Here is a 57,671-nt window from a genome sequence, read left to right as displayed (position 1 = left end):
ATCGTAGTTCCACAGGTAGACCTAGTGGTTATGGTGGCTTTAATGATTTTGGCTTTCAAGATGTAGGTAGGGGTGCTGCCCAAGACACAGAAGCGGCAATTAATTTAAGTTTTAGCGAAGGGTTTACTGGTGTTAAAAAGCGGTTTAGTTTGGGTAATGAAACCATTGAAGTTCGCATCCCGGCTGGTGCTAAAACTGGTACTCGGCTGCGGGTGCGTGGTAAAGGTCAATTAAACCCCGCGTCTCAACAAAGGGGTGATTTATACTTAAAAGTTGAACTGCAACCACATTCGTTTTTTCAATTTGAAGGTGATAATATTGCTTGTGAGGTTCCCATTACCCCAGATGAAGCTGCTTTAGGAGCTTCTATTGATGTCCCCACACCTGATGGTGCGGTGAATGTAAAGTTACCAGCGGGAGTGCGTTCTGGTCAATGTCTCCGGTTGCGGGGCAAGGGTTGGCCTTTAGCTAAAGGTGGACGTGGCGACCAGTTGGTGAGGGTTGCCATCGTACCACCAAAAGACCTCAGCCCACAAGAGCGGGAATATTATGAAAAAATTCGGGCTATGCGTACCTACAATCCTCGCATTCACTTAGAGCAGTTCAAGCTTTAAGCTTCGCCGGTTTAGAAAACCGGAGATTTCTGAAGAGTCCATAAACGAACTTTGTTATGCTGAGTTAAACAGCCCCCACGGACTCCGCCAACGTCAATTCCTAGCATCACCGCTACCTTTGTCAAAAGGTTAGTAGCTTATTCACTTAGGCGAGAATTTCCTGGGTTACTTAAACTTCCTAGTTTGTGGACTAATAGTTGTTTTTACTCTACTGCTGGTCAAGTTTCAGCAGATGTTATTAAAAGATATATAGAATATCCGCATCATAGTTAGTTATTGGGAGCGAATTTATTGGCTCCATGGCAGTTCTTCCACTGCCTAAAGCCCACTGGTTCCGTGGCTTTGGCGATTTTATTGTGAAAGCTGATTGAGGGATAACCGTTCCCGTGGTGCTATTGATGTAAGAAATAAGTGTCTAGACTTGTCTGGGTTTTGTGCGGCACTGTCAAGAATTATATTTATGGACAAGGGCAACCCATTCATTTAATCGTTCACAATCAGTGGTCTCGAATCCTACTGTGTTCAAGGCTTTAATTACGTTTTCTTCATGATCTGTCGTGAATCCAGCTGTAATTAGTACTCCTGTGTGTGGTTGATTCTGACGCAGTGATCGCCGGAAGTCATGGGCAAGGTTAATATGTACCCGTGCCAGTATATTGGCGACAATTAAATCAAATGTGTTTTCTGGTTCAATTTTTGGTACATAGTCAACCGTGTTTCCACCCATCCAATGCCCCAAGTCACTGCCACATCCTAGACTACCTAACATTACCTCGACTTGCTGTTCTACACCATTAAGACATACAGCTTTTTGAGTCGCTTGTACAGCAAGAGTATCATTATCTAGCGCTAAGATATGGGCACCAAGCTTTGCCATTGCTACACTCAAAATCCCTGAACCAGAGCCAAGGTCTAGCACCCGCATATTAGGGACAACATACCGTTCCAGTAGTTGCAGGGTCAGAATAGTTGCAGGATGTAAGCCGCTACCAAAGGCTGAAGTTCTCTGGAGTTTTAAGTTGATTTTGTCTGGTATTTCCCATTGATTAGGTTTATCAGAATTTAATACAACAAATCTTTCTCCTATTGAATGTATGATTGACTGCGGTACATCTGTGATTTTTTCTCTAACAATAGTTTTTTCAACTGCTGTTGTCATTCCAGTTCTATGCAAAGGCGAAAGGAGGTTGACAATTTTTTCTACACGTCTCCCGGCGTTGACATCGTAGGCTACATATAGACGAACTGTAAATGTCCACTGAGAATTAGCCCCTGTTAGTTGGTCATATTTGGTAATATAAACATCATTAATATCAATAGTTTCAGCTAGCAAGGTACAAACCCAATCAACCGCTTCATGGGTTGTATCGAGATTTAATTCGATCCAAGACATATTATTTTCCTAAAGTTGATGCTTTTGACAAGCTTTGGCGATGACTAGCCCACCAAGCAAATCCAGCACTAGTCCCAAACATTACTAAGCTGTAAATGGCCCCAGGAATAGCCATTGTGGGACTATTAAGCAATGTAGGCGAAGAAGCAATGGCTATGGCTAAAGTGCCATTTTGAATTCCTACTTCTACTGTAATTGCCCTCGCGGCTTTTTCTCCTAAACGAGTTAAAGTGGCGATGCCAAAACCTAAGGCCATTGTCAGCAAATTCAATATTAAAGTCACCAATCCGACATCAATCACATAAGAAATAACATTATTTCTTTCTCGCAGCAGCACCCCAGCAATCACCACCGCCAAGAAAAATAAAGACAACCACTTGACAGGTTTATCTACCTTCTCTGCTATTCCGGCAGCATACCCCCTAGTTACCATCCCAATTGATACTGGTACAAGTGTCATCACCACAATCTGCAAAATGCTGTTTAACAAAGGTAACTCTATTGTTGTTCCTGCTCCCAAAAATGTCTGCATTGAGAAATTGACTACTAGAGGAATGGTAAAAACTGTAATTAAACTACTGATAGCTGTGAGCGTCACAGAAAGAGCGACATCTCCCCCTGCCAAAAAAGTAATCATGTTAGAAGTAGCACCACCCGGACAGGCAGCTAAAATCATCACACCTACCGCTAATTGGGGGTCAAGGGGAAACAGTGAGGCAATACCAAAGCCCACAATTGGCAACATGATTAACTGCGCCACCAAGCCAATTACCACGGCTTTGGGATAGATAACAATTAGTTGAAAGTCCTCCAGGGTCAAGGATAAACCCATGCCTAGCATAATGATAAACAAGGCCATGGGCAGAAAAATGGCTGTGAGAAAATTTGCTTCCATCCTTAACCCGTATCGGTAACAGTAAAAATTTCCTCTGGATTATACCCCACTCACTCTCAAAAGAGAGCATTTAACTTAATTGCCGAAGAAAACCAAGACAATACGTAATTAAACCTACAGACTTTGAGCCTGTGGGGGTTTTGGCGAAATGGAGATATTGACTATTGAGTTGATACTGTTAATACCTGGGGTGGTGTGGCATCTGGCGGATAAATTAAGTCTACTTCAACTAATCTGCGATGGCCTGGTGGCATATTTAATAAGACCAGGGGTTCCCCGGGTTGACCTCTTTTTTGTACTAAATGAGTAAACTGAGTTTGTGGGTGACCTTGGTCATCTGTGTAACGTACCCGCACTGTTCCCCGGAAAAATACCTGCGGGGCTGTTGTTGTGAAAAAGCGTAATCCTTGCTTTAGTAAATTATTTTCTTTGATTGGTGTTTGTAGAGATACACTCACTGTTTGATGACTTCCGGTGTGATTATGTAGTGGCAATTGCAAACTGTATTGAATGCCGTAGTTCCCATGGGCGGCGTAAGCAGTATCAGGATAACGTACCAACATGGGGGCGGTTTGAATTTGATTTGTGCCTAAAGTACCACCATGGAGGCTACTCAAAGGATAGGAAAATGCTCCTCCACTTTGGGGAATTGTTAAGTATTGAGCTTGGGGATTATCTACGACTAAAGATTTCCACAGAGAACCTTGAGCGACTCCTGCTACACGTCCATAAATTCTCGGTTGGTCAGTTTTTTCTAAAGGTGTAGGAACTTTATCCCGTGGAGTTGACAATTCACCGTTATTAAGTAAGTTTTCCCACTCTGCTAAAGTTGGGGCACGTTCAGTACCATCAGCATTTTGACGGGCAAATAAAGCCATACTAGCTGCATAAACTTTGCCACTAGTTTGCAGTCGCATCAATGTAGACCGACCATTTAAAGGTGGTGTTAGTTCTTTTACTGGTATGGGCAAATTTAATAACATCTGATTTTGTCCTGGGGGAATGAGAATTTGGGGGGGGAAAATGTCTTGTCGCCTTCCCCTTAATACATCAGATGTGGCGCGATCGCCTGGCCCCGCAAAAATATTACCTAAAATATTTGGACTGAGGGGTGGTAATTGAATAAATGGTGCATCTGGTTGACTTAAATAACTTGCTGCTTGCAAAATATTGACTGTTAGTGGTTGAGGTCCAGGGTTATGCAACATAATTCCCAGATGCAGCGATCTTAAATCTTCGGGTGGTTCAGCCCTAGCAACGTGGTGGGCAAAAACATCGAATCGTCCTTGAAAGCCATAATTTAGGTGGGCTTGTGTTACCTTTTTGCCGCTGGCTGGAAAAGTAGAAAGTAAAATTCCTTCTTTTAATACCAACTCTGGACTATTGCTGTTAAAAACAGGCACGGTATTGAGTTTTCCTGGTAAAGGTCGAACTTCTTGCTGGTGTACTACTTCTTGCGGTGCCGGTGTGGATTGGGCAATTATGTTATTTAGTAATAATTGTAACATGACATTGAGTAAATTTCTTACCCTTACAGACGGACAAAACTTGATCAAAGTGCCAGATTGTCAATAATTAATAAGAAATCAGCTAATATCAATGGCAAATTTTCTGGGTTTAACACTGGAATATGGGCAAAAATACATTGTGAGGGAAGCTGATTGTGGTACAAGTAATCCAAAACTGAATAGTAAAGACCTTCACAAACAAATTTACCGCTATCGTGGCTAATCTCAATTGCTGTTGCTCCTGCTACTAATTTTTCCAAATTAATAGATGTATGCAAAATACTTTCCCCACGGCTAGCAATGGCTTCTAGACTTAGTTTTGTCCTACTAGCAGCCATACCACAACAGATGATGTAATCGGGTTGAAGTTCAACAATTTTTTGAATTACTTGGCAACTTGCTAGATCTACATTCACAGGTAAGGAGCGTAAAAATTTCAAATCATGAGGGAGGGCGCCAAGTTTGCTGACTTCCAGTAATAAGTCATTGGCAGAATTTGACTGTTGATCCCTCAACCAAGTGTCAAAGGAAGTTAATAGTATTCTTTTCGCCATAAGAAATATTATTTAGAATAGAAATACCCTCCATAATACATTTACAAGGAGTAGGTCAATGCCAGTCATTGCAGTCGTAGATTACGATATGGGAAATTTGCATTCAGTTTGCAAAGGTTTAGAAAAAGCTGGAGCAACTCCTCACATTACTCATTCTGCTAAAGATTTGTCGCTAGCAGATGCAGTTGTATTACCTGGAGTGGGGGCATTTGATCCCGCTGTGCAAAATCTGCGCTCCCGTGGTTTAGAACAACCTATTAAAGATACGATCTCATCTGGTAAACCCTTCTTAGGTATCTGTTTGGGATTGCAAATTTTATTTGAATCCAGCGCAGAGGGTACTCAACCAGGACTGGGAGTTGTGTCCGGAACAGTGCGGCGGTTTCGACCAGAACCAGGAATTACTATCCCTCACATGGGATGGAACCAATTGGAGTTCACGCAACCAAAAAGCATTTTGTGGGAGCATTTACCATCTGAGCCTTGGGTATATTTTGTTCACTCTTACTATGTTGACCCCAGTGATCCGGAGGTGCGAGCAGCAACCGTTACCCACGGAACTCAAACTATCACAGCTGCTATCGCTTGTGAAAATTTGACAGCAGTACAATTCCATCCAGAAAAGTCTTCTAATATAGGGTTACAAATTTTGTCTAATTTTGTAGCTCAAGTCCGGGAAAAAATTGCTGCTTAATTTCACTTTTAGTTTGTAATTTTATCGTTTGTTGTTTCTCCTTTGTCATGTTTTTTTCCTGACTGATGATAAATGACTAGTGGCTAATGAGCAATGACATTGAGAATTTACGGAAATCGTCAGATAAAAACTTTACCTGGGCAAGATACTAGACCGACCAGTGCGCGGGTAAGGGAGGCAGTGTTTAATATTTGGCAAGGAACAATTTTAAATTGTCGGTGGTTAGATGTATGTACTGGTAGCGGTTCCATGGGTGCAGAGGCTTTGTGTAGAGGGGCTTGTTTAGTAGTAGGAATTGAAAAGTCAAAACGCGCGTGTGCTATTATTGAACAAAATTGGCAACAAGTAGCTAATAGTGAACAAAAATGGCAAGTCTTGCGAGGAGATGTGACCCAGCAGTTAAAAAACTTATCAGGGCAGGAATTTGACAGAATTTACTTTGATCCGCCTTATGCTAGTGGATTGTATCAGCCAGTTTTGGAGGCCATCGCCCATCATAATTTATTGGCTGTTAACGGTGAAATAGCTGTAGAACATCATCCCGAAGGATGGATAGCGCCCGTAATTCCCCATTGGGAAATTTGCCGGGAGAAGGTTTACGGTAATACGGCGCTAACTTTCTTTGATTTCTCCCCTGGATGGAATCCTCTGTGATTCTAAACTGATGTTGCTACCCAGGTTAAAGCCATGCTAGCCAACGTTTACGATATGATTTATTTAACCTCTTAAGCAAGTGATATCGCTTTGGCCGAGTCAAGGATGCGCCACCCACCTCAACTAGAGCTAAATCTAGCTGTGTGGCTACTTTTTTCAAGATGTTTGCAGCACCAGTCTCATCTGCGGAAGTTAATAATTCCATTGTAGATTTATGTAATCCACGCTTTACCGTTTGTCCTGACGGTTTCCTCCATCCTAGGGTTTTTTCGCCATGGTTGAGAGGTTGTGGTCATCTAGGTAAGATGCTTCTGAAGTATACCCTTCTTCTGTTGCGCTAACAACAATACCATATTCACCGGCTAATTCCTTTAATCTTTGAATTATCCTAGCTGTTGAAATTGGGACAAAGTTATGATTATTTGCTTTACCTGAATTGGCATTGACTTTTGTCCTTCATTCCAGCCAATAAGTATATTTTCTATCTAGTCATTCAATCTAGTTGCCTTGTTGATGGTATCTCGTATCTGGTTATTACCCTTGGGTTGAATAGGGTCAAGGTTAGCATCCCAATAAAAATCAGATTTACCCTGTTTATATTTGGCAACTAAAGACAACAACCTTCTGTAGAGATACGTTTAAACGCATCTCTACAAAGAAATTTTAACCCCCCAACTGGTTAGGACGCTTGTATTGCTTGTAAGCAGCGTAAAATAGCCCACCAAGGGTGACAAAAATCAGACCGAGGACAATACCTGAGAGCAGGGGTTCAACCACTTTAAGTCTCCTGTTTGCAAATATTCAACATTCCTTTCCGTTCTTAATTCTACCAAATTGGGGATGAATCCCTTATTTGACAATGTTTTTCTCTGAGCAATGATCACAAAAAAATTATCATTTGTGCTTGCAGACACCATCAAGAACTTTTAAGCTATGTGTAGGAAATAAAAAACTTTTAGTAAACTTGACTTTGACGGCAAACCTTTTGAATAACCAGATTACCAAACCAAAAACTCGCATACAGTGGATCGCTTTGTTGGCTGCGGTGATGCTGCTAGCAGCTCCTTTGGGCATTTTTGGTGTTCAAATGGTTAGAGCTTCTGACCCTTATGTTAAGAATGTGCTTTCCCTCAAAGGAGATATAGTACAAGGAAATGCTATCTTTCAAATTAACTGTGCTGGTTGTCATGGACTAGAAGCAGATGGGCTAGTCGGCCCAAGTTTGCAAGGGGTTTCCAAGCGCAAGTCAAGATATAAGTTGATCCACCAAGTGATTAGCGGCGAAACACCCCCAATGCCAAAGTTTCAACCTAGCGCTCAAGAAATGGCAGACTTATTGAGTTATTTGGAGAATTTATAGTTTATGGAGGTCTCGTTCCGCCGATAATGCCTGACTTACTCACTATTTTGATGATCCCACGGCCGTAAGTTGTGGGATTCTTGGTAAATAGAAGTAAAGTTTACAACTTTCTTCAGGCGATGGCTACGATTTAAGAAAAATTCGATATAAAATCTAAAGCTTGAAGTCAAAAATTACAATGACGAAGCTAACTCCTAATTCTAGTTTTAGTTTGACCTTGCGTTTGCAAATTCCCAACCGTGTGGGGATGTTAGCATCAATTACCCAGTCCATCGCTGCCAGTGGTGGTAATTTGGGGCAAATTGATTTGATTGAGCAAACTCGCCATCAGTCTACCCGGGATATTACTGTGGATGCGGCTAGTACTGAACATGCTGAGACTATTGTCCAAGCAGTGAAAGCATTGCCAGATATTAAGTTACTCAGTGTATATGATCGCACTTTTAATTTGCATCGTGGTGGTAAAATTAGCATTACTAGTCGTATTCACTTAAATAGTGTTTCTGATTTAGCAATGGCCTATACCCCAGGAGTAGGGAGAATTTGTACTGCCATCGCTCAAGATCCAGAAGAAGTTTACAACCTCACCATTAAACAAAATACTGTAGCTATTGTTACAGATGGCAGTGCTGTTTTAGGGCTGGGAAATCTCGGCCCATGTGCAGCTTTACCAGTTATGGAAGGTAAAGCGATGCTATTTAAGGAATTTGCTGGGATTGATGCTTTTCCTATCTGTCTTGACACCCAAGACACAGATGACATTGTGCGGACTGTGAAAAATCTCGCTCCGGTTTTTGGTGGTGTTAATTTAGAAGATATTGCTGCACCTCGTTGCTTTGAAATCGAAAAAAGATTACGAGCAGAGCTAAATATTCCCGTGTTTCATGATGACCAACACGGTACAGCTATTGTCACCTTGGCAGCGTTGTTTAACGCGTTAAAAGTAGTTAATAAGTCAATAGCAGAAGTCCGCATTGTCATCAACGGTGCTGGGGCTGCTGGTGTAGCGACCGCTCGGTTACTTCGCAAAGCTGGAGCGGAAAAAATTTGGATATGTGACTCCAAAGGAATTCTCTCTAGCAACCGTACTGACTTAACCCCAGAAAAACAAGAATTTGCTGTTAAAGCCCAAGGAACTCTGGGGGGTGCAATGCAAGGCGCAGATGTATTTATCGGTGTGAGTGCACCGGGAGTTTTAACACCGGAAATGGTACAAGCAATGGCCAAAGACCCAATTGTTTTTGCTATGGCTAATCCGATTCCGGAGATTCAACCAGAATTAGTTAGTAAAGTTGTAGCCGTTATGGCTACAGGTCGTAGTGACTACCCCAATCAAATTAACAACGTTTTGGCTTTTCCCGGGGTATTTCGTGGTGCTTTAGATTGTCGCGCTGAGACTATTAGTACCAATATGTATTTAGAAGCAGCCAATGCGATCGCTTCCTTAGTTAAACCTTCAGATTTGAATCGGGAACACATTATCCCTTCAGTCTTTGATAAACGGGTTGCGGCTGCTGTTGCAGCTGCTGTACAACAAGCAGCTCGTCAAGAAGGAATTGCTAAGAGCTGATTTTGCCAGAGTAGGAAATTGAGGCTGTTGGTAATTTTTCACCTCATCTCATTCCTACTCCCACCGATCATGGAAATCAAGAAAACCAGCTCGTTGCACTGCTTATTGTCCTGAAGGAGATGAAGGGAGTTTAACACATTGCCTTACTGCTGGGCTGGTTTTATGTAATAAATGCTATTCTGGGTTCAAAAATTCTAAATATCCATTGCTAAGTTCCTTGACTGCGAGATCATAAAATTGCTTACCGTGTTCTGGTTTTGCTAAACCGGGATTTGAACCCATGCGTCCATCTGGGTAATGGTTGCGGAAATCAGTTGCACTATAAATCCTGTGTCCACTGGGAACTTTCGATGAGAGGGATGCTTGTTTAATAGCCTGTGGATAAACATACTGAGTGATAGCTACTTCACTGGGAGTAGCATGAGAACCTTCTTCGTCACCGTATAATTCTTGAGCGAGTTTGTATACAGAACTGCACATAAACCAGTTAGCAAGTTGACATTGTACCTGTTCAGCATTGCTAATTTGCAAATCTTCCAAGTGAGCGTAAGTTTCCGAAAAAGCAGCTTTGAGAGTGGCAATATTACCACCGTGTCCATTGATAAAATAGAACTTGCTAAAACCTGCTTTAGCTAAACAAGTTAGATAATCTCGTATTACCTGAATTAGAGTACTAGGACGGAGACTAATTGTCCCAGGAAAAGCTGTATGGTGTAATGCCATGCCCACATTGATTGTAGGGCCAACCATCCCCTGAGTTGCTTCACCGACACCACGAGCGATGGCTTCTGCACAAATAGCATCAGTACCAATTAAACCAATGGGGCCATGTTGTTCGGTGGAACCAATAGGAAGAATAATACCCCGTGATTGTTGTAAATAAGCTTCAACTTCTGGCCATGTACTTAAATGTAGTAGCATTGTAATAATTAAATCACTCCAAATCTTTTTTGTAGGGTGGGTTGGGCTAGGGGACAACACACCATCCTTAATTTTAATTACCTAAACAAGTCTCATTGATAAACTATGATATGTCATTGCCAATGTAACTAACGGGAACAAAGCGATGGCAACAACTAAATTTGGCTAATATAGTAAAATCACAGGGACACAGCCTTACTATGTCCCCTGTCCTTGTATTAAATTTACATCTGATCCATTCTAGGAATTTTTGCACTGTACACAATCAAACAACCCAAAATACCAAGAAATCAATTCGTGAGTTTTGACTATTAACTAATCAAAGCAATAATGTTTTTTTACATCGCTGATAATTTCCCATGTACAAGACATTCCAGCGGGAAAAGTGACCAAATCGCCTTTACCCATTTGCACTGGTTGTCCACCATCAGGGGTAACAATAACATCACCTAGCAAAAAATAACAAGTCTCTTGTGTATCATAATTCCAGGGAAATATAGACCTTTGTTTCTGCCATATTGGCCATTTGAACACACCTAACTTGTTGAGATGCTCTTCACTGGGTTGATGATCAATTTTAATTTCCATGCTATTTTTTCTTGGTTCTAATTTAGTAGTATGGTTGAATGTCTTCTCCACACTCGTCTACTAAATAACACAAAGCGCGAAATCGCAGGGCAACAAATTGATCATACAGTGGGTTCAGCTTACACAAAGGAGGAATATGAGCTATTTTACGACCAAATAGGATAATATTACGCTCAAAAGGACACTGCGCCGGAATTAACTTAGCAAGAAAATGAGCGAATTCACGATTTTTAATTTCGAGGTTGTCTAGCCTTGTACGCAATGGTTGAAGTAAATGGAATTTCGATTTAGTAGATTTATTTTGACTAGCTTCTGGATGATTTGCTTCTACTTCCACAGATTTGATAAAAGCGGGTAGGATAATATCCTGATTATTTGTCTTAATCATAGTTCTAAGCAAGGACTTCCTTGTATTGATAAATTGTTTGGCAATTTAGAACTTTACCATGCAATCTATGTCAGTGAATTATATTGTGGTCATCAATAAAACGAAGACAAGCATAAAGTGAGTAATTTGCATAGAATTTGCTGGTAAATAATTCAGTTAATTTATATTAAAACGCACTGAATAATGATTAACTGTCCCGTTAAATACAAAATAACAAAGAAAATATAAAAATGGTATTCCATTAACTTATACTTATTATTTGCTGAACATAAACATGATGATCCCCTCAGTTATATTTGACTTTATAGTTCAGAAACTACCCAGTAGTTTAAATTTTGCTTTTGCCTGGAAAATAGGGTATAACCTTGACTTCACATAGGGTTAAGTTCTGGCTATTTTTTTTCCGACTTCGATTTTAGGGCATTGCTAACAAAAAAAAAAGTTATTTTTACTACAAAAGTTCTAATGGATCTTATTTAGTCAACCGGAGAATATCGTTTGATAAGCAGAAACTAATCTCATTGTGGCAATAACTCACCAAAACTCAGATGATCAGATTTGATCTCGTACAGGAGAAATAAGTCTTTTGTAACCGAGTGATTACCAAGTCTTAAACAAATATAATCACAACTCTAAGTATCATTAAGCATAGCAAAATCACTGAGGCACAGGGAGGAGATGTAAATTACAGTTTCTGAAAAAATAATTTTTAAGTTATATTGCGAATTTTGCCAAAATATTGAGAAATTGACTCCAAGCCAAACATAGCTTTAACGTAGAACCTATGGGAGAAAATTGAAGCAAATATAAAATATGATGGAATGATGGACAAAAATAATACTCAAAAATATCGGGTTGTCTGTACCCTGACCTTTGGTGATGTCTATGGTCAAATAATTATTTGGTTAATTACAATCACTATTAGCTTGGCTTCGGCCTTGGCGTTGATGGGTGCTAAACGTCCTGTGTATGCTTTGGCAACGGTGGGTCTTGTAGTTCTTTTATCGTTCCCATTCTTACTGTTTGCCTTCGTGACTACGTTGTTGAATCATATTGAACTTACAGCTGTATCTCCAGGAACTAGGACTGAACCGATACCGGGTAATATCTCTCAACAAAAACCAGTGGAAGCAACTAGCTGATTTGAGTGTTGATAACAAATCTCCAAAATCTTATTTTTACACCCTGTTAACAGCAGGGCATTTTTTTTCTCTGGGAAAATATCTGAAAGCTTCTCACACCCTGGGTGAATTTATTTTTATCTTGGGATTTGCATCTTTAGAATAGAAGAAAAACTTATTGCAGACAGGGTTAATTATGCTAGAACATGATGTTATTATCGTTGGGGGTGGGTTAGCAGGATGTCGCGCAGCTGTGGAAATTGCTCGCACTGACCCCAGTTTAAATGTTGCTGTGGTTGCTAAAACTCATCCCATACGTTCCCATTCAGTAGCAGCCCAAGGAGGGATGGCAGCTTCACTGAAAAATGTTGATTCAGAAGACAGTTGGGAATCACACGCTTTTGATACGGTCAAGGGGTCTGACTATTTAGCAGACCAAGATGCAGTGGCAATTCTCGCCCAAGAAGCTCCAAATGTGGTTATTGATTTGGAACACATGGGTGTTTTGTTCTCGCGTTTACCTGATGGTCGCATTGCTCAACGCGCTTTTGGCGGACATTCCCACAACCGCACTTGCTACGCTGCTGATAAAACTGGTCATGCTATTTTACACGAATTGGTCAATAATTTGCGGCGTTATGGTGTGCACATTTATCAAGAATGGTATGTTATGCGCTTGATTTTTTCAGAAGGTCAGGTTAAGGGTGTGGTGATGTTTCACTTGTTAGATGGGCATATAGAGGTGTTACGTGCCAAGGCGGTAATGTTTGCCACTGGTGGCTATGGTCGGGTTTATAATACAACATCCAATGATTATGCTTCCACAGGTGACGGTTTGGCAATGACTGCCATCGCTGGCTTACCTTTAGAAGATATGGAATTTGTGCAGTTTCACCCCACGGGTTTGTATCCAGTAGGAGTGCTGATTTCGGAAGCTGTCCGGGGAGAAGGTGCGTATTTAATTAATAGTCAAGGCGATCGCTTTATGAAAAACTACGCACCCAGTCGTATGGAACTAGCTCCTCGTGATATTACATCACGGGCGATCGCTTACGAAATTCGTGCTGGTCGTGGTATTCATCCCGACGGTAGTGCAGGGGGGCCTTTTGTGTATCTTGACTTGCGACACATGGGGAAAGAAAAAATTATGAGTCGTGTTCCCTTCTGTTGGGAAGAAGCCCATCGCTTAGTCGGTGTTGACGCAGTAACTGAGCCTATACCCATTCGCCCCACAAATCACTATTGTATGGGTGGTATCCCAGTTAATACTGATGGTCAAGTTCGCAGCAGTGGTGATAATTTAGTTGAAGGCTTTTTCGCTGCTGGTGAAACGGCTTGTGTATCTGTGCATGGTGCTAATCGTCTAGGTAGTAATTCTCTGCTTGAATGTATAGTGTATGGCAAACGTACAGGGGCAGCCATGGCCCAATATGTGCAGCATCGTAAGTTACCTACTGTGAATGAGTCCGCCTATGTCGAAGAAGCCCAGCAACAAATACAAGCCTTAATAGAACAATCAGGAAAATATCGCATTAACCAAGTTCGTCAAGCATTCCAAGATTGTATGACTGAATGCTGTAGTGTTTTCCGTACTGAAGAGTTAATGCGCCAAGGTTGGCAAACAATGGCAGAATTACAACAACAATATTCGCAAATTTATTTAGATGATAAAGGTAGCTGTTGGAATACAGAACTAGTAGAAGCCTTAGAATTGAGAAGTTTGATGGTAGTGGCACAGACAATTCTGGCCTCAGCTCTTAGTCGCAAAGAAAGTCGCGGCGCACACTTCCGGGAAGATTATCCCCAGCGCGACGATGCTAATTTTCTACAACATACAATGGCTTATTATTCACCAGCAGGTATTGATATTCAATATCGTCCTGTAATGATTAATATGTTTGAACCAAAAGAGCGGAAGTATTAAGTTTTATTAGCAATTTTTCTACGTGCAATTATGTATCTAAAAAAACTAGCATCCCATCCCCTAACAAAATTGTGTATCTGTAGTAAGGAAGTAAGGATAGAAAATATTCTCAATAAATTTATGCAAACTATGTAGCAATTATATGTAGTTTAACAATAGTTAGATGATTAGACTTCCGACATCTTCAAGATGTCGGTAATCTTTATTTTGCTAACTTTGACTATTAAAATAAATAAATAAAATATACATAGTTCTTTACTTCGTAATTCAGCTTTATATGCCAATATTTTCTATATATCAATTCAATCTTCCAAGTTTGAAGTGTTATAATATCCTCTTTACATCTGTCCCTTGTCACAGTTAGGTTGGAGTATTTACCGTTCACTTTTCTGTCAACACCAAAAAGTTATGAGAATGACAACTGCTCGGTTAGCCTTAACATCAATTTTTGGGGCAGCACTCGCTTGTTCAAGTATAATGGCAGGAACTCCTGTGCGCGCCCAAAGTAACTGTCCCAAAGTTACTAGACCGGAGATTGCGGCACTTTTCGACCGATGGAATAATTCTTTACAAACAGGTGATCCAAATAAAGTTACGCTTAATTATGCTGGAAATGCTGTTTTATTGCCGACAGTTTCTAACAAAGTGCGGCGAAATCACGAAGAGATTCAAGACTACTTTGTGCAATTCTTGCAAATGAAACCGGTGGGCAAAATTAATTACCGGAATATTCGCCTTTATTGCGGTGTAGCCATTGATTCAGGGATATATACATTTAGAGTGATAAACAATGGTCAGACTCAGGAAGTTCCGGCAAGATATACCTTTGTCTATAACAAATTGGGTGATAAATGGCTAATTGCAGAACATCACTCTTCAGGGATGCCAGAAACAACTACTACCAAATGACTTGTTTAAGAGGTTAAATAAGCCATATCACAAAGGTTGTTTACCATGGCTGAAGCCTGGGTAGCAACATCAGTTTAGAATGCCCTGTGATTCCATCCAGGGTAAAAGTCAACTGCAAACAAAACATAATTTGAATTACTCCGCAGCCCACAAGTTTTTTGCCAGCAATAACAAATATTGCTTGACTCATACTAGGGGTAGATGTACAATTGCAGTCAAACTGAAGGGGAGTAGCTGCTGGCAGTAAGTTGTCATTGACAAGCCAGTATATTTGAATCAACACACTGGCGATGAGCCTGGTTCAGATGACAAATAAATATTTTCAAGTATTTGGAAGCGAGACCTTCACTAAGTTTACACAAAACAAATGTGTGAGCTTTAGTGAAGTGTTTTTACTCTCATTGAAGCTCCACACAAGTAAAAAATACTTAAGGAGTTAGAGAGAGTGTTAACAGCATTTACCGCGGGTTTGTTACTAATTACAATTTCCGAGTTAGGGGATAAGACTTTTTTTATAGCTGTAATTTTAGCGATGAAGCACTCGCGACAGCTAGTATTTATTGGGGTATCAGCGGCATTAGCTGCCATGACAATTCTATCAGTAATATTCGGCAAAATTGTATCTTTCTTGCCACAAAATTATCTAAATTATGCGGAAATATTTTTGTTCCTAGCTTTTGGGATCAAACTTTTGTATGAGGCGAGTAAAATGTCAGCCTTTACCAGTGATGCAGAAGTTGTAGATGAGGCTAAAGAGGTAGTAGAAAAAGCGGACTTACAAAGAAAGTCAAAAACACCATTAGCAATTTTTATAGAAGCTTTCACACTCACATTGGTGGCAGAATGGGGCGATCGCACACAAATTGCCACTATTGCCTTAGCTGCAAGCTATAACCCCATGGGAGTCGCTACGGGTGCAGTGTTAGGACACATTATTTGTACAGCGATGGCTGTGGTCAGTGGGCGAATGATTGCGGGACGCATTTCTGAACGTCAACTCACTTTTGCGGGGGGATGTTTATTCCTGATCTTTGGTGTGGTTGCTGCTGTGGAAGGAATCTGATGATTAAGTCTCCCCAGTTTAGAAAACCGGGGATTTCTGAAGAGTCCATAAACGAACTTTGTTAGGCTGACTTAAACAGCCCCTACTGATTCCGCCAAGATCAATTCCTAGCATCACCGCCACCTTTTTCAAAAGGTTAGCAGCGCCATTACAGTGTGCATTAATCTTGAAACCATCAGAAGTTTTATACACTCCGCCACTAACTCGTTTTCCCCTTCTTCGAGATATATTTATTGTTGAGAATCTGAAGGGGTTGCTGGGGATTCACCAGGGGTAGAAGTTGGTGACGCAGCGGCGTTGTTAATTTCGTCTTTGTACTGAGCAGGTGCTAAAGCCACAGCGCTATCAAATAAAGGTTTAGCTTGTTCCAGTTTGCCCTGTTCTCTCAAAAGCAATGCTTTTGCTAAAACGGGACGAAAATCTTGAGGGTCTTTCTTAATTGCTTGATCATAGACAAAGGTGGCTTGAGGATAGCGTTTCTGGGAAGCGTGAACAGTACCTAATAGTACTTGTATAGCTACCGTATCCACACTTCCCGGCTCACTTTTGGTTTCTTGATCTGCATTAGATAAGGTATTTTCCAGTAAAGCAACGGCTGCTTCAGGACGTTGCTGTTGCAACAACAGAGCTACCATCCCGCGCAAGGCCTTTAAATCACGAGGTTTGGTAGTAAGAATTGAGCGATAGGCTTGAGCCGCTCCTTCTTGATCGCCTATTTGCTGTTTTGCTTGGGCTAATAGCACTCCATATTCCGAGCTTTCTGGATTGAGTTGAGCGAGTTTTTCTAAAGGTTGTATTACCCCTTGAATATCACCTTGTTTTAAACTGAGAAGTTGTAGCCTGGCTTCTAATAAGCCATTGAGGGCAGTTTGATTTTCTGGTTCCCGTTGCAAAACCAGTTCATAACCTCGTGCTTGGTCTTGCAACTTTGATAATTGGTCAGAAGAAGGTACGCTGCTGGTGCTAGCAGTATTTTGGTTTGAGGGCGAGGGATTATTGATTGCGCTAATAATCGGAATTACCGAAACCCCTATAAAGGCACTAACTGCCAGCGCTAAAATGATCCTAAGTATCCAACGATTGCGCGGTTGAGACACAGTTTTGTTTTACTCCAGAATTCAAACGACATGATCATTGACATAAATTGGAAAGGGAAAAATTTCCAAAACCTTGCGGAATACCGTCAATAGCCTGTGAATTTTATAACAATTAACTATTCACATTGCCAAAATAAGTGATGACTTTAGGAGGAGTCGTCAGAATTGTACTTATGATATGCTTCCGAAACTAGTGTAAAGGCTCTAAGTTACATTAGTTTATTAATGGAAATGTAGGGTCTTTACTATTGTATTGGAGTCTGTGGTGTAGGTTTGTGAAGAGCTAACATCGTTCTATCAACCGCACAAACGCTTTACAAACGCTTTATTTTTGATTGCTTTCGTAAAATCCCATAATGGGATGTGTCTCCGCCGCAAGGAGTTTTTATGAATTCCGACCTGATGCCTTCGTCCGAATCTTCCAATTCTTCTGCTCACTATCAGTCTCAAAACCATAAAGAAGCAGCTGCTAATGTTCATGCAGTAGCAGTGCAGTCTTCTCAGGGGGAAAAGTCCTCCGTTAACTCTAGGGAAAACAACTCGAATGGAAATTTAAGTCATCGCCTTCAACCGATTCCGCCTCCCAGCGAACCAATGCAGTACAGGGCTATCGGGTTAGTCCGGGGTCGCTACATTGCCAGCGATGAACAGTTTACTCAAGGTACATTGGTAACGAAGGATGGTGTGGATCTCAATGCCGTCCTCCTCGGCCGAATTATGAGCTTAGTCAAGAATCACCTGGATTTAGAACAAGATCATTTGTGGGTAGTTTATCCACGCACACGGCAAGAAAACGACGCTTTACACCTACAAATTGTTGGGGTTTGGGAGCCAGAAAATTTGGCTAAACCTCCCAGAGACGAGAACGAACAAAATTCGGAATCGCAAAAGTTACGGACAACCAATACTCATGTACCGGAGAACGAAGAAGAATCTACAAGTGAACTAATATCTTCTTCGGAACTTCCTGATGGTAGTTTTTCCATTCGGGGCGAAGTAGTTTACCAGTCTTTTGATGCTCAGAGTTTAGTGGTCAAAATCAAGCAATCTCCTCGTAAATCTACTGATAAAGCCAAATATTTTAAGTTGAAACTCCGGGGGGTACTGACTACTAAAGCGGTGGGCAAGTTCTGGGATTTTCAAGCCAGGCGGGAAGCTGACGCATTAGTAGTAGAAAAAGCTGAAGCGATCGCGGAGTTGCCCAAAAAACGCAAACCACAGTTCAAAGGCAGCCCTCGTGGTGGTGGCAAGAAACCATTTCCCCGTAAACGTATTGGGGAAACCCCGAAACCAATTAAGAAGCTAATGGCTGAACCATCCGCAGTATCGAAACCTATACCAAAAGCCCCTCTGCCTAAGCCCATTAAACGGTCAAAACCAACCCAGTTATAATAAAGATTAGGGGGGAGAAAGCGGGGGAAGAAGCTTCTCAACCGTCATCCCCGTTCTTAAAAGTCCTGCCAGCGATCTTGGGGTAAAAATGATCGTTCCATTGGAATTGGGGCGACCGGTTCTGTGAGGGTAAAAGTACCTGCGGAAATCAGTTGTTTTAATTCTGTGGCAATTTGCCGAGAAAAAAACATACTGGCTAAGGGCGCAACCCTCACAGTTTTGCCGTCAATGGTGATCCGCCCAGACTTGAGTTGGGCGTAACTCACCAAACCAAAGGTGGGACGGACACGCCTAGGAATAGAAAAATCTACGATGGGCGCTACCAAGTCTTTATCTTGGATTGCACAATATTTAACTACTTCTTCGTTTAATACTGGCAGTGGTACACCCACACCCAACATTAACGACGGGCCATAGCTTTTAAAGTAACAGCCTCGCACCCAATGGGCATCCATTTGCTTGGCATCGCCGATTAAAGCTAAAGTAGCAGCCGGGCCAATAGGTGTACCATTGGGCAAACGCTTTTGTAAGGGGAAGTGTTGAGTTCCTTCCCAAGCAACATAGCCAACACCCCCACCTAAAAAAATGCGTGTGCCAATACCAATTAGTTTTAAATCCGGATCATTCAGTAGGGGGGAAATGGCTCCAGGATTAGAATAAACGGCATTTCCCAAACCTGGTTGTAAAGGGCCAAGATAAGTAAACAGGGGGCGATCGCCTCCGTTAACGCCGACAATGAAGTTTTGGTAAAGATTACGGGGATTAAATAAATAAAACTGATTGATGGTGTCACGGGTAATAGTGGTTTCAAAGGTTGCCCGTGGATAACAATCTGTTACTTGTCCTTGTGCTTTAACCTGTACAGATTTACCAGCAATCAAATTTTCAATTACATGACCACCACCATGTTCTCGGACTTCTTCACCATCCATTACATCTACAGGACAACTAGCACCTAAGTATAAATCCACTGCCCCAAATCCTGGGTAGGCTGGTACGCCATCTATCCAACAGCGGCGAATTTTAATTGGTGGGTCAGTTTGTCCGAGGTTAATAATGGCACCACTAGATTCCATTGGCTCAAATGTACCGGTGGTAATGACATCAATTTCTTTTGCTGCTTGACTGATACTAACTTCGGCGACTCGTGCTTTTAGTTCTTCTACAGTCAATACTACTGCACGTTGGCGGCGGATTTTTTCGTTAATTTCGGCAATTGTTCGCATTTATATATAGGTACTATTTACACAAGAGTCACAACAATAATTTCTTGTAGGTTGTGTCAGAGAGCAAATATAAATTAGGCTTTAAAAGGTTATGCAGTGTGACACAGCCCACTGGTGTGCTAGTTTTGAGCGAACTTAGAGTTGAACGAGGGCTTGCTGAAAAAGTCATTGAGTAGTGGTCAGGAACAGGAAACTAGAAACAGGCAACATTTTCCCCTGATTGGTACCAATTTTTTATTCCAAAAGATTGGCAATACAAGGTTTTTCAGCCCCATTTCCCCATGGCCTTCCACAATCCTTGGGCAAAAGGTCCTAAAAATATGATTAAACAAAATTTTCACGCTTATTCAGCATCCCAGCATTAGGAATGAGCAAAAAAACCTTGAATTAGTTCAGAGTTTGCATATTTTTTCTTAAAAAAATCACGGATATCATGAGAGAATATGTTTTCATCCAATTTTCCAATAGCCCGGCCTTTACAGAAAAAAATCAGGGTGGGTGGTTCAGTCGATATACCCAAATTTTCCATCAGTTCAGGACTTTCGTCCATGTCACACTGTCCGAAGCGGAGAAACTTGTTTGTTCTTTCGATTTCCGCCAGTATAGGAAGATTTTGCTTGCACAGTCCAGACAAAGTAGTATGAAGAAATACTACAATTGGTGTATCAGTCTTCCCAATCTATAGTTTCAAAATTGTCGCTATTGATTTGGATCATCAGTTTCCTCCGTATGATTAAACGAAAATATTCTCATGGTAACAATACCATTAATGATGGATAAATATTACTCCCCTTGGGGACTGAGTTGGGCTAGTTCATGTTACCCAGTCGTAACTCGGCTTGTTTTAGGGTTGTGGCGATGGCTTTTGCTAGTAAAATAGGTTCGCTGATGACTTGGGCGGTTTCAATGGTAGTATTTTGATGTTTTTTAAGGAGATTTAATCAGATTTTTACCAGCAGTGATTTGAATTTGTTCATTAATGATCCGAGAGCCTTCTGGAAACTTTTCTACTTTAATTTGCGTTCCTAACTCTTCTCCTAGAGCATGAACATGAGTAATTACCCCCACTAATTTGTCTTGCTGACCCAAAGATTGTAGGACAGTTGAGACGCTTTGCAGGGTTTCAGCATCTAATGTTCCAAATCCCTCATCTATAAATAGACTGCCTAACTTAGCTCCTCTTGATAGCTTTTCTGAGAGTGCTAAAGCCAGGGATAAAGAAGCCGCAAAGGTTTCACCACCGGATAGCGTCTGTACCCGTCTTTTTTCGCCACCACTCCAATTATCTTCTACATGGTATTCTTTATTGTCATATTTTAAGGCATATCGCTGTTCTGTAAGTTCTCGCAGAAACACTGTTGCTTGTTCTACTAACTCCTGCTCAAAATGTTGAAGAATATAGGCTTGAAAACGATCTGATTTTAACTCTTTGGATAATATAAGATAAGTTTCTAAATCTTGCTCTTTGCTGGATAGTTGACCTTGTAATTTCTCTGCTTGCTCTCGCTGGTCTTCAGCTTTAGTAATCGAAAGTTTTAAATTGTTGTATTCATCTTGTGATTGCTTAAGCTTTTCTTCCGCAGTAACAACAGACTTTTTATGTTGGGCAATTATTTCAGGATTTGTTGTTTTATTGTCGATTTCTTTAGTTTCTTGGGTGACAAGAGTTTCTAACTTAAGTTTTTTATTGTCGTATTCTGTAATTTGCTGCTGCCATTTATTTTGTACTTCTGGTGATGATTTGCTTTCTTCAAACATTGCTTCTGTAAAGTTTTCTGATGACAAACGAGTTTGCCATTCATCTTCTATTTGTACTTTTGCATTAGAAGCTAAATCAAAGTCTTCTCGTACTTTTAAATCATTTTGTTGGGATTGCATAAATTCATCACGAGCGCATTGATAAAACTTATGTGCCTGCTGAAGACGATTATCTGAATCTTGTTTAGATTGTTCTAGTTTTCGGACTAAATTCTCGTAAGAATCACCACCAGTAAGTTTTGAAAGTTTGTCTGATATTTCCTGAAGTTGTGTTTTTTGGCGTTCTACTTCATTTGCTGCATCTTGATGCTGGGCTTGGGTATCTGATAACTTATCTTTGGCAAATTTCAACTTTTGTTCACTTTTATTAACTTCCTCATCTGCTTTATCTTTTTTGATTAAATATTCCTGATATTTAGTATCCCTTTCATGTAGTGTTTTGCATTCCTTCTGAAGCGCCTGAACATCCCATGTATCTGTTTTTAATATGGCAATAATTTTTTGTGTTTCTGCCTGCAATTCGACTTCTTTAGCTGCTAATATTTGGAGGTATTCGATTTCTTGTTTATTTAGTTCATCTCTTGTAGTTTCAGCTTTAGTTTTGGCATCAGCAGCTTTTTGACGGTTTTTCTCAGCAGTCTGAGCGCGTTTTTCTAATGCTTTAATATCCTCTGAAGATTCTAGTTGTGGTAATAAGTTATCTTGTGGGTATACTCCACCGCAAACAGGACAATCGTCACCCGTATGGAGCAATGCTCGTAAAGCAGAGGCATAATTTTGTTGTGTAGCAGTATCTAATTTAGCACGAATTTTTTCACATTCTTCTATGGATTTTTTGAGATTTAAAATAGCACACTGATAATCATTATCGGCAGTTTTTAATTGTTGGGTGATTTGTTGCAGTTTTGAGCGATCGCTTTCGACTTGCTTTTGAATGCCTTCCCATTTAATTAATAGTGGGTTAACTTGATTAAGCTGCTCTAGCCTTGTGCCACCAGGGGAATATTGAGAAAGTTCATTTTTAGCTTCAGTGAATATCTGATTTTTCTCCGCTAATTCGGTTTCAGCATTTTTTACCGCTTTGTTGGACTCAGTTACAAGTTTGATTTTGTCAGCTAATATTTTTTCCAACCGTTTTACTTCATCGTTAATTCCACGCTCCTGTTCTTCATAGATTTTGGCAGCATTAAGAGCTTCTTCTTGCTGTTTTAGCTGTGGTGCGATTTTAGCTTGATCAGCTTGTACTTGACTTAAATTATCCTCCTGCTTTTTCAAAGCATATTCTTTATCAATCAAAGCTTTAGCAGCATTCTCAGCAGCAATTTTGGTGTCATTATAACGAGTACGAGCAGAATTTACTGATGTCCAAGTGGCTGATAGGCGATCGCAAACTCGCCCTTGTTCTAATTGCCGCTTTAAAACACTTATTTCTGTAGTTTGTGTATTTAATTCCTCAAGTTCCCGTCGCAAATCTGATAAATTTTGAAGACGCTGAAATAATTTAATTTCTGTCTCTAAAGCTGTTTTTTTATTGGCAATTGCTTCATTTAACCGTGGTAATTCTTGTTCTAGAAAATGAGAGCGATCGCGTTGATAATTTAATTCTATATCTGATACCAAATCACCCATATTTATTAGCTGTTGTTGAATACTATTGTATTCACCTTTAATAAAATTAGCTTTATTTTCAGCCTCTTGACGCATAGCTGGAAAAATCTTTTCGTATCCAGCCAAGTGACTTAATATCTTTCGTCGGTCAGCACCTTTGCCTTTAAGAAATTCATCAAATTGTCCTTGAGGTAGGAGGATAACTTTTGTAAAAGTCTCAAAATTCATCCTCAAAATATTCTCAATAGTAGCATTAATATCTGCTTCCTTTTGTTCTCCTAAAGGTTGCCAATCGTTTTGAATACGCTTTTCTAACTTGAAATTCACCTGAGGTGGTTTATCAAGATTGCGATATAACCACGAGCGAAAAACTTGATATTCAAAGTTGTCTACCAAAAAGCGTAATGATACCTGTAATTTTGAACTACCCTGACTCAGTAATTCTTTGGGTTGAGTCTTGCCGCTAAATCTTGCTACCTTTCCATAAAGTGCCAAAGTCATGGCATCGAGCAAAGAAGATTTACCCGCACCAGTAGGTCCAGTAATAGCAAATAACTCCAGTTGCTCAAAATTAATGTTGTTCTTATTACGAAAACTGGTAAAACCTTCTACAGTTAGTTCAAGTGGTCGCATCTTGGGTTTCCTTTATTTCCTTGTATAGTTCCTCAAACTTTGCCACAACAGCAGGAGTAGGTGTTGTGTTTAATTCTTCTTGGAAGTAGCGTTTAAATTCTTCTATTGGATCAAACTCTTCCTGGTTTACAGATTTTTGCTGATTTGACTTAACTTCTGGATAACGCGGCTGGATTTGCAATACTTTATCACCACAAATTTTGCGAATTTTGTCAGTTAATCCCGGTTGAGGTGTTTGCAGGTTGATGATTACCTTGAGATAACCAGAATAATCCTGGTATGGTTCTAATTTTTCTTCATAATCACTCAATTCACATTCGATTATATGCAAAGGTTTTTGACAGGGAATAGATATAAACTCAGGTTTTTTCGCAGGAGAACCAGGCTCAACATCAATTAAATAAAATCCCTTATCTTCCCCAGCTTCACCAAAGTCTACTTGAATCAAAGAACCGGAATAGTAAGTAGGAGCCGCAACGGGAATTTGTTGAGGTTTATGGATGTGTCCGAGAGCAATATACTGAGCTTCAGCAGGTAGGCTTTGTCCAGCCAATGCATAGGTTTCTTTGGTGTGATGACGAGCTTCGGATTGAGCTAACCTAGCACCATCAATAGTGAGATGAGCCATGAGGATATTCACACTGTCATCTTGAAAACCAGTGGCTAACTTGTTGAGCAAGTAGCCTACCCTTTCTCTGTAGTGGTTTATTTGGTCTAACTCGTCCATTGTCCACAGATTCTCAACTGTTAACAGTCGCCGTTCTGAAGCAAAAGGCATAGCAGCTACACGCAGTTTGCCGTTAGAGGTTTCTAAAGAGATTAAACCCCCTTGGTTAACGCGACGAGGTTTCCCTAAAATCTGCACGCCAGCTAAAGCTAAAAGATTAGCTATACCATCAAAGCGGGAGGCGGAATCATGATTGCCAGCGATGGCTATTGCAGGAATTTTGGCGGTTTGTAACCCTTTAAAAAACTGATAGGCAACTCTCTCGGCCTCTGGTGGGGGATTAGAAGTTTCAAAAATATCCCCTGCAATTAACACCGCATCAACTTCTAATTCTTGGGCTTGTCGCAAAAGTTCCTTAAGAGCAAATTCAATTTCCGGGGTGCGCTCCTTTCCTTTGAGATTACGCCCTAAATGCCAGTCAGATGTATGAATTAAACGCACGATTCCTCCTAAAAACGATCAATATCAGTTTCGATAATGGCAATTTCTGCTTGGCTCAGAAACACTTCCTCTTTGCGTGTCGCATAGGCTGGGAAGGGGAAATTAACCAAGATTGGTGCGGGGACTTCTGGCTGATGCACAAACATCGTGCCAGATTTAAGAAATAAAGCTCGTTTGCGACAAGAACCAGTCAGAAAGTTGTATTCAGGGCGTTCTGCTTCTGCTGAATCTAACCTGCCTACAACACGGATAGCTGCTTGTCCAACAACACGCCGTTCAACTTCTGAAGCTGTTTGCTGTGCGCCAATTAATATGATTCCCAAAGAGCGCCCCCGTTCTGCAATGTCTACCAGCAAATCTTTAATTGGGCTACGTCCATCGCGGGGGGCATATTTATTTAACTCGTCCAAAACGATGAAAACAACAGGTTCTCTACCTTGTTTTTCTTTTTGAAAAAATAGCTTTTGGAGTAAGACACCCACAACAAATTTTTGAGCGCGGGCGGTGAGTTTGTGAATATCCGTCACGGTTAATTGAGCATCTGAAGCTAGTGGATTGAGTTTATATTTAGCAACTTCATCTGGTGATAAATCACCTCTTATTAAATGACTAACTTCACTACTGATACCGTACAAACGTCGAATCATGGCTTCAGCAGTAGCTGGTGCATTTCGACCTAACCAGCGTCGGTTTTCTTCTCTATCTTCGTCATTGAGAAGTTTATCTTCTAAAAAGTCGATTAAATCTCTAAAAGTTTTAATTTTTGTTTTGTTATGTTCCCCAAATGCTTCTACTTCTAAATAAGCTTGGAGTTTATGCCGCCGCTTCCTATCACTCTCATCATTTTCTTCTGCTAGTCGTGCTAATCGTTCTTCCACTGTTGTCACTAAGTAAGATAAATTTCCCCTGTCTAAATCTTCTCCCGTGAACAAGAAGCGAAATAGGCGTTCGCGGCACAGTTCCCGGAGACTCCACAAATACACTGATATCCCTTCAGAACGCTGTTCTAAATCAGAGTCAACCGTCTGGGAATCTTTTTTGGGAGCAGCACGAAAACTTGTACTTTTAAAAGGTTGTATGGGTAATTTTAAGATTTCATATTTATTTTTATTTTGGTCACTTATAGAATCACCATAAATTTGATTGAGCTTGTCTAAGAAGAATAAATCCTCTCCTTTGACATTAAAAATTAGTGCTTTGGTATTAGCTTTATAAGAACCTAAAACAGGAGAATTGAAAATAGAGTATAACAGGAACAAAGCATAAGATGTTTTGGTAGCAACTCCAGAAACACCGGAGATATTCACATGAGCGCCTTTCTCGCCATTAATAAATGAATAGTTAAAATAAGCTGCATTACCGTTATTCATAATACCAGCCGGAATCGGGGTATCCATGCTCTCAAAATATAAAGCCGATGCTAATTGCTTATCTACAGCTAGGTAAACTTTATCGCCTGGTTGTGGGGGTAAATATTCTTCTGGTTCAATTCTTGTGACTTGAACGTGAGCAGTATAAGAAATATTGATGGGTAAAGTCCCCTTTTTCGCTACTAATAAAGTATCAGTATCAAACTGGGCTCCTTCGTATTGAGTGCGAACATAGTCAACTACCCCATAAAAGTGAACTTTCCTATTATTATCAGGACGATGAGTTTCCACTTCTACAACATCATCTAAGCGCAAAACTTTTTCCGAGTCTACTGCTATCCAAAATTCTAAAGGAGTAGCTTCTTGAGTACCAAGCACGTAACCAATTACTTCAGAAGATGTCATTTATTCCCTCCAACAGATGCCAAAAAGTTTTGTAATCGCCGTTTAATTAATGTTGCGTCTCCCATACGTCTACCTAATTCCCGTTCTAAAGCACCAACAGGTGCAAGGTTCTGTGGAGCGCGAGGGTCTTTTGAGGGATGAGAAGCATAATAGGGGATTAAATAGCAAGTTTGATTTGCTATTTCTGTTGCTCTGTCTATGCCATTTTTTATAGATAACTCCAGCCGGACAATACCATGTAAATCGTGATAGCCAAGTTGTTTATTGAAATGTTGATAACTACCAGATTTTAAATACCATGAATACTGGTATCTATTTTTCAATTTAATTTCAAAAATAGGTGTGCGCTGTCCTGGCAACAATTTCCATAGGAAAGGGGCATATTTTTCAGGTAGGTATTGTCTATGCATTGTTTTGACATAGCCCAAGGTAAGAACTGGGGATTCATATCGCAATGATCCATCACGAATTACCAAGGTCTCTGCATCTTTTATGTCTAGTTTGCCTACTAGCTTTTCTTCTGCTTTCAACATGGCTGTTTCGACAATTGCCCCCCGTGCTGCTGGGGTATTGTCAAATTTATCGTTAAATGCTTTGTAAAATAATTTTGATTTGCTTCCAAAAGGGCAAGGAATGGCTGTTGATACAGCTTCTTGTTCTCCACCAAACCCTATAACTCGGTGAATATCAATTTCTGGATCGAGATAACTCGCTTTAGGAATAGTTCTATCTATTACCACAGCACCCACAGCGATTGTGCCAAAAACACCGTAGGTTATTGTGTTGCCTTCACCACCTATGAGGGCTGCATCTAGCCGCAGCCGCCCGTCGGTAAAGATAAGGCGATTAGGTAGCAATGGCGGCTCTTGAGATTCAAAACTATCCCAATTATCAGTTTCTACTGTAGGGTTAACTTCGCTTTCTGAGAGCGCAAGTTCCTCGTTAATTTGAATTTGTGGTTCATAGTCATTACCCCAGGGTTCGAGGCGAAAGTTATGCGATCGCCAAAAGTTATTTACATGATTGTTCTCCAGCATTATTTTCAAGTTTGAAGTTTCAAATTTGAACAGTAAAGCCAGTAGAAAAAACACTTAAGTATGACGTTATAATAAAGTACAATTTGATGTTGATATGCCATCGCTTACGGTGATTTATCTCTTGCTGTTAAAACTTAGTATTGTTGTCAAGCTGCGGTTAAATTCCTTAAGTTCAAATCATCTCTTTATTTGTGTAATACATATGTACTAAACCTATATGTAATTCATTCCTAGATTATACAGATGGCTGGAAGAACCCTTATCCAATCAATACAGTATGCAAATTTACTGCCTCAACTCATACATAGGCTGTCATAGTGCTTTTAGTTTTTAACTGTGGGGGTGTGGTGGGCTAGGGACTTTAGTCACGGCTCTAAAAACCAATTTAATGAATATCAATTTCAATGCATAATGTACTCAGGAACCGATAGAGATGTTGCGGCCGCTCTGGTAGTCTCTATAGGCGGACTTGCAGCCGTGAGACACACGGTCAAGATGTTTGCTGAGGGTAAATTCATTGGAGTCCCTGTGAAGCAAGAATCCCCCGGCTTTTGGCCGTGGGGAGTGTCAAAGTAATCGGCAATATTTCAACAAACAAGCACACTCCATGCGTATTTCTCTAAATTGGTTGCGGGAACTGGTAGAAATTAAACTTAGTCCAGAAGAATTAGCTGAAACCCTTACATTGGCTGGGTTTGAAGTAGAAGATATTGAAGACCGCCACAGTTGGGCTAATGGCGTAGTGGTGGGGAAAGTGCTTGAGCGTGAACCCCACCCCAACGCTGATAAATTAAGTGTTTGTCAGGTGGATATCGGGGGATCTGAGACTTTAAATATTGTCTGCGGTGCGCCCAATGTCCGGGCTGATATTTATGTAGCAGTGGCAACTACAGGGACTTATTTACCCAACATAGATTTAAAAATTAAACCTGCAAAACTACGCGGTGTTCCATCCCAAGGTATGATCTGCTCTTTAAAGGAACTGGGTTTACCCAGTGATGTAGACGGAATTCATATTTTTTCCCAAGAAAATCTGCCTTTGGGTAGTGATGTGCGTCCCTTGTTGGGTTTAGACGATGTAATTTTAGACGTAACCGCCACCGCTAATCGTGCTGATGCTCTTTGTATGGTGGGAATAGCCCGGGAAGTTGCAGCTTTAACTGGTGGAAAATTAAACATTCCTTTACCTGAAGCCATATTAGTTCCAGGAACTGGGGGTAATTTAGGATTAAAAATTGCTGACCACCACGCTTGTCCGGCTTATATTGGCACGGTAATTGAAGAGGTGAAAATTGCTCCTTCTCCTGATTGGTTGCAAGAGCGTTTACGAGCTGCTGGGGTGCGACCGATAAATAATGTTGTGGATATCACTAACTATGTATTGTGGGAATGGGGACAACCCCTCCACGCTTTTGACAAAGATTGTTTACACTCTGTTGCTGGTAGTGAAGTTTTAACTATTGGTGTTCGCTTCGCTAGTTCTGGGGAATCTTTGAAAACCTTAGATGGGCAAACTCGCAATTTATCACCCCACAATTTGTTGATTACGGCCAATAATAAACCAGTTGCACTCGCAGGAGTGATGGGTGGAGAAGAAACCGAGGTTGATAACACTACTCAAAATTTAGTTTTAGAGGCAGCATTATTTGATTCTGTGGTCATTCGCCGTTCTTCCCGGAATGTTGGGTTAAGAAGCGAGGCTTCGGGAAGATATGAACGGGGGGTTAACCGGGCTGAATTGGAAATAGCCTGTAACCGCGCTTTATCACTTTTGAGGGAACTGGCTGATGGGGTAATTGTACAACAGGTCGTTGCTGATACTCGCCCAGACTCCTCTACTTGGAGTCGTTCTATTATCCTGCGTCTAAACCGAGTTAATAGGGTTTTAGGACCTGTGGATTTGGGAGAGGAAACAGGAGAAATTACAGAAGCAGATGTTGAGCGCATTCTTTCTGCGTTGGGTTGTCAGGTTACTCCTGGGAGTGAAGGAACTTGGACGGTTACAGTACCGCCTTATCGTTACCGCGATTTAGAACGGGAAATTGATTTAATTGAAGAAATAGCCCGTTTATATGGCTATGATAATTTTTGTGATACTTTACCAGATAAATCCGAGGCTGGTTATTTGCCTGTAGATCAAGAATTAATCCGCCAGTTACGTGCTTTTATGCGAGCTGAAGGATTGACGGAAGTTATGCATTATTCTTTGGTGAAACCAGGAAATGATAGACAGATAGTCTTGAGTAATCCTTTATTTGCTGAATATTCAGCACTCCGGACTGATTTGATTTCAGGATTGATTGATGCTTTTCAATATAATTTGGAGCAAGGAAATGGTTCTCTCAATGCTTTTGATATGGGGCGCATTTTCTGGCAAGAAGAAGAGGGTTTGCAAGAAACCGATGCGATCGCTGGTATTATGGGGGGTGACATTTCACTAGGCAGATGGTCAAGAGGTAGCGCTGAACAGCCCATGACCTGGTTTGATGCTAAAGGTATTTTGGAAAGTGTCTTCGCTGCACTTAAGTTAAAGGTAGAATATCAACCTGATTGTCGTGATGAACGCTTACATCCAGGACGCACTGCTTCTTTGTGGGTGGGAGGTAACAGACTTGGTATTTTTGGACAACTTCATCCGCAATTGCGACAAGGTCAGGGTTTACCTGATTCTGTGTATGTGTTCCAATTAGATGTAAATGTGCTGTTGGATGCTTTGGATGAAGATGAAATTTTAGTTCCTACTTTTCATCGTTATTCTACTTACCCAGCCTGCGATCGCGATATTGCTTTTTTCGCACCAGTAAATGTCTCTGTGGCAGAAATTGAAAAATCTATTAATAAGGCTGCAAAGGGTCTGCTGGAATCTGTGGAATTGTTTGATGAGTATCGTGGTGAAAATGTACCGGAAGGGCAACGCAGTTTGGCGTTTCGTTTAGTATATCGTGGTGGCGATCACACTCTCAGCGATGCAGAAGTAGAACCTGTACACAATAAAGTCCGCGAGGCTTTGGTAGAAAAATTTGGCGTTAACCTCAGAAGTTAGTCAACACAAGTTGGAGGTTTTGAAGATCAAAACCTCCAATTCTTACTGGAATTTCTATGTAGTGTGATAACTTATTTTTTTTATTTGGCATAATTAGATAGTCTTATTCATGAACTCTATGAGTGGTTATGTTTGACTATGTCTGATTATATTTTTGTTATTGTATCCACTAAAATAGTAGTATATGAAAATTGTTGCGTCGAGATAATCAGTAGTTATGCCTAAATACATCATGTGGGGGACTTACTGTGAAAACGTTTTAGAAAAACGCGCTCCTTACCGTCAAGACCACTTAGACGGATTAGCCAAACAAAAACAATCCGGTGTGCTCATCACTCTTGGCCCCACGAAAGATACTACCAAAGTTTTTGGGATTTATGAGGCTGAAGACGAAGCAATTGTACGCCAGTTGGTGGAAGATGATCCCTACTGGAAAAATGGCATCTGGATTGAATATTCAATTAAAGAATGGATTCAAGCCTTTTGAAAAAAGGAATGTTGAGTGCAGTGCTTACCCATAACTTGTTTAGGTAGAATCACTAAGCTTACCCTGTTTAGAAAAATGGGGATTTTTGAAGATTCTATAAACGAACTTTCTGAGGCTGAGTTAAATAGCCCCCATGGATTCCGCAGCGTTACAGTGTGCATTAATCTTGAAACCATTACAAGTTTTATATACTCCGGGACTAACTCGTTTTACCCTTGCTGTCCAACCTTGGGGTCTTTTAACGGAATTTAGGCATATTGTCACTACCGAGAAACCATGACTGAGAAGGATAAGATTCTTCTGTCTCAATGTTAGTTATTGGGAGCGAGTTTATTTGCCGTTGGCACTTCCTCCACTGACTAAAGCCAAGTGGGTTGAGTATCTTTGGGCGATTTTCCTGTGAAAGCAGTATAAAACAAAAGTGTGGACATTTTATTCTGGTTTTTCTGGGTTCTGCACATATTGTATAAGTTTATTGCATTAGCCTTTTAAAGCTCTTCTAAAGTTGCGACGATATGATTTGTTAGCGATAAATAAAGCTGGCCATAGCAGTGATAAGCCGAGGCGATTAGCTAAAGTTTGACTGAAATTAGTTCGTTCAAAGTTAGTCCATACTTTCCAAACACCAGCTACATAAACTACAACTACACCAAAAAAAAATAACTTAGTCATTGCTCTTGACTCCCTTAGTAAGTGACAGTATTTAAGCTAAGTTTTATCACTACATTTAATTATGCACTACTTACTGGCGTGGCAACAGCAAAACGGTGGATTATTTTACAAATAAAACCTTGCCCATTGCCTAGGGCAGTGCGCTGTGTACAATCAAAAAGCCATTAACACCAATGTCGGGACTAAGAATCATCCAACAACCATATTACACCCCCAAGCTGCTCAATTCCTCTTTTGAGTTACTGATGAATACATTCTCTAATTTTAGGGTAAGGGAGATTCTTGCCTGAAATGCAAAAAACAGCTAGTTATTATTGGCCAAAATGAAGTATTTCTTGCCACAATAGAACTTATAAGTGGGAAAGACCAATTTAACAACCCAATCTTCAATCAAAAACAGTTTTTTCTCTAGTATCCAGGAAAAAAGAGTCAGTTACCTTAAGCATCGGTAAAATAACTTGGTTACAGGCAGTTGCCTGTTTTAATAGCCTCTGAACCCAGAGGCAAAAGTAATGAGTAAATGTGCTTATTTCTTCTCAGATGCTTCTTAGGTCAGTTACTGAAACATTAATATCCATAGGAGACTAAAGAAAGAACATACAACACACTCTCACGGGTCTGTAAGCAGCAATTGCTGCAAGTAGCTAAGGAGAATTTATGCGTGCAGTACTGATGGCTGGCGGTTCGGGAACGCGGCTTCGCCCGTTAACTTGTGATCTGCCTAAACCGATGGTTCCTATTCTCAATCGGCCTATAGCCGAACATATCATCAATCTGCTCAAGCGGCATCAAATCACAGAAGTTATTGCTACATTGCATTACTTACCGGATGTCCTGCGAGATTACTTTCAAGATGGGAGCGACTTTGGCGTTCAGATGACTTATGCTGTGGAAGAAGACCAGCCCCTGGGGACAGCAGGTTGTGTGAAAAATATCGCTGAACTTTTAGATGAAACGTTTTTAGTGATTAGCGGTGATAGTATCACAGATTTTGACCTGACGGCAGCCATCGCATTTCACAAGGAAAAACGGGCAAAAGCTACATTGATTTTAACTAGGGTTCCCAACCCGATGGAATTTGGTGTGGTAATTACTGATGAGCAAGGAAGTATTAGCCGCTTCCTAGAAAAACCATCTACAAGTGAAATTTTTTCCGATACTGTGAACACTGGTATTTACATTCTTGAACCGGATGTATTGGATTATCTGCCATCTAATTGTGAAAGTGATTTTTCTAAGGATTTGTTTCCTTTAATGCTGGAAAGAGGTGAATCACTGTACGGTTATATTGCCCAGGGTTACTGGTGTGATGTGGGGCACTTGGATGCTTATCGGGAGGCTCAATATCATGCTTTGCAGCGTAAGGTCAATCTTGATTTTGCTTATCAAGAAGTTTCGCCTAATTTGTGGGTGGGGCAAAACACTTTTATCTCTCCCACTGCAATTATTGAGACTCCAGTCATGATTGGTGAAAATTGCCGTATTGGGGCTAGGGTTCAGATTGAGGCGGGAACCATCATTGGCGATAATGTCACCATTGGCGCTGATGCTAATCTCAAGCGGCCAATTTTATGGAATGGGTCAATTATTGGAGAGGAAGCACATCTGAGTGGCTGCGTGATTTCTCGTGGTACTCGTGTAGACCGTCGCGCTCATGTGTTAGAGGCGGCTGTGGTGGGTTCTCTTTCTACTATCGGGGAGGAAGCACAAGTTAGCCCTAACGTCCGGGTTTGGCCGAGTAAAAAGATTGAATCAGGGGCTGTTTTGAATATTAACTTGATTTGGGGTAACACTGCCCAAAGAAATTTATTTGGACAACGTGGTGTGCAAGGATTGGCGAATATTGATATCACCCCAGAGTTTGCGGTGAAGTTGGGGGCTGCTTACGGTTCCACACTCAAACCACGTTGTAAGGTCACTGTTTCTCGTGACCAGCGCAATATTTCTCGCATGGTTACCCGCTCGTTAATTGCTGGTTTGATGTCTGTGGGTGTTGATATTCAAAACCTTGATGCTACGGCTATCCCCATAGCGCGGACAGTGATACCCACAATGTCGGTAACGGGTGGGATTCATGTCCGGGTACACCCGGATCGCCCTGACTATATCTTGATTGAATTTATGGATAATAAGGGCATAAATATCACTAAAGCACAAGAGAAGAAAGTTGAAGGTGCTTATTTTAAAGAAGATATGCGGCGATCGCAAATTCATGAAGTTGGTGATGTGTCTTATCCTAGTCAAGTAATTGAACGCTATTGTACAGCATTTGAAAAGCTGCTAAATGTTGATACGCTCCGCAATAGTCGAGCAAAGGTGGTAATTGACTATGTTTATGCTGTGTCTGGGGCAGTTTTACCACTGATGTTAGATAAATTTGGGGCAGATGCAGTGGTGTTGAATGCTAGCGTTAATAAGTCAGCTATGTCAGTTACTGATCGCGAAACGCTGTTGACTCAGCTCGGTCATGTAGTTGAGGCGTTAAAAGCTAACTTTGGTGTGCAAGTGTCCGCAAATGGGGAACAGTTAATTTTAGTTGATGAATCAGGTTTTCCCATTCGGGGGGAAATTTTAACGGCACTGATGGTAGACATGATATTAACATCTAACCCCAGGGGCACAGTGGTTGTGCCTGTTCATGCTTCCAGTGCTGTGGAACAGGTGGCCCGTCGTCACGATGGGAGGGTGATTCGTACTAAGGCAAATCCTACAGCTTTAATGGAAGCTTGTCAAAAAAATCCCAATGTCGTCTTAGGTGGTAGTGGAGATACTGGTTTTATTTTCCCCCATCTGCATCCGGGATTTGATTCTATGTTTTGCATTGCCAAGTTAATTGAAATGCTGACTATTCAAGAGCGCTCCCTCGCCACAGCGCGTTCAGAATTACCCCGTGTAGTTCACAAAAGTTATACAGTCCGTTGTCCTTGGACTGCAAAGGGGGCGCTCATGCGTTATTTAGTGGAAACACACCCAGCCCAAAATCTAGAGTTAATTGATGGGGTGAAGATTTGTCAACCTTACGATGATAGTTGGCTATTAGTTTTACCAGATGCTAGTGAGCCTTTAGTACATTTGTATGCGAACAGTAATGATCGTGATTGGGTAGATGAAACTTTAAGAAATTACCGCACCCGTGTTCAAACTTTTGTGGAAAGACAACAAGAACAGCAACCAGCCGAAGTTTAAATTTTGCTGGTGTACTGGCGTTGTCGGCTGAAAATAGTGCCAAAAATTAATTAGGGCTAACAAACTGTCGATAAACTTTAGCCCTAGGGGACTAGTTCTTTAACCGACTGGAGCTATGAGACTGTTAATTTATTTCCTGGCTCCTTGATGGGAAATATCGCCAAATCAGTTTGAGGATCAAAAAAATGCAGTTTTTCGGGATTTAATGATAACCATAATTCCTCGCGAATATGCACTAATTTGTCTGGTGGGATTCGCACCTGTATATTATCTGTGTGATTAAGTTTGGATTGTGATGTGTCTAGATGACGCCAGCTCACTGCTAGAAAAGAATCATTACCCAAATTTTCTACCAAGTTTACTTTCACAGGTAAATTTTTGGTAGCAGGTGCGCTTAAACTCAAATGTTCTGGCCGAATACCTAGAATAATAGTTTGCTTGTCGTATTTTCGTAGAGGTTTTTCCCAAGTTTCTGGTAGGGTGAGGCGGAAATGATCATGGGTAATTAACAACGGCGCGTGAAATGTCACAGGTATAAAATTCATCGGTGGTGAACCAATAAATTCAGCGACAAAGCGGTTAGCTGGATGATTGTAAAGTTCTAATGGAGATGCGACTTGCTGGATTTGACCTTGATTCATAATCGCAATGCGATCGCCCATGGTCATAGCTTCGATTTGGTCGTGGGTGACGTAAATTGTCGTGGTTCCCAGTTGACGTTGTAATTTGACAATTTGGCTGCGTGTTTCCGCCCGCAGTTTCGCATCCAAGTTAGAAAGAGGTTCATCCATTAAAAAGACTTGGGGATTACGGGCGATGGCTCTTCCTAGTGCTACGCGTTGCCTTTGCCCTCCTGATAACTGTTTGGGTAAGCGATTGAGTAAGTTTTCCATTTGTAACAATTGGGCAACATATCGCACCTGTTGGTCCACTTCTCTTTCTTTTTCAGAAATGTAACGTATTCCTTGAGGTAGCTTTCTTGTCATCCCGACAAGAAGATGTTTTGCCCAATTAGGGAGTGAGGATTCTTGATTTTCGCTATTCCCTAATTTCCGTCGGCGCAGTCCAAAGGCGATGTTGTCATATACAGTCATGTGGGGGTAAAGTGCGTAATTTTGAAACACCATGGCAATATCTCGTTCTTTGGGAGGTAGGTGATTAATTAAGCGCTGGCCTATGGAAATATTGCCTGCTGTCATCACTTCTAACCCAGCGATTAAGCGCAGTAAAGTGCTTTTGCCGCAACCCGAAGGGCCTACCAAGACCATAAATTCACCATCGGCGATGGTCAGGTTAATTCGCCGTAAGACATGAATATTTTCTGCTGGTGCTGGGGTTGTGTCACTGTTTAACTTAGGAGACGGTACATTTTCCCCTTTACGCTGGGGAAAACTTTTATAAATGTTTTCTAAAACAACTTGCGCCACGACTATTTACGGTAAGGGTAATTAATCAGATAGCTGACTCCCCAAGGCGGAAAATTCAGCGTCCATGATATATGTTACCTGTGACTACAAAAAGTAAAAAAAATAGCTTGGACTAAAAAAAGCAAACTACTCTGGATTTATAGTAGTATCGGCAGGTGTTCTCATGACTACTGACGTAACTGAAAATTCTGCCCATGGAATTTTAGACTTAAAAAACACAGATTGTTGTATTGTCGGTGGTGGACCAGCAGGCGCTGTTTTAGCTTTACTTTTGGCACGTCAAGGGATTTGTGTCATCCTGTTAGAAGCCCATAAAGATTTTGACCGCGACTTTCGGGGAGACACAATTCATCCCTCGGTGATGGAAATTATGGAAGAATTGCAATTAAGTAATCCCTTGCTGCAATTACCCCATAGCAAAATTGACTGTTTGAGAATTCGCACTCCTGAAAATGCTTTCACATTAGCGGATTTTAGTCACCTGAAAACTCGCTACCCCTATATTACGATGATGCCCCAGGTGAGATTTCTGGAGTTCATCACCCAAGAAGCCGAAAAATATCCGAATTTTCACTTAATCATGGGTGCGAATGTGCAAGAATTAATTGAGGAGAATGGCATCATTCAAGGTGTCCGCTATCGGGGAGGGGGTGGTTGGCATGAAGTCCGGGCTACACTGACAATTGGTGCGGATGGTCGCTACTCACGCTTAAGACAACAAGCTGGTTTTGAGTTAATTCAAACCTCGCCGCCAATGGATGTTATTTGGTTCCGTTTACCCCGTCAGCCGGGAGACCCAGGGGGAGGTATAGGAAACCTTGCTCAAGGTCGGATCTTGGTTATGCTAGATCGGGGTGATCAGTGGCAACTTGCTTATGTGATTCCTAAAGGTGGTTATCAGCAAATTCGTGCTGCTGGCGTGGAGGAATTCAAAAAATCTGTGGTGGAAATTGTGCCTACTTTAAGCGATGGCATAGAATCTTTACAAGATTGGTCACAGATATTCTTGCTCTCAGTGGAATCCAGCCGCGTTAAACGTTGGTATTGTCCCGGACTTTTACTGATTGGTGATGCGGCTCATGTTATGTCTCCTGTGGGGGGAGTAGGCATTAATTACGCTATTCAGGATGCCGTAGTAGCAGCTAACATACTCACTCGACCACTCAAAAACAAATGTGTGGAATTAGCTGATTTAGCAAAAGTGCAGAGTCAAAGAGAGTTACCCACACGCATTATTCAAGCATTCCAGAGTTTTATCCAAAAACGAATTCTAGCCGAAATTCTCGAATCCCGGCAGAGCTTTCAACCCCCTGTTTGGTTACGGTTGCCTATTTTACGGGACTTACCAGCCCGGTTGATTGGTATGGGGATTGTTCCAGTTCACGTCCAAACTTAATTGGCAGCATTTTTTTCGGACTGAAGTGGTATAATTGTACTAATCATGCAGAATCCAATGCTCGTTTTAGTCAGGCGAAGGTGGCGGATAGTATCTTGAATACTATTCAAAGCGATCGCTTGGCTTTTATGCTAAAAAAGACTCAAGCTAAAACTTTAAGCTCATAACTTAATTATGTATATTTCCGTAATCAAAAATCTATTTGTTTCTCATTAACCTTTGCCATGAGGAGGACTTCATGAATAGCTGCGTTTTAATGGCGGAAATCATTCAAGAACCGCAATTACGTTATACAGCCGATAACTTAGCAATTACAGAAATGCTGGTACAGTTTCCTAATCCTCAGCGCACAGAAGAGCAGTTGGTGACTTTAAAAGTGGTCGGTTTGGGAAATGTGGCCACAGAAATTCAGCAAAACTATCACCAAGGCGATCGTGTTATTTTGGCAGGTCGCTTAGGAATGCACACTGTTGAGCGTCAAGAGGGATTTAAAGAAAAACGTGCCGAACTAACAGTACAACAAATTCAATCACTAGGAAGTAGTTCCAGCCCATCACCAATCACAATAACTCCATCAGTGACCTCCACACCACCAAAACCATCATCACCAGTATTTTCATCTTCACAGCAGGAAGTTGAATTTCCTCCAGTAACGGCTCCTGTTACCACTGGTGTTGATGTTGCTCCTGAGCAGACAAACTACACACCTACACCTTTGCCCCAAAGCTTTGAGGGGAGTACTTATTCCCCACTACCAGAGCAGGAACCAGACCCAGACGACATTCCTTTCGTGCGAGCCATTGATTCCATAACCGCAAAAATAGGCTTGCTCGATTCCTACGAAATTGAAAGCCAATGTCCGCAGGTGGGAATCAGCCATAATTTCAAGTTTATCTAACTTGAATTTGGCTAACTTGTTTACTGTGTGATTTAAATTCTCACCGCCGTGGAGATAACAAGTTATGCGCCATGGTTTGCATAGGTATGAATGGGGAGACATCTAGAAGAAAATCCAAAAGGTTGTCTACAAGCTACAAAAGAGAATCTACAAAACGAAGATTAATCAAGACATGGCTAAAAGGTCGGGTTATCGCCAAGGGAGTTTTGCAAGAAAGTGATGCAGGAAGGCTACAGGGTGGGGTAATTTCCCCACTGTTAGCCAATATTGCATTACATGGAATGGAAAATGAGATAATAAATCCCGTATAAAATATGGGGAAATAACCAGTAAAGGGAATAACCCAGTAGCATCCTTAAGGATTATCCGCTACGCCGATGATTTTCTAGTAATGTATGCAAAACTCGAAAAAGCAATCAGCATATCCCGGACTTTTCAAAACAGTCGGGGATGTGTGGCTATGAGACAGAAAATTTATTTTTCACTAAATTTTGCTCAGAGACAAACAGAGGAAGCGTGAAGTGCGAACCCTGATCATTGATAACTACGATTCCTATACATTTAACCTTTATCAAATGCTCGCGCAAATCAACGGAGAGCTTCCCTTTGTGATTCGCAATGATCAAATTGATTGGGACGAATTAAGTGAACTCATATTCGACAACGTGGTGATTTCTCCCGGACCGGGTCGCCCGGAAAAAGTTAAAGACTTTGGTATTTGCCGAGAAGTAATTCAAAATATAAATGTACCCCTACTTGGCGTTTGTCTTGGTCATCAGGGACTAGCCCATGTCTATGGCGGAACTGTGATTTATGCGCCGGAAATTATGCACGGACGATTAAGCAAAATATATCACAATCGCTCTCAGCTATTTCAGGGTATTCCTCAAGGTTTTTCTGTTGTCCGCTACCACTCCTTAATAGTTGCAGAAAATTTACCCAGTTGTCTAGAAAAAGTAGCTTGGACTGAACAAGGGCTAATCATGGCGCTGCGTCATCGAGATTTACCATTTTGGGGAGTACAATTTCATCCCGAATCAATTTCTACTGAATACGGGTGGAAACTTTTAGAAAATTTTCGAGACATCACAGAACAATTTACCGAGGAAAAATCAACACTCAAAACCGAGAAACAGGATTTTTTTCTTCCCGAAGATTCTAGACTATTCTCTTCTAGCACCCCATGTTCTCATTCCCAATACCAAGTTTGCAGTAAAAAACTAGATATGTATCTTGATGCAGAACAAGTGTTTGTGCATTTATTTGGCAAAGATACCAACGCCTTTTGGCTTGATAGCAGCTTAGTGAGTCCTGGTCTTTCTCGGTTTTCTTTTATGGGAGGAAGTGGTGGTTTAAATAGTTTATTGGTGGAGTACCGCACCCAAACTCAACAAATAACCATCACTCAGTCAGGCAAAGTTACTCAGTGTAGAGGTAGTATTTTTGACTATCTAAAACGAGAAATTAATTACCGACAGTGTAACTCTGAACAACTACCTTTTGACTTTAATTGTGGATTTATCGGCTACTTCGGTTATGAGATTAAAGCAGAATGTGGATCTGAACTAGTGCATCCTGCTTTGCTTCCTGATGCTATGTTTGTCTTAGCTGACCAAATTATTGTATTTGACCACCAAGAACAAACTATATATTTAGTATGTTTGATTCAAAAGTATCAAAGCACACAGGCAGATGCTTGGTTTGAGTCAACAGAAAAACAACTACGCACACTAAAACCTGTACCACCGATTCTGTCCATAGGTAGGAAGGAACCCTTAGTTTTTCGCCTCAGCCATTGTCGCCAGACTTATATGGATAATATTCACAAGTGCCTCAATCAAATCAAACAAGGAGAGAGTTACCAAATTTGTTTAACCAATAAAGTTTATACAGATATCACTCCTGACCCACTGGAGTATTACCGCACCTTACGGCGAATTAATCCAGCCCCATATTCAGCATTTCTTTGTTTTGCTGAATTTGCCATTGCTTGTTCATCCCCAGAAAGATTTTTGCGAATTGACCCCACGGGCTGGGTAGAAACTAAGCCAATCAAAGGTACTTGCGAACGTGGACAGACTGCTGCAGAAGATAAAATACTTTGTGAGCAATTGCGTAACAGCGAAAAAGACAGAGCAGAAAACTTAATGATTGTGGATTTGTTACGCAACGATTTAGGTTTAGTCTGTGAGGTAGGCAGTATCGAAGTTACAAAATTGATGGCAGTGGAAACTTATGCTACAGTGCATCAGCTTGTCAGTACGATTCGGGGTCATTTGCGCTCAGATATGCAAGCTACTGACTGCATCAAAAAAGCATTTCCTGGTGGTTCTATGACTGGTGCGCCGAAAATTAGAACCATGAAAATCATTGACGAACTAGAGCAAGAAGCGCGTGGAGTTTATTCAGGTACTATAGGCTTTTTAGCACTCAATGGAGCAGCAGACTTGAATATAGTAATTCGGACTGCGGTTTTGACTCCCAATGGTACTTCTATTGGTATTGGGGGAGGTATTGTAGCTTTATCTGATCCTGAAGCTGAATTTGAGGAGGCGTTTCTCAAAGGTAAGGCGTTAATTCAGGCTTTAAGTAGCTGAATTTAAAAAAAGTAATTACCATACTAGGGATCTATATCCTGATTATTTTATTGTTCATCATACAAATTAAAGTATTGCCCTTGCCGTTTTAACCTATTTAAGCAAGTTGCAGAGACATTCCCTAGAACATCTCTACATTCCTTGTGTCAGATGCCTAGGTTATGAATATGGTCTAAGTCTGCAATGTGCTAATATCAACGGAAATTGCCAGGATTGAGGCGTGTAGGGGTTTGAGGTGCTGACTGATTAGTATTTGTATTGGTATTTCCCAAAGTACCACCATCTTGAGGGGCGAGGTAAGGTTTTAAATTAATAGCCCCTTTAGAGGCAGCAACTCGATTTTTACCACCACCAAAAAGGGTGCGACCTAAATTATATAACTCACTTACTCCTGTGGTATTGCGATGGCGATAAGTATTAACAGCAATAGTTTTTTCTCCATTATCCGCACTAATTAAGTTTTGGAAAACACTATTACGTACCAAATAGGGATCTTTCCCCCGAGGTATTGTTAACACAATGCGACAAAATGAGTTAGTCTGTGTGGTCACACAAATAATATTCTCATTATTTTCTACAGCAATTTGCAATTCATCTAAACCATCCGGGCGATATGATTCCAAGCGGCTGGCAATTGCTTGACAGCGTTTTTGTGGACTCCAACCACCACCCAAAGCCGCCGGCGCGGCCCAGGGAAAGAATTGCCCTGGGATATTTTGTGGCTGATACATAACCGTGTGCTGTCCATTGTAAAATTGACAGCTAAACCGATTACCACTCGTTACAGTTGGTGTACTTGTAGTTGTGCCTGTGGGAGTTGATGTACTGTCTGAAGGTATAGTGGGGACAACAAGTTGAGCAAGTACCACAGAATTACCCAGGATAAAAGATAAGCCAAAACTGCTCAAAAATACAAACTTTAAAGGTCGTAAAAACATAAATTATTACCCAGTGTACTTATCGTAGGGTGCTTATAACTTAAGTGACGGATAATTTTATATTTTTGATTCATTGAGAAGGATATTTTTTTTGTTCTTGTTCTTTCTTTTCCTTAAGTATCTGCTTCAAGCGGGCTTGTACTGCGATATGTCGTTCAACTCCTTCATAGGCGTAGCGGTTATACTTAGCACGGGAAATTAAATTTTCTAAATAACTAACTCGCTCACTACCGCCTGGGTGGGATGATAACCAAAGGGGAATAAAATTTTTCTGCTCTTTTTCTAATGTCACCATCAAATTACGTAAGCCATCAGCAGCATAGCCCCCAGCAACAATCAAACGGGTCCCCAAATTATCTGCTTGACGTTCCATATCCCGGCTGTAAGTCAGTGCAAACAGTTGACCGATAGTACCGCCAAAAGGTAAGTACTGGGTAACATTAGCAATGAGATTTCCTTGGGTAGCTAGTTGAAAGCCATGAGATAAGACAGTATGAGACAATTCATGACCTAGTAAGCCAGCTAATTCTGCTTCTGAATTCGTTTTAGCGATGGCCCCAGCATTAATGAAAATTTTACCCCCAGGCAGTGCAAAGGCGTTCAAGTCTTCTTTAGGAATTACAAAAAATTCGTATTCAAAATCATTTCTTCCTGCGACTTTAACCAATTTTTGCCCAATTTCATTAACATAGGCTGTAACAGTTTCATCTTTAATTAAATCCAACTGTTTTTTTGCTTGTGCTGCTACAGACTCCCCGATAATTTTTTCACCTTTGAGGAGCATAATAGTAGAGTCAATGGCAGAAAAGGGTCCGAAAAGATTGCCAGTAACGGCATAACCTAATGCACCGGTGATTATATTAGCGATGGCATTACCTCGAATCTCTGATCTAATATGAGATTTGAATTGGTTAAGATTTTTGTCAGCTAAATTTTGGAATTCAGATGCTTGGGGATGATTGGGATTGAGAAGCGCAAATTGACGTGCTATTAAAGATGCTTCCATCCATTTTTGAGCTTCAGCTAGTGCGGTTACTTTCGCTTGAATTAATGTTGATTCATTGGGATAAAGGGCAACTGCACGTTCTAGTATATCTAATGCTTCTTTGCCACGATTGTATTGTTTTAAAATTTCTGCAAATCGAATATGACTGGGGATAAATTCTGGATACTGTTCAACCAATAATTGCAGAGGTACTAAAGTTCTAGTTTGCAGATTATGAGCAATTCCTGCCGTAGATTCTCGCCAATATACTTTACCTGCTGGAGAAAGTTGCTCTGGGTCTAGTATGGCTGCTTTGGGTTCTTGGTTTGTGAGTTTTGCAGTAAAGGGTTCTTTGACCTCTCGATATAGTTTTTCTGCTTCAGAGATTTTTCCGGTGAGAAAAAGCTGATCTGCTTTGATGAGTGTTTGCTGACGAGCAATTTCCTCTGGACTGAGTCTTGAGGACTGTGAGTGTTGCGATTCACCTTCATCAGCGGAGCCTTGTGGGGGTGTACTGGTACTCTCAACAATAATAGACCCAGGAGTTTGTTGTGCGGTGACAGTTGTTATTAATTGCATCAAGATAACTAAAAGCGTCGTGGCTAATGAAAGCAATACCCATCCCAAGGCTAGCAGCAAAGACTTTCTGGTTCTTTTCATAGGGTGAGGAAATGGAAAAGTTGTTTGAAAAAAGGAGGCTGTGTCGTAGTGGCGCTACCTATTGCTTCACTGATTGATCAGATGTAGAGCCAAAGAAGCATTTACCTTAACTGTGATACACTAGGGGTTGTTATTTTTGAAACTTAAAGGGAATTAGTTTCTGGGTCGTATTCCCTACCCTGACAAAACTCATCTACCCAAGAAGCTAAACTGGAGCCATTTTTAGTGGTTAAGGGTTGCAGTTGACGGTAAGAGTCCTTTCCTTGTGGGGAAATTTTACCAATGTTGTCATTGCCTGGAAATGGTGATTTAAGGCACTGGCATAAAAATAAAATACCAGTTAAACAATTTGTTTGCAGCAAAAGTGACCAAAACTTGATGGGTAGATGATAAAACCGCCAATCCCTGGGTTTTGGGGCTGGGATATTTTTCGCTTTCCTCATGTTAATAGTATTTGCCAGGGGCGATGGTTCGTGCTGAGGTGGTAAAGCGGAGGGTGGTTTGGGGGAGTGTGACATTTTTGTAGAAGGCCGAGAGGCAACCTGAGTAGCTAGTGCAACCGAAGAAGGAACTTTTTGTCTGGGAATATTCTTAGAATTTCTTGTATGTGGAAACAGGGGTTGATGTGACTCTGATGCATGAAAAGTGAATGTTTTAGGATAAGAACATGGGGGAATGTGAGTGGTTACTGGAAGCAAGGGTATTAGGTTATGCTTGTCAATGCTCCCAGATTTTTTTGGAGATGATGACAGAGTTTTATTTGAGTGTGGTAGTTCAGTATAAAGTTTTTCACAGTGTAGTGTTTTAGCGTCAGAAATCTGAGAAGCAACTGCAACTAAGGGTGGAGTTTTGCTTTGTGTAGACTGTTCGTGCAAAGATTGGCTTTCAACGTCGGTTGTGGTTGTAGAATATTCAGACTGTGTTAAAGTTAACTCTTGATCAGGATTAAAGTTAAGACCTAAAGCTGAGACTATTTCATCGGGATTGTCATTTAGATCCAGGACAAAAGAGATAAGCTGATCAAACTGTGGCTCTAAAACTGACAAAGTAGCCAAAATAAACCCAGATGAAGGACGGCGCAGACCATTGTAAGTACCCCAAACCCTGATTTTGACTAGCCAAGAACGATTTTGTTTGTAGTACCTCAGCCACTTAGTTTTTACAGATTGACGTAGCTGGTGAATATTCATAGATCCCTCGCTTCGGTCAGCAATTGAGTGGTATTTTACATTTTTATTTGTTTATCCCTGGGGATGAAACCGATGATAGAGCATTCGTTTCACCTTTTGGCCACCCAACAAATGTTGTTCTACCAATAGAAGTACTTCATTGGGTATAACGCCGCTATACCAAACCATATCGGGTAGAATTAGTACCATTGGCCCGTTACCACATTGTCCTAAACAGCCGCTAGCGGTTACTATCACATCAGGAACTGGCAAAGCTGTAAAGGCCGCTAATACTTTCGCTGCACCTTGCTTTTTACAGGTGCGACTTTGGCAGACCCGCACACACCTTGTAGCAGAGTTTGGGTTTGGGTTGGGAGAGTTGGATAGTTGAGTTATTTTTGACATTTGTATAAGGCAATTGGGAATTAAGTGGATCAGGGAGATGGGATAGTACCCATACCCCATGATTAGTGACTAATCACTAATAACTAATCCTTTGGAGGCTAACCATTGGCGGTTAAAGATGCGTGACTGATAGCGGGAACCGTTATCACATAAAATGGTAACAATGGTATGTCCTGGCCCCATTTGCTTTGCTAGAGCCACAGCAGCAGCAACATTAATACCTGTAGAACCACCCATTAATAGCCCATCTTTCCGCAAAAGTTGATAAACTATCCGCAAAGCTTCTGTGTCATCTATTTGGATAGCGTCGTCAATTGGTGCGCCTTCCATGTTGGCAGTGATGCGGCTATTACCAATGCCTTCGGTGATAGAATTGCCTTCTATTTTGATTTCACTGGTTTTGACATAGCTATACAATCCACTACCCATAGGGTCGGCAATTACGCATTTAACAGCCGGATTTTGTGATTTGAGATATAAAGATACACCTGCAAAAGTGCCACCAGTACCAGTTGCAGCTGTCCAAGCATCAATTTTACCGTTTGTTTGTGTCCAAATTTCCGGACCCGTGGTTTCGTAGTGGGCAAGGCGGTTGGCTAAATTATCAAATTGATTTGCCCAAATAGCATTATCTAACTCAGCGGCTATTCTGCCAGATAGTTTGACGTAGTTATTGGGGTCTTTATAGGGGACAGCCGGAACGGGACGTACTTCTGCACCTAGGGTTGTTAGGGCGTCAATTTTTTCTTGGGATTGGGTATTGGGAATGATAATTAGGCATTTATAGCCTTTGGCGTTGCAAATATGTGCTAAACCAATGCCTGTGTTCCCAGCTGTTCCTTCAACTACGGTACCACCGGGTTTGAGTAGACCTTTTTTTTCTGCATCTTCAATAATATAAAGTGCAGCGCGGTCTTTGACGGAACCACCAGGATTTAGAAATTCTGCTTTACCAAGGATTTCGCAACCTGTTTCTTGACTAAAGCTGTTTAAGCGAATTAGTGGTGTGTTACCAATGCTACCGACAAATCCATTTTTGATATCCATTTTGATTTTCCTGAGTTCTGGTCTATGAAAATTTTGGACTATAGGGGTGGTAATATTGACGGATTCTGCCACCAAAATGCTAATACACCACATGGATTCTCATATAATTAAGCTTCCTCGGTTTTCTAAACCGAGGATTTCCGAAGAGTCCATAAAGGAACTTTCTGAGGCTGACTTAAACAGCCCCTGGAGATTCCACCAATATCAATACAGTGTGCTTTAATCTTGAAACCATTAGTTATGGGGAGGGAATAAATCCCCTCCCCGGGACTTCCTCCACTACCTGAAGCGAAGTGGCTTCCGTGCCTTTCGGGGATTTTATTGTGAAATTATGGTCACCTGACGGTGATATCATTCTGGTTCTTCTACCTAAATGGCTCGATTGTTTGCGGTGAAAGGTTTTCAAGTAAATATAAGAACTTCAATAGTGGGTTACCCTTTGGCTAATATTATGCCTGCATCAATAGTTGTAATGAAATATATATATTTTTATGGTTAGGTTTTTTCCTTAACCTAATGTACTTCTGCTGTGGTAGTCAACGAGAGGTTATACGAAAAGGTGGGTCAACCACAGTACTGGACTGGCAAGACTAAAATGTTACATTATAATTTTCCTGTGGAATAGGGAAGATGCTTTTTATGGACAGAATGCCCATGCCACAAGAGTTTTGTCTGTTGCACTATTTTAACCTTGCCAGTCTACCAGGAATATGCCAGTAATGTACTAAATATTGGTATCAATCAAAGTTACCTGTTAGGCTGAGGGGTCACTCGCAAGTAAGGTTTGATTTCTGTGTAACCTTTGGGGAATTTCTCTTTGAGAACTTCGGGATCTTTCAATGATGGAACAATCAAGCAGTCGTCTCCATCTTTCCAGTCAACTGGGGTTGCTACGCTGTAGTTATCAGTTAATTGCAGTGAGTCAATTACTCGCAATAGTTCCTCAAAGTTCCGTCCTGTGCTGGGAGGATAGGTTAAGGTAAGACGCAGTTTTTTGCTGGGGTCGATAACGAATACGGAGCGCACTGTGATGTTTGCAGCTGCGTTGGGGTGAATCATATCATAAAGCTCAGAAACCTTCTTGTCTGCATCAGCAAGAATGGGGTAGTTGAGGGTGGTGTTTTGAGTTTCTTCGATATCTCCTACCCATCCTGTATGAGATTCAACATCATCAACGCTAAGTGCGATTGCTTTGACATTGCGCTTGTCAAATTCTGGCTTTAGTTTGGCCACTGTGCCTAATTCTGTGGTGCAAACAGGCGTAAAGTCAGCAGGGTGAGAAAACAGCACTACCCAGCTGTCACCCGCCCATTCGTAAAAGTTGATATCGCCGTGTGTAGAAGCTTGTGTAAAGTTGGGTACTATATCACCAAGATGAAGAGCCATAAGAGGTTCCCTGTAGTTTAGAAAGGCTTATGTATTTTACATTGCCATCATGACATAAAACACGGTTTCCCCATCGGTGTTTAGCAGTTTGTAATAAATTTTTAATTTTTGGCGCATAGAAAAAAACAACTTCATCAAAAGTTAATAATCTTATTGTCTTCTCATCTGTGAATTATGTGAATTAATTATTCTCTCTAGGACAAACTCTTGTGTAACCTTTGTCTATTCAATCCAGAAAAATGACAAAAAATTGCTTATTTTGTGATAATTTGTTGGTAGGCTTGGATCGTTTGACGAGCGATGGCGCTCCAACTGAAATGTTGTAAAGCATATTGTTGGGCATTTAAGCCCCGTTGCTGACGTTGTTGAGGATTTTGCAAAGCTTCTTTGATTAACTCGACAAAAGTTTCCACTTCTGTTTTACCTATCCAGCCTGATTTGCTGTCATGCACTTGTTGCCAAATATGCACATGGTCTGAAATAACTACAGGTATACCTGCTACCATTGCTTCGGCTACGGCAATGCCAAAGTTTTCATAGTAAGAGGGTAAAACAAATAAATCAGCAGCTTGTAGTAAACTAGCTTTTAACTCACCACTAACAAAGCCCGTAATGGTAGTGTGCGATCGCAGTGGTGAATTGGCAATGTGAGATTTAATCTTTTGCTCATAATCTGGGTCTTGAGAGTTTGTTCCAGCTAAAACAAAGTGAAAGTTAAACTGAGAAGCTAAAAGCTTTTCTAGGGCTGGAAGCAACAAATTTAAACCTTTTTTTTGGTCAATTCGGGACATAAACAGGACTAAAGGAAAATCTGGCGGTATTTTGAATTGATTGCGTACTATATTCCCTGCATCTGGAATTGGTTTAGGGGGAATCACACCTAAAGGAATCACCAAATCTCGCGTTGCTACGCCAAAGCGTTCTGATATTTTGGCTTCTTGATTGCTAGTAAAATGAATTGCTGCTGCACCAGCTATGTTACGACGTTCCATCAGTTGAACATAAAGCTGTTTTAATTGCTTTTTTTTGCGTAAATCGGCCGGGTCAAGGGTGCCCAAAGGACGCAAAATGTAAGGTAGTTTTTGCTGACGACATACTCTCGCTGCAGCAGTACTTACAGGAGAAAATAAAGCATGAATATGTGCTAGGTCAAACTCACAAGCGTGAATTTTGAGCCATTTGAGTAAATTAAGGGAAAATTTATAGCGACGAAATGGGCTGCAACGAAAATAAATAATTTGATAACCATCTTGTTGCACTGGATGATTTAAAGGAACATGGAGAGGTTGTTGTCCAGTATCACCATTACTATCAGTTGTCAGAATGGTTATTTCTAGTTGCTCTTTTGCTAAGGTAGAAGCCAGGTTGATGACCATTTGGCTGGGTCCGCCATAAATCAAAGAGATTGACGGGATAATTTGTAAAATTTTCATGATTTTATGTTCTTGTTTAGACAGCACCCAAATTAAATATTTATTTGATTAACTATTAACTAGTTCTTGATAAAAGGCGAATTGCTGCTGTGCTAAAGCCTGATTTGTATATTTATGCATTGCTTTTTGATGACCTTTTTGACCAATGCTTTTAGCCATATCTGGTTTTTCTATTAATTGAACTAAGCAATTAGCTAAAGCTGCAATATTACCTTCAGGAAATACTAAACCAGCATCACCAATTACGTGGGGAATTTCTCCGGAATCGGAACCAATGACGGGAACTTTGCAAGCCATAGCCTCAATCAATACATGACCAAATTGTTCTTTCCAGCCAACAGTAGTTAAGGTTTTAAATTTATAGGTGGTTTCTGAAGGTAAAATTAAGGTGTTCATTAAGTTGATATAATTGGCTACTTGATTATGAGGAACACTTTCTGTAATAATTACTCGGTCTTTAAGATTATTTTCTGTGCTAATTTTAATTAATTCTGCTTGGAGATATCCCCGGCCCAGTAGTAATAATTTCCAAGGTTTATTTGGTATGGCTAATAAAGCTTGCAAAAGTGTTAATAAACCTTTCTCTGGAACAAACCGCCCGACAAATCCCACTACAAAATCCTCAGATGTAATGCCTAACTGACTTGCCAATTCTGGTTGTGTTTGGGGAGTAAATAGGCTTTGATTAATACCTAGTTGTGGCATTACTTGAATTGGTCCTTGATATCCTCGTTGTCTAATAACTTTTGCACCGTCTTGATTACCAGTAATGATGCCGTCACTATGGTTAAGATTGTATTTTTCTAAAAAAGTAACAGGAAATTTGAGTTCGTAGGGCAAATTCCACCATGTAAAAAATATATTTTTTGCCTTGAGTTTTAATAGCTGATTGAGCACAATCATTTGAGTATATGCTAATGCTTTAGATCCTTGTTCCACCTGTATAATTTGGGGTCGAAATTCTCTTAATAAAGAAATTAAGTCAATGCCAAAGGTAAGAAGACCTTGATGATTTTGACTAAAATTGGAGATGGGGACAATTTTAAAGTTGCCTTCATTACGATATTGAGTGGTAATAATTTTGTTTTGTACACCACCAGGTTTCCAGGTTTTGGGGACGACAACTGTTACTTCAATGCCTGGTTTTAAATGTGCTAGAGCGCGTAATTTTTCACAGTTAAGGTCTACAATATAGGAGTGACTGGCAACTAAAATTTTCATATTTTCTGGGTATTTATTAATAGTCAGATGTAAAATCAAATTGTTCTACCTAATGGCGAGTCACTAAAATTGTTGATCTAGGCGACTATAAGTTTGACCATTATTCCATATTGATTGAATGACAGTACCCAAGGCTTTGAGAAAACCCAAAGTGTAGAAAACAGCGCGAGTTGCAATTTTGATGGGGGAACGACTTTTGTTACAGGGCGGGTTTCCTAGCACGTGACAGTTAAATAAAGCAGCAAATAGACGTATAGATTGAATGGCATTGAGGTTTTTTAGCCCCATTAGGAAATGATTGTGGTAGAAGGTGAGTTGATACTTCGGCGATCGCATACTAATATCATGACAACCCCCGGTTTCTTGGCCTAAATGTATTAAATAAGCGTCTGGGTCATACCAGATTTTGTATCCTGTTTTACGGAGTCGCAAACAAAAGTCTGATTCTTCTCGCACTGCGCTACCGCGAAACCTCTCGTCAAAGTTCAATTTGTGTTGAGTGAAAATTTCCCGGCGGAAAGACATATTGCAACCCCTAGCTGTTAGTACTTGCTGGGGTTTGATAGTGTGTACTAAATCAAGGTGATACCAAGCAATTGCGGGGTTCATTGCTTGGGGAGGTAAATATTCAATTTGCAACTCCCCATTGGAATCACTTAATTTACCTCTGTCGAATACTCGCCCAGCTACAGCCCCTACCTCTGGATTTTGCATATAGTTTTTAGCATGGGCTGCCAAAAATTGCGAGGTGATTTTGACATCATCATCAATAAATAAAATAATTTTACCTTGGGCTCGTCGTACTCCATAGTTACGGGCCCCTGGTAAGCTCGCCCAGTGGAGGCGAAACCATTGAATTTTACCTGCTGCTGAAATTTCTTCTAGGTAAGCTTGTATTTCTGGTTGGTGGGTTGGAGATTGGTCTACTACCAAAACCTCAAAGTAGGGATAGTCCTGATTTAAAATATCGACAATACTATCCCGCAGCATTTCTTCTCTTCTATAGGTGGGGATGATTACTGAAATCAAAGGCAAATTATTCATCTGTTTTGGGATTTAAATCAACTTGCTGTTTGATTATGAAATTGTCTGCTGAAATTTTTATTTCGGGTTTTATTGTGTCGGCGATGGGAGTAAAACCAATTAAAGTTTTGTCCTTTGATAGTCGCAGATTTCTTCTTTGTGGTTGCAACTGGCTCAGAAACGTGTTTTTCTTGATCCAATACTGGCAATTTAAACAGTACTCCTGCACAAAACCAGTAGTATACAGCCACTGGATCAACATCTAAAGGATAATAGTATGTGTTATAACTAATAAGAAGTATAAAAAGCCATAAACTAGCAGCATAAATGCGTAAACTAGGGTCTTTTATGGCACGATATGCTTTAAAAGCACTTATTGTCAAGGTTGTTACTAAAGCTAGAAATCCTAGTACCCCGACAATGCCTATTTCCCATATGACTTTGGGGTAGTATGTTTCTACGAGCTTGGTTCTACCCAATGCTCTAGCGGAGTTAGTGGCTCTACCTAAACCACTACCAATGGGGCTAGCTACATTTCTTAAATTTTCTTCAAACTGCTGAAGGACAAACTCTTGAGGTGGCGCAGCTTCGACGCGACCTATAAAACTATTTGTCCGTTCTTCCACAATTTCCGGGTTAGCTACCATAGCAATTCCCAGAATTAAGACTAGTCCTAGTCCCATAGGAATAAAGCGTTTAAAATTACGAATTTGACCGGTAACTATTAGCAAAATTACGAAGCACAGGGGTACTAACCCTAACGCAATTCTCTGTCCAGAGATGACTGCATTGATAAAAACTGTTGCCAAGGAACCTAAACTGAGTAGCCGCCAAATAATTGCCGGGTCAGTGAAACCTGTGGCAAAGGCAAAAAATGTGCTAGAAATTAAAAACCATGCCCATTGCCAAGGGGCTACAAAGGTTCCTGGTAGGCGAATTACTCCTTGGTTAGGGCTATAGAGTAGAGAACCACCAAAATAACACCGAGCGTCTAGTGTTGCTTTAAATAAATCTATCCCTGAGGCGTTTCTTGTACCTTCACATACTCCGGTTAGTAGTAATATGTATTGAATAATTCCCAGGGTGCAGCAGATAAGTATGATGGCAACCTGTAGGCGGGATAGAAATAGAAAGTCTTTTTTATTGCGGATTAAATAGTAAGCACAAGTAATTAAGGGTATATAGCCTAAAAGTACTTTTAGTCCTAAGAGACCCATAGCGAGGGGCATTTCGTTGGATTGTTTTTCCATGAGTGCCACGGTGGGAGGATTGAGCTGTTGTCCACCATTGATAAATATCAGGGTTAGAAGGCAAAAACCCAACAAAATAAATAGCGGGGTTTTAATATCTTTGGGTAGTATGAAGGGTAGCCTTTGCTTACGGCAAGTTTGCCAACATGCAATCAAAGCGGGAACATAGAAAGAATCTTTAGCGAGTTGGAGAATGGGACTGTTGCTGATGTAATAAGTAATAGTACCCCCAAATGGCATATAAATCAGAAAAGCATATAAGGCAGAACGGGGGTATTTGTAGGAAAAGGAAATGATGAGAATTGCCAAAATGCCAGGAGCTGCTACTTTAATTCCACCCACTAAAAAAAGTAGAATACCAAACAAAACACTGGTAAAGCCAGCGGCGGTAAGTAGGGTGGTAAATTTTTTACGCCCTTGAGTTGTTTTACGTTTTTGTGCTAAATTTTCTTTGAGGCTAAGGGTAGAAGTTTCCTTGGTATCCTGCTTTTTTGATTTTTTCGATTTCTGAGATTTTGACTTTAATTTCGGCATGGCAACGCCCGAGTTTATATAGTTGACAAATTGTATAAGCCAAAGTCATCTTTAATTGATTTAATAATTTTCCATGAAAATACTGAGTCCTAATTTGGTAGAATCATCATGAGGATTTTCTACTGTTTTTAGGATATAAATTGCAACCCAAATGGTAATGGTTTGGGAGGTTGGGACTTGTCAGCTAGAATATTTCTGAATTTGGCATGGTCTATATATTATTTATAGTAAATATAGCCAAGATTTTATTGTGGATTTTTTGGCAAATTTTTAAAATTATATCTAAGAATATTGCCAGTCCGTCAGATTTTATAAAAATTGCTTCTTTTAATGTAAATATATTGACTTTATTTTCGATATTTATAACCTTTGTTTATATAGCATTGATTACAATCAAGGTGTTGGTTAATTAAGTACGATAATTTTTAATTTATACAGTGATGTGCATCAACTGTCATTGTATAAGTAGGAGCAAATTTCTGAGCCTAAAATTTTACTGCTTCTGCATTCAAATGCAGAAGCAGTGATCAAGAAAGTATTTTAATTAAAAGGTTACTCTATCAGGTGTTGCTGGACTTGGAATACTAATTCATCTGTCCAATGGTTAGCCAATTCAGTATTAGCAGCTTCTACCATGACTCTGATCACTGGTTCTGTACCAGAAGCCCGGACTAAAATTCTGCCTGCATCACCCATTGCGGCTTCAGCTAAAGCGATGGCTTGTTGTAAAGGTTGACAATCTTGCCAATTCAAGCGGCGATCGCGGTCCAGAACTCGGACATTTCGCAATAGTTGGGGATAGGTCTGAAAACTTTGATCTATCAATTCGCTGAGGGGAACACCAGCTTCTTTGACTAAAGCTGCTATGTGTAAAGCTGTTAACAGTCCATCACCAGTAATGGCGTAATGGCGGCAAAGAATATGACCAGATTGTTCACCGCCTAACATTCCCCCTGTTCTGATCATTTCTGCCTGTACATATTGATCACCTACGGCGGTACGAATTAACTTTCCACCTTGTTTTTGCCAAGCTTTTTCAAAGCCTAAATTGGCCATGACAGTAGAAACAATGAGGTGATCTGGGAGTTGTTGCTGTTGTTGTAGATGTCTTCCCCACAGGTAAAGAATGTAGTCACCATCTACTTTCCTACCAGTGTGATCTACAGCTAAAACACGGTCAGCATCGCCATCAAAGGCAAAGCCTAAGTCTGCATCATGTTCTTTAACTGTGGCTTGCAAAGTTGCTAGGTGAGTGGAACCGCAATTGACGTTGATGCGATGGCCATCAGCTTGATTATGTAAGCAAATTACCTCTGCTCCCATTTCTATAAATACCTGGGGTGCTAAACTAACCGCAGCACCCCAGGCTAAGTCTAAAACTATTTTCAGCCCTTGGAGATTCCCTCTTTTCTCTAAGGATTGTTTTAAAGTTTTGCCATACTGATTTACCAGTTCCCCGCGTGAATAATGCCGTCCACAATTACTAACTTTATCGGTAACTGTATGTCCCCGTAGTCCTGACTCAATTTCTGTTTGTAATGCTGGAGATAACTTAGCACCATTGCTGTTAAAAATCTTAATCCCGTTGTCTTCTGGTGGGTTATGGCTGGCAGAAATCATCACTCCACCGATGGCTTCACTGATGCTGGTGAGATGAGCAACAGTGGGAGTGGGACATAATCCCAAATACCAAACCTCTACTCCGGCTGCTGTTAACCCTGCACTTAAAGCCATTGCTAGCATATCGCTGGAGTTTCTGGAATCTTGCCCCAGGATGACTGGCCCTGTTTGACAACTGTGATTTTTCAAAACCACACCTGTCCAAAAACCTACTTGTAATGCTAATGGGGCATTGAGTAATTCTCCTACTTGTCCCCGAATGCCGTCAGTGCCAAATAAGGCAGTGGTCGGTAGTGACACATGGTTAAGGGCAAAATTGCCATCTAAACCTTTTCCTGTTTTGTGAGATTCCGACTTAGAGCTACTGCGAATGTCCTCTTGGGTTCTATTTATAGATGTCACCATCAGTTTTAACTCCTCACACCATGACGGAAAATATTACTTTGCAGGTTAATTTAGCCATCTCAACCGAGATAACTGTTTATCTGTAATATATACTTGTTTTTATTTTACAAATCAGCTTACTTCTACATTTTCAGTAAACTTACTGAGTTTGTTTGAGTCGTTAATATTTTTATGTAAAGTTATTTATATATTACTGTAATCTTTCCGCCATAGTGATTAATGGCTGTTTCGGAATTTGAGCACAGCAGAATTCAGGACACTTAAAAAATTTTAATATAAATTCTCATCAAATAGCTTTAATGTAACGTTTTGATGGTATTGTTAGCCATTCATAAAATTGAAACTTCACGAGTTAACCTTTTAAGTTGAGAAATTTACTATGACCAGCAATTTAGCCAGCAAATTACGTGTAGGTACTAAAAAAGCCCATACAATGGCAGAAAATGTCGGTTTTGTCAAATGTTTTTTAAAAGGAGTAGTGGAAAAAAACTCTTACCGCAAACTAGTTGCTAACTTTTACTTTATCTACTCGGCCATGGAAGAGGAGATGGAAAAGCACTGTCAGCACCCCATTGTGAGTAAAATTAACTTTCCCCAACTCCACCGCAAGCAAACCTTAGAGCAAGACTTGAGTTACTATTTTGGTGCTAACTGGCGGGAACAAATTAAACTGTCACCAGCAGGTGAAGCTTATGTGCAACGCATCCGCGAAATTTCCCAAACTGAACCAGAGTTATTAATCGCCCATTCTTATACTCGTTACTTGGGTGATTTATCAGGGGGTCAAATCCTCAAGAACATTGCTGTCACAGCGATGAACTTGTCTGATGGTCAAGGTACTGCTTTCTATGAGTTTACGGATATTAGTGACGAGAAGGCATTTAAAGCCAAATACCGCCAAAGTTTGGATGAATTACCCATTGATGATGCTAGAGTCCATCGCGTTGTGGATGAGGCTAACGCCGCCTTTGGGATGAATATGAAGATGTTTGAGGAATTGGAAGGGAATTTGATCAAGTCCATCGGGATTATGTTGTTTAATAGTCTCACCCGTCGTCGTCAACGTGGTAACACTGAACTGGCTACTGAGTCGTAATTTTTTTGAGTTGGAGTGACTACACATGGGGGTAGTAGCCCTGTGATTGTTTTGTGTATATGAAGACAACCAGAGGGAAATTACCCCCAAAACCTTATCTTGACTATCTATCTTTTTCTGTTGGGAGTTAGTAAGTGAAGGACGTAAACTATCAGTCCTATAAATCCTAACTCCTGTGTTAAAAACTGCCTCAGTTGTTTATGATTACGAACCCTGCCAAAATCTTGTAAATAGTTCTCTAAATATTGGATCTGGCTTATTTCCCTTTGCAAGAATGACAATTGAGCGTTTGAATTCCTTAAATCTGCGCGGGTATTATCTACCTGTTGCAGTAGGTTTCTAACTTCTTCTAAACCTCCTATACTGTCTATTTCACTCTTAATAGACTCAAGTTGTGTTAAAATAGTTGTGGCATTGTCAATATTTTCATTATATCTGTCAATAGCGGCATATATTGCCAGATTTTCTTGCTGAATTTGTTGAGATTGCTGTAAATAATTTTCTGTTGTTAGTAAAATATTCTGGGATTCTGCTCTGACATTATTTACATCCTGCAAAATTAATCTTGCTTGTTCCACAAGACTGGTAACATTAATTTCCTCCAGTTCTCTTTGTGCTTTTGTTAATTCATCGAAAAGATTGCTAAAACTTTCTACAGCTTGTAATTTCTGGGATAGTTGAGCTTCAATGTTTTGATTATATGTGTCAATTTGTGAGATAGCCTCATTAATGCTTGTAGCATTAGCGGTATATATTGCCAGATTTTCTTGCTGAATTTGTTGAGATTGGTGTAAATAATTTTGTGTTGTTAGTAAAATATTCTGGGATTCTGCTCTGACATTATTTACATCCTGCAAAATTAATCTTGCTTGTTCCACAAGACTGGTAACATTAATTTCCTCCAGTTCTCTTTGTGCTTTTGTTAATTCATCGAAAAGATTGC

At 40.6% G+C, this 57,671-nt stretch carries 48 protein-coding genes (1 of these 48 running past the window's edge); 18 read left to right on the top strand and 30 right to left on the bottom strand.

Translation table 11 applies throughout. The features are described 5' to 3' along the window. Positions 1-614, top strand: the 3' portion of a protein-coding gene (locus tag NWP25_RS17790) for a J domain-containing protein (protein WP_280649829.1). The gene continues 382 nt to the left of window position 1, outside the view; the window shows 614 of its 996 coding nt (coding positions 383-996); the start codon falls outside the window, past its left edge; the stop codon is at positions 612-614. A gap of 96 nt (positions 615-710) precedes the next feature. Then, positions 711-887 (top strand): transposase, encoded by a 177-nt coding sequence (locus NWP25_RS17785; protein WP_374915088.1) that lies wholly within the window; start codon positions 711-713, stop codon positions 885-887. A 172-nt stretch (positions 888-1,059) separates the two neighbouring features. On the opposite strand, the gene NWP25_RS17780 is transcribed toward NWP25_RS17785, so the two are convergent. From NWP25_RS17780 to NWP25_RS17765, 4 genes are all read right to left on the bottom strand, one after another. Beyond that, positions 1,060-2,007, bottom strand: a complete 948-nt coding sequence (locus NWP25_RS17780) for a 50S ribosomal protein L11 methyltransferase (RefSeq protein ID WP_280649830.1) — start codon at positions 2,005-2,007, stop codon at positions 1,060-1,062. Between the two features lies 1 nt (position 2,008). Next, positions 2,009-2,902, bottom strand: a complete 894-nt coding sequence (locus NWP25_RS17775) for a bile acid:sodium symporter family protein (protein ID WP_280699910.1) — start codon at positions 2,900-2,902, stop codon at positions 2,009-2,011. 161 nt (positions 2,903-3,063) lie between these two features. Continuing rightward, positions 3,064-4,410, bottom strand: a complete 1,347-nt coding sequence (locus NWP25_RS17770) for a DUF3370 domain-containing protein (RefSeq protein WP_280656197.1) — start codon at positions 4,408-4,410, stop codon at positions 3,064-3,066. A 44-nt stretch (positions 4,411-4,454) separates the two neighbouring features. Then, the gene (locus NWP25_RS17765; RefSeq protein WP_280649833.1) at positions 4,455-4,964 is read right to left on the bottom strand and encodes a C15 family peptidase; all 510 of its coding nucleotides are present in this window, start codon (positions 4,962-4,964) and stop codon (positions 4,455-4,457) included. A gap of 58 nt (positions 4,965-5,022) precedes the next feature. Here NWP25_RS17765 and hisH point away from each other — a divergent pair, with 58 nt between their 5' ends. Further along, the gene (hisH, locus tag NWP25_RS17760) at positions 5,023-5,658 is read left to right on the top strand and encodes an imidazole glycerol phosphate synthase subunit HisH (RefSeq protein WP_280649834.1); all 636 of its coding nucleotides are present in this window, start codon (positions 5,023-5,025) and stop codon (positions 5,656-5,658) included. 93 nt (positions 5,659-5,751) lie between these two features. Continuing rightward, positions 5,752-6,312, top strand: a complete 561-nt coding sequence (gene rsmD, locus NWP25_RS17755) for a 16S rRNA (guanine(966)-N(2))-methyltransferase RsmD (protein WP_280649835.1) — start codon at positions 5,752-5,754, stop codon at positions 6,310-6,312. Between the two features lie 25 nt (positions 6,313-6,337). On the opposite strand, the gene NWP25_RS17750 is transcribed toward rsmD, so the two are convergent. Next, positions 6,338-6,517, bottom strand: coding sequence for a hypothetical protein (locus NWP25_RS17750; RefSeq protein ID WP_280656196.1), 180 nt, complete (start codon positions 6,515-6,517; stop codon positions 6,338-6,340). A 458-nt stretch (positions 6,518-6,975) separates the two neighbouring features. Then, positions 6,976-7,089 carry a cytochrome b6-f complex subunit V gene (gene petG, locus NWP25_RS17745; RefSeq protein WP_280649837.1) on the bottom strand — a complete coding sequence of 38 codons (114 nt, stop codon included), beginning with the start codon at positions 7,087-7,089 and terminating at the stop codon, positions 6,976-6,978. Between the two features lie 208 nt (positions 7,090-7,297). On the opposite strand from petG, the gene NWP25_RS17740 reads away from it, so the two are divergent. After that, positions 7,298-7,672, top strand: a complete 375-nt coding sequence (locus NWP25_RS17740) for a c-type cytochrome (RefSeq protein ID WP_280649838.1) — start codon at positions 7,298-7,300, stop codon at positions 7,670-7,672. 178 nt (positions 7,673-7,850) lie between these two features. Next, positions 7,851-9,242 carry a malic enzyme-like NAD(P)-binding protein gene (locus NWP25_RS17735; RefSeq protein WP_280649839.1) on the top strand — a complete coding sequence of 464 codons (1,392 nt, stop codon included), beginning with the start codon at positions 7,851-7,853 and terminating at the stop codon, positions 9,240-9,242. A gap of 174 nt (positions 9,243-9,416) precedes the next feature. On the opposite strand, the gene NWP25_RS17730 is transcribed toward NWP25_RS17735, so the two are convergent. The 3 genes from NWP25_RS17730 to NWP25_RS17720 form a co-directional block, all read right to left on the bottom strand. Then, a complete protein-coding gene (locus NWP25_RS17730; protein ID WP_280699908.1) occupies positions 9,417-10,163 on the bottom strand; it encodes a creatininase family protein in 747 nt (248 codons plus the stop codon). Between the two features lie 315 nt (positions 10,164-10,478). Beyond that, complete coding sequence (locus tag NWP25_RS17725; protein WP_280649841.1) at positions 10,479-10,751, bottom strand: cupin domain-containing protein; 273 nt, start codon at positions 10,749-10,751, stop codon at positions 10,479-10,481. Between the two features lie 22 nt (positions 10,752-10,773). Continuing rightward, entirely contained in the window at positions 10,774-11,139 is a 366-nt protein-coding gene (locus NWP25_RS17720; RefSeq protein WP_280649842.1) for a Mo-dependent nitrogenase C-terminal domain-containing protein, read from the bottom strand. A gap of 824 nt (positions 11,140-11,963) precedes the next feature. Here NWP25_RS17720 and NWP25_RS17715 point away from each other — a divergent pair. From NWP25_RS17715 to NWP25_RS17700, 4 genes are all read left to right on the top strand, one after another. Beyond that, complete coding sequence (locus tag NWP25_RS17715) at positions 11,964-12,281, top strand: hypothetical protein (RefSeq protein ID WP_280649847.1); 318 nt, start codon at positions 11,964-11,966, stop codon at positions 12,279-12,281. Positions 12,282-12,456: 175 nt separating this feature from the next. Further along, the gene (locus NWP25_RS17710; protein WP_280656194.1) at positions 12,457-14,184 is read left to right on the top strand and encodes a succinate dehydrogenase/fumarate reductase flavoprotein subunit; all 1,728 of its coding nucleotides are present in this window, start codon (positions 12,457-12,459) and stop codon (positions 14,182-14,184) included. Between the two features lie 408 nt (positions 14,185-14,592). Beyond that, on the top strand, positions 14,593-15,093 hold the full coding sequence (locus tag NWP25_RS17705; protein WP_280699907.1) for an SgcJ/EcaC family oxidoreductase: 501 nt from the start codon (positions 14,593-14,595) through the stop codon (positions 15,091-15,093). 445 nt (positions 15,094-15,538) lie between these two features. Continuing rightward, on the top strand, positions 15,539-16,156 hold the full coding sequence (locus NWP25_RS17700; protein WP_280650201.1) for a TMEM165/GDT1 family protein: 618 nt from the start codon (positions 15,539-15,541) through the stop codon (positions 16,154-16,156). Positions 16,157-16,386: 230 nt separating this feature from the next. On the opposite strand, the gene NWP25_RS17695 is transcribed toward NWP25_RS17700, so the two are convergent. Further along, the gene (locus NWP25_RS17695; RefSeq protein WP_280699905.1) at positions 16,387-17,253 is read right to left on the bottom strand and encodes a tetratricopeptide repeat protein; all 867 of its coding nucleotides are present in this window, start codon (positions 17,251-17,253) and stop codon (positions 16,387-16,389) included. A 387-nt stretch (positions 17,254-17,640) separates the two neighbouring features. Between NWP25_RS17695 and NWP25_RS17690 the strand changes: the two genes are divergently transcribed. After that, the gene (locus NWP25_RS17690) at positions 17,641-18,645 is read left to right on the top strand and encodes a hypothetical protein (protein ID WP_280650199.1); all 1,005 of its coding nucleotides are present in this window, start codon (positions 17,641-17,643) and stop codon (positions 18,643-18,645) included. Between the two features lie 56 nt (positions 18,646-18,701). Here NWP25_RS17690 and NWP25_RS17685 read toward each other — a convergent pair whose 3' ends face one another. From NWP25_RS17685 to NWP25_RS17665, 6 genes are all read right to left on the bottom strand, one after another. Then, the gene (locus tag NWP25_RS17685) at positions 18,702-19,871 is read right to left on the bottom strand and encodes a homocysteine biosynthesis protein (RefSeq protein WP_280650198.1); all 1,170 of its coding nucleotides are present in this window, start codon (positions 19,869-19,871) and stop codon (positions 18,702-18,704) included. A 361-nt stretch (positions 19,872-20,232) separates the two neighbouring features. Beyond that, positions 20,233-20,550, bottom strand: coding sequence for a thioredoxin family protein (locus NWP25_RS18760; RefSeq protein ID WP_374913987.1), 318 nt, complete (start codon positions 20,548-20,550; stop codon positions 20,233-20,235). Positions 20,551-20,798: 248 nt separating this feature from the next. After that, complete coding sequence (locus tag NWP25_RS17680) at positions 20,799-23,870, bottom strand: SMC family ATPase (RefSeq protein ID WP_280699903.1); 3,072 nt, start codon at positions 23,868-23,870, stop codon at positions 20,799-20,801. After that, positions 23,857-25,038, bottom strand: a complete 1,182-nt coding sequence (locus NWP25_RS17675; protein WP_280650195.1) for an exonuclease SbcCD subunit D — start codon at positions 25,036-25,038, stop codon at positions 23,857-23,859. The genes NWP25_RS17680 and NWP25_RS17675 overlap by 14 nt, the downstream gene beginning before the upstream one ends. An 8-nt stretch (positions 25,039-25,046) precedes the next feature. Continuing rightward, entirely contained in the window at positions 25,047-26,813 is a 1,767-nt protein-coding gene (locus tag NWP25_RS17670) for an ATP-binding protein (RefSeq protein ID WP_280650194.1), read from the bottom strand. Then, positions 26,810-27,850 (bottom strand): DNA double-strand break repair nuclease NurA, encoded by a 1,041-nt coding sequence (locus NWP25_RS17665; RefSeq protein WP_280699901.1) that lies wholly within the window; start codon positions 27,848-27,850, stop codon positions 26,810-26,812. The genes NWP25_RS17670 and NWP25_RS17665 overlap by 4 nt, the downstream gene beginning before the upstream one ends. A 607-nt stretch (positions 27,851-28,457) precedes the next feature. Between NWP25_RS17665 and pheT the strand changes: the two genes are divergently transcribed. Both pheT and NWP25_RS17655 read left to right on the top strand, forming a co-directional pair. Next, entirely contained in the window at positions 28,458-30,893 is a 2,436-nt protein-coding gene (gene pheT / locus NWP25_RS17660) for a phenylalanine--tRNA ligase subunit beta (protein ID WP_280650192.1), read from the top strand. A 217-nt stretch (positions 30,894-31,110) separates the two neighbouring features. Continuing rightward, complete coding sequence (locus NWP25_RS17655; RefSeq protein WP_280650191.1) at positions 31,111-31,380, top strand: YciI family protein; 270 nt, start codon at positions 31,111-31,113, stop codon at positions 31,378-31,380. A 480-nt stretch (positions 31,381-31,860) separates the two neighbouring features. Here the strand turns inward: NWP25_RS17655 and NWP25_RS17650 are convergent, their stop codons facing one another. Continuing rightward, positions 31,861-32,052, bottom strand: a complete 192-nt coding sequence (locus tag NWP25_RS17650; protein ID WP_280650190.1) for a hypothetical protein — start codon at positions 32,050-32,052, stop codon at positions 31,861-31,863. Positions 32,053-32,709: 657 nt separating this feature from the next. On the opposite strand from NWP25_RS17650, the gene NWP25_RS17645 reads away from it, so the two are divergent. Then, positions 32,710-35,238, top strand: coding sequence for a mannose-1-phosphate guanyltransferase (locus tag NWP25_RS17645; protein ID WP_280650189.1), 2,529 nt, complete (start codon positions 32,710-32,712; stop codon positions 35,236-35,238). 113 nt (positions 35,239-35,351) lie between these two features. Here the strand turns inward: NWP25_RS17645 and NWP25_RS17640 are convergent, their stop codons facing one another. After that, positions 35,352-36,665 (bottom strand): ABC transporter ATP-binding protein, encoded by a 1,314-nt coding sequence (locus NWP25_RS17640; RefSeq protein WP_280699899.1) that lies wholly within the window; start codon positions 36,663-36,665, stop codon positions 35,352-35,354. A 163-nt stretch (positions 36,666-36,828) separates the two neighbouring features. Here NWP25_RS17640 and NWP25_RS17635 point away from each other — a divergent pair, with 163 nt between their 5' ends. The 3 genes from NWP25_RS17635 (at position 36,829) to pabB (ending at position 41,556) form a co-directional block, all read left to right on the top strand. After that, on the top strand, positions 36,829-38,061 hold the full coding sequence (locus tag NWP25_RS17635; protein ID WP_280650187.1) for an FAD-dependent oxidoreductase: 1,233 nt from the start codon (positions 36,829-36,831) through the stop codon (positions 38,059-38,061). Between the two features lie 238 nt (positions 38,062-38,299). After that, entirely contained in the window at positions 38,300-38,959 is a 660-nt protein-coding gene (locus tag NWP25_RS17630; RefSeq protein WP_313958974.1) for a single-stranded DNA-binding protein, read from the top strand. 521 nt (positions 38,960-39,480) lie between these two features. Then, positions 39,481-41,556: an aminodeoxychorismate synthase component I gene (pabB, locus tag NWP25_RS17625; RefSeq protein WP_280650186.1), complete on the top strand. Its 2,076-nt coding sequence runs from the start codon at positions 39,481-39,483 to the stop codon at positions 41,554-41,556. Positions 41,557-41,750: 194 nt separating this feature from the next. On the opposite strand, the gene NWP25_RS17620 is transcribed toward pabB, so the two are convergent. The 11 genes from NWP25_RS17620 to glmM all read right to left on the bottom strand — a co-directional run bounded on the left by NWP25_RS17620 (position 41,751) and on the right by glmM (position 55,632). Beyond that, positions 41,751-42,494: a COP23 domain-containing protein gene (locus NWP25_RS17620; protein ID WP_280699897.1), complete on the bottom strand. Its 744-nt coding sequence runs from the start codon at positions 42,492-42,494 to the stop codon at positions 41,751-41,753. A 70-nt stretch (positions 42,495-42,564) separates the two neighbouring features. After that, the gene (locus NWP25_RS17615) at positions 42,565-44,139 is read right to left on the bottom strand and encodes a M48 family metallopeptidase (protein WP_280699895.1); all 1,575 of its coding nucleotides are present in this window, start codon (positions 44,137-44,139) and stop codon (positions 42,565-42,567) included. 143 nt (positions 44,140-44,282) lie between these two features. Further along, the gene (locus tag NWP25_RS17610; RefSeq protein WP_280650183.1) at positions 44,283-45,329 is read right to left on the bottom strand and encodes a DUF5331 domain-containing protein; all 1,047 of its coding nucleotides are present in this window, start codon (positions 45,327-45,329) and stop codon (positions 44,283-44,285) included. A gap of 51 nt (positions 45,330-45,380) precedes the next feature. Further along, positions 45,381-45,713 carry a (2Fe-2S) ferredoxin domain-containing protein gene (locus NWP25_RS17605; protein ID WP_280699894.1) on the bottom strand — a complete coding sequence of 111 codons (333 nt, stop codon included), beginning with the start codon at positions 45,711-45,713 and terminating at the stop codon, positions 45,381-45,383. 69 nt (positions 45,714-45,782) lie between these two features. After that, the gene (locus NWP25_RS17600; RefSeq protein WP_280650181.1) at positions 45,783-46,760 is read right to left on the bottom strand and encodes a cysteine synthase A; all 978 of its coding nucleotides are present in this window, start codon (positions 46,758-46,760) and stop codon (positions 45,783-45,785) included. Positions 46,761-47,507: 747 nt separating this feature from the next. Then, complete coding sequence (locus NWP25_RS17595) at positions 47,508-48,146, bottom strand: peroxiredoxin (RefSeq protein WP_280650180.1); 639 nt, start codon at positions 48,144-48,146, stop codon at positions 47,508-47,510. Positions 48,147-48,400: 254 nt separating this feature from the next. Next, on the bottom strand, positions 48,401-49,579 hold the full coding sequence (hpsP, locus tag NWP25_RS17590) for a hormogonium polysaccharide biosynthesis glycosyltransferase HpsP (RefSeq protein ID WP_280650179.1): 1,179 nt from the start codon (positions 49,577-49,579) through the stop codon (positions 48,401-48,403). A gap of 48 nt (positions 49,580-49,627) precedes the next feature. After that, positions 49,628-50,800: a hormogonium polysaccharide biosynthesis glycosyltransferase HpsO gene (hpsO, locus tag NWP25_RS17585; RefSeq protein WP_280650178.1), complete on the bottom strand. Its 1,173-nt coding sequence runs from the start codon at positions 50,798-50,800 to the stop codon at positions 49,628-49,630. 63 nt (positions 50,801-50,863) lie between these two features. Further along, complete coding sequence (hpsN, locus tag NWP25_RS17580; RefSeq protein ID WP_280650177.1) at positions 50,864-51,844, bottom strand: hormogonium polysaccharide biosynthesis glycosyltransferase HpsN; 981 nt, start codon at positions 51,842-51,844, stop codon at positions 50,864-50,866. 17 nt (positions 51,845-51,861) lie between these two features. Then, the gene (gene hpsL, locus NWP25_RS17575) at positions 51,862-53,607 is read right to left on the bottom strand and encodes a hormogonium polysaccharide biosynthesis protein HpsL (RefSeq protein WP_280650176.1); all 1,746 of its coding nucleotides are present in this window, start codon (positions 53,605-53,607) and stop codon (positions 51,862-51,864) included. A gap of 552 nt (positions 53,608-54,159) precedes the next feature. Then, complete coding sequence (gene glmM / locus NWP25_RS17570) at positions 54,160-55,632, bottom strand: phosphoglucosamine mutase (protein WP_280650175.1); 1,473 nt, start codon at positions 55,630-55,632, stop codon at positions 54,160-54,162. Between the two features lie 379 nt (positions 55,633-56,011). Here glmM and NWP25_RS17565 point away from each other — a divergent pair, with 379 nt between their 5' ends. Next, positions 56,012-56,728 carry a biliverdin-producing heme oxygenase gene (locus NWP25_RS17565; protein WP_280650174.1) on the top strand — a complete coding sequence of 239 codons (717 nt, stop codon included), beginning with the start codon at positions 56,012-56,014 and terminating at the stop codon, positions 56,726-56,728. Positions 56,729-56,835: 107 nt separating this feature from the next. On the opposite strand, the gene NWP25_RS17560 is transcribed toward NWP25_RS17565, so the two are convergent. Further along, positions 56,836-57,671 (bottom strand): hypothetical protein (locus NWP25_RS17560; protein ID WP_280699892.1); only part of this gene is annotated, 836 nt, incomplete at its 5' end.

This window comes from Umezakia ovalisporum Ak1311 (assembly GCF_029891685.1).
Lineage (GTDB): Bacteria > Cyanobacteriota > Cyanobacteriia > Cyanobacteriales > Nostocaceae > Umezakia > Umezakia ovalisporum.
This window is presented reverse-complemented; position numbering and strand designations above follow the sequence as displayed.

Excerpts from the sequence above, each read along its gene's own strand:
- NWP25_RS17775 (WP_280699910.1), bottom strand. The coding sequence starts at position 2,902 with ATGGAAGCAAATTTTCTCACAGCCATTTTTCTGCCCATGGCCTTGTTT.
- NWP25_RS17710 (WP_280656194.1), top strand. The coding sequence starts at position 12,457 with ATGCTAGAACATGATGTTATTATCGTTGGGGGTGGGTTAGCAGGATGT.
- NWP25_RS17720 (WP_280649842.1), bottom strand. The coding sequence starts at position 11,139 with ATGATTAAGACAAATAATCAGGATATTATCCTACCCGCTTTTATCAAA.
- hpsN (WP_280650177.1), bottom strand. The coding sequence starts at position 51,844 with ATGAATAATTTGCCTTTGATTTCAGTAATCATCCCCACCTATAGAAGA.
- hpsO (WP_280650178.1), bottom strand. The coding sequence starts at position 50,800 with ATGAAAATTTTAGTTGCCAGTCACTCCTATATTGTAGACCTTAACTGT.
- NWP25_RS17665 (WP_280699901.1), bottom strand. The coding sequence starts at position 27,850 with ATGCTGGAGAACAATCATGTAAATAACTTTTGGCGATCGCATAACTTT.
- NWP25_RS17600 (WP_280650181.1), bottom strand. The coding sequence starts at position 46,760 with ATGGATATCAAAAATGGATTTGTCGGTAGCATTGGTAACACACCACTA.
- NWP25_RS17690 (WP_280650199.1), top strand. The coding sequence starts at position 17,641 with ATGAATTCCGACCTGATGCCTTCGTCCGAATCTTCCAATTCTTCTGCT.
- rsmD (WP_280649835.1), top strand. The coding sequence starts at position 5,752 with ATGACATTGAGAATTTACGGAAATCGTCAGATAAAAACTTTACCTGGG.
- NWP25_RS17770 (WP_280656197.1), bottom strand. The coding sequence starts at position 4,410 with ATGTTACAATTATTACTAAATAACATAATTGCCCAATCCACACCGGCA.
- NWP25_RS17565 (WP_280650174.1), top strand. The coding sequence starts at position 56,012 with ATGACCAGCAATTTAGCCAGCAAATTACGTGTAGGTACTAAAAAAGCC.
- NWP25_RS17645 (WP_280650189.1), top strand. The coding sequence starts at position 32,710 with ATGCGTGCAGTACTGATGGCTGGCGGTTCGGGAACGCGGCTTCGCCCG.
- NWP25_RS17735 (WP_280649839.1), top strand. The coding sequence starts at position 7,851 with ATGACGAAGCTAACTCCTAATTCTAGTTTTAGTTTGACCTTGCGTTTG.
- NWP25_RS17725 (WP_280649841.1), bottom strand. The coding sequence starts at position 10,751 with ATGGAAATTAAAATTGATCATCAACCCAGTGAAGAGCATCTCAACAAG.
- NWP25_RS17685 (WP_280650198.1), bottom strand. The coding sequence starts at position 19,871 with ATGCGAACAATTGCCGAAATTAACGAAAAAATCCGCCGCCAACGTGCA.
- NWP25_RS17705 (WP_280699907.1), top strand. The coding sequence starts at position 14,593 with ATGAGAATGACAACTGCTCGGTTAGCCTTAACATCAATTTTTGGGGCA.
- NWP25_RS17670 (WP_280650194.1), bottom strand. The coding sequence starts at position 26,813 with ATGACATCTTCTGAAGTAATTGGTTACGTGCTTGGTACTCAAGAAGCT.
- NWP25_RS17650 (WP_280650190.1), bottom strand. The coding sequence starts at position 32,052 with ATGACTAAGTTATTTTTTTTTGGTGTAGTTGTAGTTTATGTAGCTGGT.
- glmM (WP_280650175.1), bottom strand. The coding sequence starts at position 55,632 with ATGGTGACATCTATAAATAGAACCCAAGAGGACATTCGCAGTAGCTCT.
- NWP25_RS17595 (WP_280650180.1), bottom strand. The coding sequence starts at position 48,146 with ATGGCTCTTCATCTTGGTGATATAGTACCCAACTTTACACAAGCTTCT.
- NWP25_RS17630 (WP_313958974.1), top strand. The coding sequence starts at position 38,300 with ATGAATAGCTGCGTTTTAATGGCGGAAATCATTCAAGAACCGCAATTA.
- NWP25_RS17750 (WP_280656196.1), bottom strand. The coding sequence starts at position 6,517 with ATGGAATTATTAACTTCCGCAGATGAGACTGGTGCTGCAAACATCTTG.
- NWP25_RS17610 (WP_280650183.1), bottom strand. The coding sequence starts at position 45,329 with ATGAATATTCACCAGCTACGTCAATCTGTAAAAACTAAGTGGCTGAGG.
- NWP25_RS17620 (WP_280699897.1), bottom strand. The coding sequence starts at position 42,494 with ATGTTTTTACGACCTTTAAAGTTTGTATTTTTGAGCAGTTTTGGCTTA.
- NWP25_RS17765 (WP_280649833.1), bottom strand. The coding sequence starts at position 4,964 with ATGGCGAAAAGAATACTATTAACTTCCTTTGACACTTGGTTGAGGGAT.
- NWP25_RS17615 (WP_280699895.1), bottom strand. The coding sequence starts at position 44,139 with ATGAAAAGAACCAGAAAGTCTTTGCTGCTAGCCTTGGGATGGGTATTG.
- NWP25_RS17780 (WP_280649830.1), bottom strand. The coding sequence starts at position 2,007 with ATGTCTTGGATCGAATTAAATCTCGATACAACCCATGAAGCGGTTGAT.
- NWP25_RS17655 (WP_280650191.1), top strand. The coding sequence starts at position 31,111 with ATGCCTAAATACATCATGTGGGGGACTTACTGTGAAAACGTTTTAGAA.
- pheT (WP_280650192.1), top strand. The coding sequence starts at position 28,458 with ATGCGTATTTCTCTAAATTGGTTGCGGGAACTGGTAGAAATTAAACTT.
- hpsP (WP_280650179.1), bottom strand. The coding sequence starts at position 49,579 with ATGAAAATTTTACAAATTATCCCGTCAATCTCTTTGATTTATGGCGGA.
- hisH (WP_280649834.1), top strand. The coding sequence starts at position 5,023 with ATGCCAGTCATTGCAGTCGTAGATTACGATATGGGAAATTTGCATTCA.
- hpsL (WP_280650176.1), bottom strand. The coding sequence starts at position 53,607 with ATGCCGAAATTAAAGTCAAAATCTCAGAAATCGAAAAAATCAAAAAAG.
- NWP25_RS17715 (WP_280649847.1), top strand. The coding sequence starts at position 11,964 with ATGGACAAAAATAATACTCAAAAATATCGGGTTGTCTGTACCCTGACC.
- NWP25_RS17635 (WP_280650187.1), top strand. The coding sequence starts at position 36,829 with ATGACTACTGACGTAACTGAAAATTCTGCCCATGGAATTTTAGACTTA.
- NWP25_RS17680 (WP_280699903.1), bottom strand. The coding sequence starts at position 23,870 with ATGCGACCACTTGAACTAACTGTAGAAGGTTTTACCAGTTTTCGTAAT.
- NWP25_RS17730 (WP_280699908.1), bottom strand. The coding sequence starts at position 10,163 with ATGCTACTACATTTAAGTACATGGCCAGAAGTTGAAGCTTATTTACAA.
- NWP25_RS17605 (WP_280699894.1), bottom strand. The coding sequence starts at position 45,713 with ATGTCAAAAATAACTCAACTATCCAACTCTCCCAACCCAAACCCAAAC.